Origin of the sequence: Paraburkholderia franconis (assembly GCF_009362735.1) — a bacterium.
Taxonomy (GTDB): Bacteria; Pseudomonadota; Gammaproteobacteria; order Burkholderiales; family Burkholderiaceae; genus Paraburkholderia; species Paraburkholderia franconis.
In genome coordinates this window covers 1-57,671 of sequence record NZ_WHNP01000047.1, presented here as the reverse complement: position 1 = coordinate 57,671, position 57,671 = coordinate 1, and the positions used below count along the sequence as shown (strand labels likewise).

The following is a 57,671-nucleotide window of genomic DNA, read 5'->3' as shown; positions in this document are numbered from 1 at the left end:
GCCACCCATCGCCAGTCAGAATCAGCAATGGTTCGACGCGGCTTGTCGGCAGCGCTGTCGTCACGCGACGCAATGCCATTCGAATTCTTCTCATGCATAGGATGTCGAAGCCGACGTTGTGATCCGCCGACGATCATGCACAGTGGACGACCGCTGTAGTGTTATCGGTTCGATGGACTGGCAATGCGCTATCCCTTGCCGTCGAGCGTGAAGTCGACCCATAGCTGTTCGGGCAGGCTCTTGCCCTCGAGCCCATGTGGCGGAGGCGGGCATGCGGCGTCGCGCACAGCCGCGAGCGCGGCACGGTCGAGCAGGCCCGTGCCGCTGGACGTCACGACGTGGATGTCGGACACCGCGCTGTCGCGATAGACGAACGCGACGAGCGTGCGCCCGGTCGTCCCTTCCATGCGAGCCGATTCCGGATAGCGCAGCGCCGCCTGGATCGCGGCGCGCAGCGCGGCCTCGAAACTCGCGTCGGGGCGGGCCGGAGCGGGGGTGGGACGCGGTGCGGGCGCGGGTTCCGTTGGCGCGGCGCTTTGTGCGGGCTCGGTGTTCGGCGCAGGCGTGGGCGTGGGCGCAGGCGCAGGCGTGGGCGCGGGCGCGGGCGGTGGCACAACCGGCTGCGGTTGCGGCGGCGTCGCGTGCGCGACGCGCGCTTGATGCGCCACTGGAGCGCGAGGCGGAGGCACGGCCGGTTTCGGCACCGGCTTCGACACTTCGCGCGCGGCAATGGGCGCGGGGACGGGCGCCGGAATGGGCGCGGTCTTCGACGCCGCGACCGCAGGCGGCGCCAACGTGATCGTCATCGGCTCGGGCCGTTTCGGCGCAGAGACGTGCGGACGAATCAGCCACGCACCGACGCCCGCGAGCAGCAGCACCTCGACGGCCATCGCGAGCGCAGCCGACACATAGAGCGGCTTGCGCGTGCCGGTGCCGGCATGCGGCGCACGCTGCGCGACAGTGGGCATCGACGACATGTCAGTCCACCTTTCCCGGGTGCGCGGCGAGCGATACCTGCGTAACGCCGGCCGCGCGGCACGCGTCCATCACGCTCATGAGCTTCTGCAACTGCACGTCCTTCGCGCCCGCGATGGTCACGACCGTATGCGCCGGATCGGGGCGCTTCATGAGCAACGTGGTCAGGTCCGCCGTGCTGAGCGTGCGGCCGTCGACCGACACGCTGCCGTCAGTTGCGAGCGTCACCGTCACTTTCGGCGGCGGCAGGCTCTGCGCGCTCGCACTCGACGGCAGTTGCGTGCGCAGGCCCGCGTTCGGAATCATGTGCAGTGTGATCATGATGAAAAACACCAGCATGAAGAACATGATGTCGATCATCGGAATGATCTCGATGCGCGCCTTGCGCGCCTCAAAGTACTTCACGTCATGCTCCCTGCCGCGCGAGCGCGCTGACCACCCCGCGCCGGATTTCGGTTTCTGTTTCCCGCGCGACCTGGGCATCGGCGATGTCGCTCGTCAGTCGATTGACGAGCGCGGTCTTCAGCGTATCGAGTTGATGAACGACGACTCGCACGCGGTTGTGCAGGCCGTTGAAGAACACGAGCCCGATCATCGCGACGAAGAGGCCCGACGCGGTCGCGATCAGCGCCTCGGCGACGCCGCCCGTCACCTGAGTCGGCGCGTTGCCCGGATTCGACAGCACCTGAAACGCGTCGAACATGCCGATGATCGTGCCGAACAGCCCGAGCAGCGGCGCCAGTGTGACGGCGGTATCGAGCACCCACAGAAAGCGGTCGATACGCGGAGCTTCGCGCATCACGGCTTCTTCGAGGCTCGCGGCGAGTGTGTCGCGATCGGCGCGTCCGGCGAGCCGGCTGGCGGTTGCGATCACGCTGCCCGTCGGCAGGCCGTCGTGCCGTTGGGCCCAGGCCGCGAGCGCGCTCGCGTTCAAGGACTTGTGATGGTCCAGTTCGGCAAGCGCCGCGTGCGCGTCGCGCGCGACCCGATGCAGGAACCACAGCCGCTCGATGACGACGGTCAGCGAGACGAACAGCAGCACGGCGATCACATACAGCACGCCGCCCGAATGATGGGCGACGCGAAACAGGATGTCCGTCGACATGATCGATCCTCCTCAAAAATCCGCTCGCAGGGTAACGTAGGCGGCCACCGGCGCGCCGAGATAGGCGCCGACCACGTTGCTGGCGATGTAGTAGCGCTGGTTGGTGACGTTGTCGATGTTCAGATCGACTCCCCAGTGACGCTCCGCGTAACCGAACTGCAGGTTCTCGATCAGAGAGGCAGGCGCCCAGTCGTAGCCGTTGGCGAAGCCGTTCGACATCCGGCTCATGTAATTGATGCCCGCACCCGCATGAAAGCCCGCCCTGCCGAAGAGGCTGAAACGGTACGTCGTCCACAGGTTCGCCATATACGCGGGCACGCCCTGCGGGACGGTACCGACCGCGCCAGGCGTGTCCGGGCTATAAGTGACACGCGCGTGCTGCGCGGTGAAATTCGCGTACACGTGCCAGTTCGGCGTGAGATCCGCGTCGAGCGAGGCCTCGGCGCCGCGCGTGCGCTGCGAATCGAATGCGATCTGATCGTCGCCGAATGGAGTCGCCACGTGTTCCCGCTTCACGTCGAACAGCGCGGTGTTGAGCACGTAGCGCCCGTCGTCGAGCGACCACTTCACGCCTAGCTCGTATTGCAGCGCCGATTCCGGCGGGCCGATGGAAAACGCGTCGTTCTCGGAGTTGAAATTCGCGAGGTAGCTGCGTGATACGCCGAAATACGGTGTCATCCAGGGCGTGACCTTGTACAGCACACCGGCGTTCCAGCTGGTCGGCGCATCGTTGCGCGTATACGTATTGCCCTGAACGAGGGTGATGCCGTCGTTGGCGGTACGGTTCGGCTCGCCCGGGCGTGGGTTCAGCGTCAGCGACGTACCGAACCAGTCCTTGCGAACGCCCGCGCGAATCTTGAACTTGTCCGTCACTTCCACCTGATCGGTCGCGTAAAGGCTGTAGAAGTTCGCGGTCACATGATCGTTCTGGCACGAGTGAGACGGCGCGCACTGGAAGTGCAGGCTTGCGATGGAGGTTTCCAGCGGCACGGGCGCGAAGATGTCGCTGATGTCCGGCAGGTCTGCTGTCGTCTTGTCGGTGTTGAGATCCTGATGCAGGTATTCGAAGCCCGTCAGCAGCGTATGGTGGATGCTGCCCGTCGAGAATTTCCAGACCGGCTCCAGCTGATAGTCGAGCGTGTTGAGCGAATCGTTCTGATCGCGCAGCTGGCGGCCGGTAAATGTGTTGCCCTTGATCTTCGCGTGTGTGCTGTCGCCGTTGCTGTAGAAGTCCAGCGTGTGATGCATGTACGACAGACGATTGTTGATCGTCAGATAGTCGCTGATGCGCCACTCGTCCGTGAGCGTGGCGCGTACGTAGTTGCCGTGCGCGTTCGCGAACGGCGTCGAATACTTGGCGTCGAACGGAACATTATGGATCGGCGCCCCATTGTGATAGATGATCCCGTATGAGTCGGGCGTTGCCATGTAGTCCTGCGCGTCGATCGAAAATTCGATCTTGTGATCGCCGATCTTCCATTGCAGATCGGGACGGATTTCCTTGTTCCACGATGCCAGGTCGCGGTAGCCATCGGAGCGGCCGGCGGCAGCGTCGACGCGATAGTTCAGTCCGTCGATGCCGGTTGGACCGGTGACGTAGCCACTGGCGTTGACGGTGCCGAACGAGCCGGCCTGGATATCGCCGCCCCAGTGGAACTGCGCCGACGGCGTGTAGTGGATCAGGTTTATCGAGCCGCCCGGAGGGCCGCTGCCGAGCAGCGCCGACCCGGGTCCCTTGAGCACTTCAATGCGCTCGACGCCCAGCAGCGAATGCGTCGGGCCGTTGACCTGGTCGCCGTCCGAGAAGCCGTCGTCATAGGTCTGCGCCTGCAGGCCGCGGATCATGAAGTGATCGGTGAAGCCTTTCGAATCGGTGCCGCCATAGTTCACGCCGGACACGTTGCCTTTACGGATTGCTTCCTGCAACGACGTGACGCCTTGCTCGTCGAGAATGCCGCGCGGAATGACCTCCACGCTCATCGGCAGATCGCCGAGCGCGGTGCCCGTCTTGCTGATGCCCGGCACCTGGTACGGGTCGTTGACGTTGTGGTCGGGCGCGCTCGCGGTCGTCGCGGCGTTGACGGAGACCTCGCCGAGCGAGCCCGCGGGTTGCAGCTGCACGGCTTGCGTCTGTTGAGCTTGTGCCTGCTGAGGCTGCCCTTGTTGAGCTTGTGGTGTTTGTTGAGCTTTCGCTACGTGGGCGAATGAGAAAGCGGCAAATAGCGCCGATACGGCAATTGCGGTTCTTGATCGGGGGACGTTTGCTGGCATCACGCTGTGCTGGTTATTGTCGTGTGCGGATAGGGAAAACCCGGCGGGCGGCCGTCCTTTGGGAGACAGCCACCCGCCGTCGCTGACTACTGCGCATCACGCGCATCAGGCCACGCGAGCCTGCCCGATGCGCTCGAACAGAACGACGCGACTACTTGCTCAATCGTCGTCGTCGTCGACAGAAGCGACCGTCTTCGAGCCGTCGGCCGCGACCTTCGAGTAGATCGAGTGCGGCACGGGATACGGCTTGTCACCCATCACACCCTTCCACTGCACACGGTTGAACAGCTCCGGCGGAATACGATCTTCCCTGGAGAAGTCGAAGTCCTTCGTCGCGTTCGCCCAGTACGTCGCGTCATGCAGCGGATGAATGTCCTCGCCCTGGGCAAACTGGTTGCCGTCGGTGCTGCTCGCGACGTTGCCCACGTTCGTGCCCTTCAGGATCGTCGAAGCAACGGCCGTGTAGGTCCACGAGCCGTCCGACTTCGTGTCGAACAGGTCGGCCATCGGCTTGGCGTACGCCGTGTTCAGGTCCATGTGCTGGGTACCGAGCAGATCTTCCATGGTACGGAGCGCGTTGACCTGGCTGTAGGCGGTGCTGACGATGGCGTGCTTCTTCACGTACGCGCCGACGACGTAAGCCGTCGAGCGGTGCGAGTCGACGTGATCCGAACCGGCTTGCGAGTCGTCCTCGATCACCACGATCACCGTGTCCTTCGCGTACGGGCTGTGCGCGACCGTCTCGACCAGCTTGCCGACTGCGAAGTCGTTATCCGCTTCTTCCTGCTCGGCCGAACCCATCTGGCCGACGTTCTGCGCAAAGCTGCCCGTGTGATCGGAACCCATGCGGACGAACTCAAACGACGGGAGCTGGCCGATCGCGACGTACTGCTGGAACTCGCGGTTCCATTCGAGTTCGCGGAACGTGTCCGGATAGGCCTGATCGAAGCCGCGGTAGTACTGGTCCGTCAGGTTCACGAGCGACGGCTTGAGCGGATGAGCCTGGACGTTGTTGGCACCGGCCGGGTTGAGCAGCGGGTTGGCGATCGTGCCGATCGTGCCGACGTTGTTGACCATGCCGCCGTAGTTGCGGACCGAACCGCCTGCCTGCAGAACCGCGTCGTAGATGCTCGCCTTCTGATAGCCGAACGGCGCATCCGGCACGGTCACATCGGCGATGCCCGGCAGCGCGTTGGCCGTGCCGCCCGGCAGCGACGACGTCGCGCTGGTGAAATTACCGTTCACCGCCGCGTCGCGCATCGCGGTTGTCGCGAGGCCGACGGGCACACCGCGGTTGCTGCCTTCGGATTCATACGACATGCCACGGGTGACGCCAGCGTAGTTCTCCTGTTGCGAAACTTCCTCGGTCGGCGTGACGTGCGCGTGCTGCACCCAAGACCAGCCGTCCATCGAACCGTCGCCCGGGTCGGTGAAGTTGTCGAGCGTGACAAAGGTGTTCGAGATGTTGTGGAAGTTCGGCGTGGTGGCCTTGCCGTACATCGTCAGCGACGGATCGCCGTTCGAGCCGTTGCCGAGATCGCCGAGGATCTGGTCGAACGTACGGTTCTCCTTCACGACGTAGATCACGTGCCTGATGTGAGCGCGCAGGAAGTTCATCGTCTCGCGATCGCTATCCGACACCTTCACCGAATAGTGATTGTTTTCGTTCACCTGGCTGGTCAGACGGTCGAGCGAATCGCCCGACGGGACGGGGGCGCTGACGAGGCTGCTCTGCTCGAGGCCGAACTGGTACTGGGCCGTCGTGCCGGACGTATAGAGCGGGTTCGGGCCGGTGTTCGACTTGCCGTTGATGATGTACATCTGCGAGCCATCGGCGCTCAGCGTGATGTCCTTCGGCGCATACGCCGTCGGGATCAGGCCGTTGACGTGATAGCCGTTGTTGCCGTCGAGCGAGATCACCGCGATCGAGTTGTCGCCGTTGTTGACGGCATACAGCGTCTTGCCGTCCTTCGAAACGGTCACGTTGACCGTATCGCGGCCGCTGTACTTCTTGTTGTTGCCGCTGCCCTGGTCGTTTCCGTCGCCGTTCTGGCTGGCGATGTCGATTGTCTTCTCGACCCTGTGGCTGGCGGTATCGATGACGGCGATCTGGTCGGCGTTCGACACGGCGACGTAGAGCTTCGACTGATCAGGCGAGAGGGTCATGCCATAGGCGTTGCCCTTGACCGGGATGCGCGTGACGAATTGCGGCGCAGCCGGATTCGACAGGTTCAGCACCACGACTTCACGGTCACGCACCGACGAGATGAACGCGGTGCCGTCGGCCTTCAGCGAAACCGCCCAGGGATATTCGCCACCGGCAGCGCCTTGCTGGCCCGACGTGTTGAACGGACGCAGGTCGTATTCCGACGTGAGCGTGTTCGAGGCCGTGTCGATGATGGAGATCGAATCGTTGTAGTTGTTGGCTACGACGAGCGTCCGGCCGTCAGCGGAGACTGCGAGGCCGCCGGCGTTCGGCTTCACGCCCGAACCGATACCCTTCGAGTGGTTCAGCGCGATGGCCGCGGACTGGGCCCATTGGGCCGAAGGCGCAGCCGAAGCGCGGCTGTACACATAGACCTTGTCGTCGGCGCCGCCCGTGCCGTACAGGGTCTGGTTGCCGTTCCACGCGAGACCATCGAACGCGTTGTTCTGGTGAATCGCTTGCACCAGCTTCGGGTTCGCCTTGTTCGCGCCCGACACGTCGTAGATGAAGATGTACTGCGTCGAATCGGCCTTGTCCAACGTGCCGTTGTTAGCGCCCGTGTAGACCGTGTTGTAGCCAGCGGTGATCACTGCCAGCGTGTTGCCGTCCGGGCTGAGCTGCGACTTGATGGCGCCGCTGACCACCTGGCTCGGCTTGGCCGAAAGTTGCGGGCTCAACAACTGCTGCACTGCGCCCGGAATTGCTTTCGGGGAGATGAACTGCCCGGTCGGCAGCAGTTCCATGTTGCTTTGAGGTGCTGCTACTGCATGAAGCGGGGGGACGAGTATTGAGCCAGTCAGTAATCCTAATGCAATACCAGACTGAATCAGGCTTCGTTTTTTCATTTTCCTATCTCCAGAAGACAATCAGAATTGAAATATTTGCTCCTGAACCGAACCTGCGAGATCTGTTCTGTTACCCCTGATCTGAAATTGGAGCTGTTCGTGCTGAAGTGTTTTTTTCCCTCAGCCAGCAGAATTTATCGTTTGCGCGTGTCAGAGACATGAATCAAAACGCGTTGCCGATAAAGAACGTGGAATAAGTCGTTGTGTAAGCAATTTGTTATTCGCTATTTCGAAAAGTCGATTGGTAAAGGAACGGTGCCCAATCGCGAGATGGCCGCTAACGCACGTGTGCCTCACGAGAACAATGTGTGTCGCGCGTGGATGCGTTGCGTATTTTTTTCTCGCGATGCGGTTCAGCGTGATGTCGTACGGCGACTTTTTGCCGATCGCGTTGCGCCGCCAGGTACGCGGCGATGCGCGGCATCATTAGCAACTGCTCCATCGCACGCACGAGAAGCGCGCGCTCGTCGGTAGCGGAGCGAGATCGAGCATTGCGTGCGGCGCCTTCGTCTTGAACCGGGTGCATTGCGGGCGACAGCAGTCGACCGGAAATGTGACGCTGTCATAAAAGCACAGGCTCTCTTTTTATGGCCGCCGATGACACGGGCATTGCAGATTAATTAGCCGCGGCATTCAATGTCAATGCGAAGCATCTTCAAATTGATTAGATTTTGGGCAAGATCGCGGGATAAGGAAATCGAAATGGCTTTATCTTTACTACGGTCATTGCTTTCTGTCCCTAGCCATCGGTTGCGTGGTTCGCTGGTGCTGGTATTTCCGTTTGAGCCAGCGTAAAAGCTGCTGGGGGGCGAGATGTTCGAACATACGAGTTTCATCGCAGCCTTCGTGCGTTCGATCGGCCAGCGCATCGGATCGCGCCTCTGCCACCAGAGATAGAAACCGCTACCCACCCCAAGTTGCGTGTTGCACGTTCGCGATGTGCGTTGTGACGGCGGTTGCTTGCGTTAGGGCGCGGTCATTGCAGCAAGCTCGTGCGCTGCCAGTGGCCGAGTAGCGGCATCGCCAGCGTGTTGATCTCGCCCGTTGCATTGTCTCGGCCATGCAGAGACGCATCGCATGCGGGCCGCGAGAAGTGTTCTCGTAGACCCTACCTAGGACATTCCCTATGCTGCGGCTTCGATTGCGTGAGAGCTGAAGGGGCGAAAGATCGCCCCCGATGCGTGCAGTCGCCCGCAAATCCGCAGCCAGACTGGCTGTGCGCGAAATTCGTTTTCGCCATCTCTTTTCTACAAGCACTACAGAAGCGCTTTGCATTACCAAAGGTATGGGAAAGTGCCCAGAAAATGTAGCTGGATGAGTCAATTTGGCTTGGTACGCTGCAATCCATGCATTAACCACCGACTAGCGCGACGTCCGGCGCACGAATGTTCTGCATTTTGTGCGCGGAATAGTGACTTGTTTGACTTAAGTGCTTCGCGACGTTTGCCTCCTGCCGATACACCCACAGCTTCGAGATGAAACTGGTCGAGAGTATCCGGCGAGAGCAAACGATGCCTTTAGGTGCAGTGTTTGTGAAGGCTACAGGTCGCGCGCTTCGATTTCTTGAACTTGCCAGTTGGGATGACAGAATGGCCCCAAACCTGACATTCGCGCCGGAAGGCGTGCTCCATCCGGGCGCAATCCAGGCGGAAGATGTTTCCCCGGTAGCGAAATCCATCGCGGTCTCCGGGACCGATATCCTCACGGTCCGGAACCTGTCGAAGATCTTCGGACCAAAACCCGAGCGCGCCGCTGAGCTCGTAAAGCAAGGCCTCGGACGGAATGAAATTTTCGATCAGACCGGCAACATGGTGGCCGTCAATGACGTCAGTCTCAGCGTCAAGGCGGGTGAGATCTTCGTCGTCATGGGCCTCTCGGGTTCAGGCAAGTCGACGCTGGTTCGACTGCTCAATCGCCTGATCGAACCCACTTCCGGCCAGGTCGTTCTCGAAGGCCGCGACATCGCCCCCATGTCCACAACGGAACTGCGCGAAGTCCGCCGCAAGAAGATGGCGATGGTGTTCCAGTCGTTTGCGCTTCTGCCGAACCGCACGGTGCTCGACAACATCGCGTATGGACTGGAGGTCGCTGGCCTGAAGAAGACGGAGCGATACGACATCGCACGTTCCGCGCTGACGCGAGTCGGTCTGGGCTCGTACGAAAAGCTGCTCCCCAGCGAATTGTCTGGCGGCATGCAGCAGCGTGTCGGCCTTGCGCGCGCGCTTGCAGTGAACCCTTCGGTGCTTCTGATGGACGAGGCGTTCTCGGCACTGGACCCGCTGATCCGGTTCGAAATGCAGAACGAGCTTTTGCGGCTTCAGAAGGAAGAGCAGCGGACCATCGTCTTCATTTCGCACGATATCGAAGAAGCCATCAAGATCGGCGGCCGGATCGGCATCATGAAAGATGGCTGCCTGATTCAGGTCGGCACACCTGCCGAGCTTATCCAGTCGCCTGCCGATTCGTACGTGCGGGACTTCTTCCGCAACGTCGACGTTTCGCGGTTTCTCAAAGCTTCGAGTCTCATGACGCAAGTCGACCGTGGGCTGATTTCCTGTGACATCGGCACATCTGCTGAACGCTACCTCAATCAGCTTATCGATAGCGGCGTCGAGTGCGGCTATGTGTGCGACGACGCAGGTCGGTATCAAGGCTGTGTCACGCCCGCATCGCTGCACAAGGCGGGCACGCACCCTGTCCGGGACGCGTTGCTCCATGACGTGAATGCCGTTTCGCTGGATGCGGATTTGCACGAGCTGGCTGCCATCGCGTTGAGCCAGGAACACGATGTCCCCGTCACTGATACAGCCGGACAACTCGCAGGCGTAGTGTCCTGCCGGACGATACTCAAGCAGGTTATGGAGCGGAGAGCAGCATGAATTCGTCAGTCATCGGAAAGTTTGCGGAAAATGCAGTCAATTTTCTCTTTCAGCATTTTCGCGGCGGCTTCGACGCCTTCTCTGCCGCACTGGGTGCGGTAGTCAAGCTGCTGGAGGATGGGCTGGCGTCCATTCCGTTCATTGCCATGCTCATCATCCTCATGGCGTTCGCGTTGTGGCGACGCGGTGTCGTGTTCTCGGCCTTCGTCGGCGTTGCTCTTCTGGCCATTCACTACATGGGCCTGTGGGCACAAACGGTCTCCACGCTGGCGCTCGTGATTGCGGCGACGTTCTTCAGTCTGGTCATCGGCGTGCCGCTTGGCATCTGGGGCGCGCGAAACAAACGGGTGGAGGTGGTGCTGCGCTCGCTGCTCGATTTCATGCAGACGATGCCCGCATTCGTCTATCTGATTCCGGCCGTCATCCTGTTCGGGCTGGGCCGTGTTCCGGCAGTGATTGCGACCATCGTGTTCGCGATGCCGCCCGTCGTGCGCCTCACGACGCTGGGCATCAAGCAAGTGCGCGAGGAGTTGCTGGAAGCAGGCCGCTCGTTCGGCAGCACCGATTCGCAGCTTCTCTGGAAGATCCAGTTGCCGAATGCACTTCCGTCGATCATGGCAGGCGTGAATCAGACCATCATGATGGCGCTTTCGATGGTCGTGGTCGCATCGATGATTGGTGCCGGTGGTCTCGGCGAATATGTGTTGAGCGGCATTCAGCGCCTCGACATCGGGATTGGTTTCGAGGGCGGCCTCGGTGTTGTGTTGCTCGCCATCGTGCTTGACCGGCTGACGGAGAGTTTCGGTGTGAAGGCAAAGAAAGCCAAACCCGGCGCACGCACGGCAAAGACCGGTCCACGTGCCGCAGCACGAACCTGAATGACGAATTTGTAGGCATCACGGCGGCCGTCAATTTTTAACTAATCCGATAATCAAGTAGGAGTGCTATATGAAGCGCAATCTATTCAAATCGCTGGTTGCGAACCTGGCGGTGTCGACGGTCGTTGCCATGAGTGTCGGTGTTGGCTCCGCCGTCGCGGCCGAACCGATCAAGATGGCAGTCACAAACTGGGCAGACGTTCTGGCCGTAGCCAATGTCGCCAAGTACGTTCTCGAGAACAATCTCAAGCAGCCGGTGCAGTTCGTGCAGGCCGATATTGGCATCCAGTACCAGGGCGTGGCACGAGGCGATCTGGACATCATGGTGGGCGGGTGGCTGCCTGTGACTCACGCAGCGTATTACGCGCGATACAAGAACGATATGGATGACGTCGGCGTAATCTATACGGGCGGCAAGAACGGTTGGGCAGTGCCGGCATACATACCCGAGTCGCAGGTTGCTTCGATTTCCGACCTGGAAAAGCCTGACGTCAAGAGCAAGCTGAACGGCACCATTCAGGGCATCGAGCCCGGCGGCGGTCTGATGCAGGCGTCCGAAAAGACACTCAAGGCCTACGACCTGAACGGCTACAACCTGCAATCGTCGAGCGAAGCCGGCATGCTCGCAGGCGTTTCGCGCGCTTATCAGTCGAAGCAATGGATTGTCGCCACTGTCTGGAGCCCTCACTGGCTCTTCCAGAAATGGCAGATGCGCTACCTCAAGGACCCCAAGGGCACGCTCGGTGGTGAGGAACAGGTTCACGCCTTCGCATCGAAACAGTTCGCGAGCAAGTTTCCCCGCGCAGACGTTTTCTTCAAGCATTTCAAGCTGACGCTCGCCGACGTCGAATCCATCGAGTACGAGGGTAATTCCACGAACGACTATGCGACAGCAGCGAAGAAATTCGTCGACGCACACCCGGACAAGGTGAAGGCCTGGTTGCAGCAGTAAGTCGAAGATGGACTCGCCGTGAATGGATGCAGCGCATCTCGTTCACGGCGAGTCGAGCTCGCGGTTACCCGACGGGTAATCGCGAACGCTGCATCGCGTCAACAGATGGTCTTGCAAGACATGCTTTAAATGATTTCATCCGGAGTGACCACGTGAACGAGAACTCACGCTTTTTTGCCGAAACCCTCCAGAGCCGTGACCCCGTTATCGCATCAGAGATTGCGTTGGAGTTGCGCCGCCAGCAAACGCAAATCGAATTGATTGCGTCAGAAAACATTGTCTCGGCAGCAGTGATGGAAGCACAGGGTACTGTGCTGACCAACAAGTACGCCGAGGGATATCCGTCGAAGCGCTATTACGGCGGATGTGAACACGTGGACAGGGTCGAAGCGCTCGCCATCGATCGCGTCAAAGCCCTGTTCGAAGCCGAATACGCCAACGTGCAACCTCATTCGGGCGCGCAGGCTAACGGCGCTGTGATGCTCGCGCTCGTGAAGCCGGGCGAGACGGTGATGGGCATGTCCCTCGATGCGGGAGGCCACCTGACGCATGGCGCCCGTCCCGCGCTTTCCGGCAAGTGGTTCAACGCCGTCCAATACGGTGTGAGTCCCGACACCTACCGCATCGACTATGAGCAGGTCCGCCGGCTCGCCGAAGAACATCGTCCGAAGCTCATCATCGCGGGGTATTCAGCCTATCCGCGTGCTTTGGACTTTGCGGCTTTCCGCGACATTGCGGATAGCGTAGGCGCGATGTTGATGGTCGACATGGCACACATCGCGGGCATTGTCGCGGCGGGCAGACACGAGAACCCTGTCCCATTCGCCGATGTGGTGACGTCCACCACCCACAAGACGCTGCGCGGACCGCGAGGCGGATTTATCCTCACCAATAACGGCGACATTGCGAAGAAGATCAACTCGGCTGTGTTCCCGGGCTTGCAGGGCGGTCCGCTGATGCACGTCATCGCGGGCAAAGCGGTTGCATTTGGCGAGGCTCTTCGTCCGGAGTTCACCGCTTATATCGACCGCGTGCTGCGTAACGCGCAGGCGCTCGGCGACGTCTTGAAATCGGGCGGCCTAAGCCTGGTGACGGGAGGGACGGATAACCACTTGTTGCTGGTCGATTTGCGCTCGAAGCGCCTGACGGGTACGCAGGCTGAAAAGGCACTGGAGCGTGCCGGTATCACCTGCAATAAAAACGGTATTCCATTCGACACGGAAAACCCGACCGTTACTTCGGGAATCCGGCTCGGCACACCCGCGGGCACGACGCGCGGCTTCGGAACCGAGCAGTTCGAGCAGGTTGGACAGATGATTCTCGAGGTGCTGTCGGCACTCGAACGAGAGCCCGCCGGCGACGAACGGGTCGAGCGCGCAGTGCGTAGCCGTGTGCGCGACGTTTGCAACCAGTTCCCGATTTATTCACATGCGGATGCCCTTGTCTAATTGATGAGGGCGTGTAGCGACCTTTATTGAAGAGAGAACGACGATGAGCTTCGAGGGAGTACATACGCCTCTGGTTACGCCATTCAACGCAGATGGCGAGATTAACCATGATCTGCTCGGCAAGCACGCAGCCAATATCGCGAGTCGTGTCGCGGGCCTTGGCGTCGGCGGGACCACGGGCGAATACTATGCGTTGAGTTTCGACGAACGTGCCCGTACATTCAACACTGTTGCGGAAGCGGCAGGCGGCAAGACGTATCTCACTGCCGGCATCAATGCGACCACGACGAGCGAAGTCATTCGCCTTGGGCAAGAAGCGAAGCGTGCCGGTCTGCCTGCATTGCTGCTTGCTGCTCCGTACTACGCGCAGCCGACGCAGGAAGAACTGTTGAGCCACATGCTGAAAGTGGACGACAGTCTCGACATGCCAATCATGCTTTACAACTTCCCGGCCCGCACGGGGACGGAAATCAGCGATACGGTGCTGGAAAAACTGCTCGAGCGGCCGAACTTTGTCGCAATGAAAGAGAGTACTGGCGACATCTCGCATCTGCATCACCTTGCGACGCACTTCCGCGACAAGCTGGTGCTGAGCTGCGGAATGGACGACCAGGCGCTGGAGTTCTTCGTGTGGGGCGCGAAGAGCTGGGTCGGTGGTGCTTCCAACTTTTTGCCGGAAGCGCACACCGCGCTCTTCGACGCATGCGTGAAGCGGAATGACTTCGAAACCGGCCGCAAGCTGATGGCGCAACTGCTGCCTGTACTCGAACTGCTGGAGCGCAGCGGCAAGTTCATTCAATACGTTCGATACGGATGTGAGCTGGCGGGTATGCCCGTCGGTGTCGCGCGGGCGCCGCTCGGCACGCTCACCGAAGAGGAGCGCAGCGTCTTTGCCACGCTGGTTCAACCTATGTTGCGCAACGCGCAGTAACTTTCATGACCTCGAATCTGGAATTCGTGCGTTTTCCCGCGCCGGATGGCGTGAACGGGTGGTGGGAAAGTCTGCCCCCGCCCCGCCCCGCCGATACCGTGTCGTCTGAAGGACGATTTGACTGGGTCGTCGTCGGCGGTGGCATTACGGGGCTATGCGCTGCCCGACGCCTCGCTGAACTTGCGCCTGATGCCTCGATTGCGCTGGTCGAGGCGGACCGTATAGGGCGCACGACAGCCGGGCGGAATTCCGGATTCTTTGTCGACTTGCCGCACGACATCAGCAGTGAAAGCTACTCGCGAAGTGTGGAAGCGGACAAGGCCGATATCCGGCTGCAACGTCACGGCATCGACTACGTGCGTTCAGTGGTGAAGCAATACGGCATCGACTGCGACTGGCGGGATGACGGCAAGTTTCATGCTTCGGTGAACAAGAAGGGCCATGCGGCACTGGCCCATTTTGCGGAAGGACTCGCTCGTATCGACGAAGACTTTGAATGGCTCGACGAAGCCGCGATCGCGAAAGTCACCGGGACGAAGTTCTATGAGGGCGCACTCTTCACGCCAGGATGCAGCACGGTCCAGCCGGCAGCCCTCATGCGCGGTCTTGCCGCAACGCTGCCGGAAAACGTGAAGGTCTTCGAGATGAGCGCAGTGAAGGCAATAGAGGACCAACGGGTAAACAAGGTCTTGAACTTCGCCGCCGGGAAGATCGTCGCGAAGCGCGTGATTCGCTGTACGAATGCCTATGCGGCGACGTTCGGCGGACATCCGAACGGCCTGTTGCCCGTGTACACATTTGCATCGATGACCCGTGTGATGACGTCGGACGAAGTGCGCAGGCTGGGCGGCACGCGGTCGTGGGCATTGATTCCCGCCGACCCGATGGGCTCGACGATACGGCGTCTGAGTACTGACCGCATCTGCGTTCGCAATCACTTCGCGTTTCGCCCCAGTCTCGAAGTATCGCAGGCTGATCTGGCGAAGGCGAAGAGCCTGCATCAACGCTCGTTTGACCGGCGCTTCCCGATGCTGAAAGACGTCGAGCTCGAGTACACCTGGGGTGGCCCTCTGTGTCTCTCAGTCAACAACGGGGCGCTTTTCGGGCGCCGTAGCGATGGTGTTTTCGAAGCCGTCGGATGCAATGGTCTGGGTCTGAGCAGAGGGTCCGCGTCGGGGAAGCTCATTGCCGAGTACGCGCTCGGTCGCGACAACGACCTCGTTCGTCAGCTTTTGAATCAGCCGCATCCGCGCTCGCTGCCGGTTCGTCCCATTGCCGACGTCGCTGTCACTGCGGCGATCTGGATGAAGGAATTTTCGGCGGGAGCCGAGCTTTAAATCTGTGAGGACAGGACATGACGACCTATCAGGAATGGAAACAGAAAGCAGAAGCCTTGTCGCTCGACGGTCGAGCATTGATCGCCGGGCAACGATGTCCAGCCGCGTCGAACGAGACATTCCAGACCCTGAATCCGTCGACGGGAAAGGTACTGGCCGATATCGCAAAGTGCGATACGAAAGACGTCGACCGGGCAGTCGTGGCGGCGAGAGATGCATTCGAGTCCGGTGTGTGGTCAAAGGCAGCACCGGCTCAGCGAAAGGCAGTGCTATTGAGTCTTGCACAACTGATCGAAGAGAACGCCGATGAACTGGCGCTTCTCGAAGCACTCGAGGCTGGCAAGCCCATTAGCGAGTGCATGGGACTGGACATTCCAGAATCGGCGGCATGTATTCGCTGGCACGCAGAAGTCACCGACAAGCGTTACGACGCGCTGTCACCATCGGGCGCGAGCGTCGTCAGCATGATTACCCGCGAACCGATTGGCGTCGTGGGCGCAGTGCTTCCCTGGAACTTTCCGGCACTCATGCTTGCATGGAAAATCGGCCCGGCGCTTTCTGTCGGCAATAGCGTGATCGTGAAACCTGCCGAGCAGACGTCGCTTTCCACGCTGCGTATCGCCGACCTGGCAGCGGAAGCTGGCGTGCCCGCAGGCGTCTTAAGCGTCGTGACGGGCTTTGGCGAAAGCGCGGGCCAGGCATTGGGCCGGCATGCCGACGTCGACCTCGTTGCGTTTACCGGGTCCACGGAAACGGGAAAGCGATTTCTTCGCTATTCCGCGGACACGAACCTGAAGCGGGTCGTGCTGGAATGCGGCGGCAAGAACCCACAAGTCGTGCTGCCCGACGTCGCGAATCTCGACGCTGTCGCGGAGCAGGCGGTTGCCGCAGCGTTCTGGAATATGGGCGAGAACTGCAGCGCAGGCTCGCGCATCCTGGTTCCTTCAACCTCGAAGGCACAGTTGCTCGAAAAGGTTCGGGCAGTGCTCGAAGGATGGAAGACGGGCGACCCGCTCGATCCTGAAGTCAAGCTCGGCTCTCTGATTGAAGAGAAGCACTATGAAAAGGTGCTTGCTCACATCGAGAAAGCGAAGTCGGAAGGAGCGCGCCTCGTGTGCGGCGGCAAGGCAACACGCACTGAAACGGGTGGATGGTTTGTTGAGCCGACCATCTTCGATAACGTTACGCCGGAGATGAGCATCGCTCGCGAAGAAGTCTTTGGCCCGGTCGTCTGCTTTATCGAATACGCTGACATCGACGAAGCGGTCCGCATTGCCAATGATACCTGCTATGGACTGGCCGCATCTCTGTGGACCGACAACGTCAATAACGCGCACAAGATTGCCGCACGTATCCGCGCGGGTACGGTGACGGTGAACTGCTTTGGCGAAGGCGACCTGTCGACGCCGTTCGGCGGCTTCAAGCAATCGGGCTTTGGCGGCCGGGACAAGTCCGTCTATGCGCACGACCAGTATTGCGAATTGAAGACAACCTGGCTGAACCTCGACTAGGTTCTATCCGACTATTGAAAGCCAATGACAGCCCAGCCTGCCAGGCCTGGCTGTCGTGGCTGCGGTCGAAACTGCTGCACTTCCAACTCAAGTGAGGTTTCATGCGACTAGGTTTCATCGGAACGGGGACCATCACGAAAGCGGTCGTGACGGGTATGTGCAGATTCCGCGTTCCATTCGACGGGATCTCGCTGTCGCCCCGTAATCCGAATACCGCTGCGGAACTCGCGACGCTGGACGAACGGATTCGCGTCTGTGCGAGTAACCAGGAGGTATTGGAGAATTCGGATGTCGTTTGCCTTGCGGTCGTTCCGCAAATCGCCGCAGAAGTTCTGGGCGAACTCGAATTCGACTCGCGTCATCATGTTGTCAGTTTCATTGCTGGCATTCCCATCGCCGAGCTTCATCGCCTTATCCCACAGGTGAACAGGGTCGCGCGTGCAGTCCCGCTGCCAGCGGTCGCTGAAGGCAAGGGAAGTACCGCAATCTGCCCCGCCGATGAAGTCGCGAAAGCCATCTTTTCGCCGCTGGGTGAAGCCGTAGAGGTGGACGACGAACGCAAGTTTGACGCGCTGTCCGCCGTGACAGCGACGATGGCGAGCTTCTATGCGGTTCTCGAAACCCAGGCGGCCTGGCTCGTAGAGCAAGGCCTCGACTACTCCGCGGCGCGAGCTTTTTTGTCTGGCTACTGTGTCGGGCTTGCGCATGACGCAGCCCGCACAGGACAACCGTTTTCAGTCATGGTTACGCAATCCATGACACCGGGCGGCATCAACGAGCAGATGCACACCGAACTCTCTCGCCGAGGTGCATACGGACTGTACAAAGACGCACTCGATGGCGTGCTGAAGCGAGTTCGAGGGGCCGCATAACAGGCGGCCACGAAGAGTAATATGAGGGGGCGGATGGTGATCTGCCCTTGTCAGCCAATTCGAAGACTCGCAAAGTATTTTTGCACGCGAGCTATTCGGCTCGGGCGCGCAGTCTACGCATTGTCACGGGGCAGTGCGCAGCGTTGACCGGGTTGTCTTCGGGCCACCCGGGCGTTTCCGCTTCACAGGTGAAAGCCATGCAAAAGAAACAGGTGTTTGCCGACCGATTACTCGCTCAAATGCCGTCGTTACGGGCGCTGAAATGCTTCGTCACGGCTGCACGGTACGAAAGTTTTACGCAGGCCGCAGAAGTGCTTTGCGTCACGCAGGCGGCAATCAGCCGACAAATCAAGGAGCTCGAAGACTCGCTGGAAGTCGCCCTGTTCGAGCGGACCGGGCGGCACATCGCGCTCACCGACGCGGGGCGCATTCTGTACAACGCGTCCTATCTGTCGATCATGAACATCGCCGAAGCGGCCCAGGCGGTGCGTCGAACCGACAGGCATGCGCTGACGATTTGTGTCTCGCATACTTTCTCGGCGCTATGGCTGTCGTTCAGGCTGCCCTCGTTCCGCAAGCGGTTCCCGGATATCCGATTGCACGTGATGGTGACGGAGCATTTCATGGAGCTCGACGAGCTCATGGAACCCGACGTGATCATCACCAAGAATCCACCGCGTGAGGCGGAGTACGAAGTCGAGCCGCTTTTTCACGACGTCGTATATCCCGTCTGCAGCCGGTCGTTTTACGAGCGCCACTTTCATGGCAGGTCTGTGAAGCCCCTGGATCTTCTATCGCACGCGACGTTGAACCTCTCGTTGTTGGGGCGCGCGCAGATTTGCGAGCATGTCGACTGGTCCGTGTGGCGAAACTGGTTTCAGCAAGGCGATGGCACTGAAAGGATGATCGAAAACGAGCATCTGGAGAGCAACGACTATCGTCTCCTTGTATCGCAAGCCGAAGCGGGTGAGGGCACCTTGCTTGGCTGGCATCATCTCGTCCATCGTCAGGTCGAACAAGGGCTACTGATTCGACCCGTGCAAGATGTGCTCGAATTTCACGACCGTCACCACTATTTGATAACGCATAAGAACGCAAAGCTTCGTCCGGAATATCTTCAGTTCCGTGAATGGCTCGGAGAGGAAGTGGGCGCGATGATGCGCGAATGGCGGAGCGCCGAAACTGAAACGACCAAATAGACTTTGCAGATGTCAGTTGGGAGAGCGCGGGCAGCTTCGTCGTTGGAATCCTGGTCGACTTTTCAAGCGTGACTTTTCGAGCGTTAGTGCAGGCAGTCCCATGTTTAGCGACCTTATCAGCCCCAAAGCCGGTACCACGCGGCCACTCCGCTTTGGAATCGTCCTGTTGCCCAATTTCACCTTGACGGCATTTTCCGGTTTCGTCGATGTACTGAGGCTCGCGAGCGATGAAGGAGACATGAGCAGACCGGTTCGCTGTTCGTGGACCATCGTCGGCGAATCGCTTGTTCCTGTCAGGGCAAGCTGCGGAATTCAGGTCGCGCCCTGGATGACCTTCGAAGAGGCCGGGTCCTTCGATTACGTCGTGGTCGTCGGTGGATTGCTGCACTCGGGACCGTCCGCAAGCAAAGCCACGCTTCAGTTCATTCATGACGCAGCGACAACATCTGCCACGTTGGTCGGAATTTGCACCGGGGTGTTTGCGTTGATGCGAGCCGAAGTGATGGACGGGTATCGCATGTGCGTGAGCTGGTTCCACTACTGGGACTTTGTCGAGCGCTTTCCGGGCGTCGATGAACGCAATCTCGTTGCGGACCGGCTGTTCGTGATCGACCGACGGCGCATTACGTGTTCGGGCGGGCGTGCTTCGATCGATGTTGCCGCGGCCATTCTGTTGCGCCACTTCGAAGCGACGGTCGTACAAAAGGCGCTGCGTATCATGCTCGTCGATGACGCGCAGAAAGGGAATGCGCCTCAGCCACACCCGCCAGGACTCGAACCCGCGACACATCCGAAGGTAAGACGAGCCATCCTGTTGATGGAGCAGCACATTGGGCAGCCATTGAGCCTCGCGGAGTTGGCGCGACGTCTCGAGATGTCGGTCCGGCAGCTTGAGCGTCTCTTTACGTCGGAGACGGGCAAATCACCTCAGGCCTATGCACGCCAGATCCGGATACGGATGGCGTCGTGGCTGCTCACGAGTTCGGACCGTACTGTCGCTGACATTGCCACGTCATGCGGCTTCTCTGACGCTTCGCATCTTGGCCGCGAGTTCAGAAAGGAATTCGGCGAATCACCGAATGCCTATCGTGTCGCGCGACCGCAGGGTCAATCGCAAGTGCTGGCGGATGCGTAGCGCGACGTGGTTCGCGGTTCGGCGTCAAGCGCCGGGACGCTGGAGACAGCGAGCGACCCAGGCACGAGGGCACGAGAAGCAGGATTTCCCCCTTTTGTTCATACATTGGACGTTGAAGAAAATGACAACCGAGCCTATGCGCGACGAAATGGTGTTCTTTAGATTGCACATCAAAGAGGGTCGTCGTTGGTATTCAATCGATGAACGCGACTGGCGGCCAATGAAAATCGGAGAAACGGTGCTTCCGGGTTTCTTCTGGATTCCAGTTGCCGACGACGAGAACGGAGCGTGGAGTAGCTACTGGATGCGTTTGCAACCCGGCGCGCGTTCATTGGAGCATCAGCACGACTCGACGGAGCTGATCTTGATTCTCGATGGTGTGTTCACTGACAACGACGGCACGGATTTTCTTCCCGGGCACACAGTATCGTATCCGGCCGGTTCGCGGCATAGTACATCGTCGAAAGAGGGCTGTACCGTGCTGGTCGTGGCTCACACCGGGTCGACATTAGTTTCCCGTTCGCAGCCCACGCGTACTTGAGCCAAATGAAACCGGCAACCGCGCGGACCAAGGGATACCGGCGGCTCATCCCTTCGGTGACTGCCCTCGTCGAATTCGAGGCGGTCGCACGTCATAGCAGCTTCACGCTGGCAGCCGATGAACTGGGAGTGACTCAAGCGGCAGTCAGTCGGCAGATCAAGTTTCTCGAGGAAACGCTTGGGACCCGGCTCTTCAATCGTCTGCATCGTTCAATCGAACTCACTGATGAAGGCGAGGCTCTGTATCTCGTGATCGCCGAGTCGATGCAGAAGATTGCCGGCGTATTCGACCGGTTATCCAGCGGGCCGGTCCAGCAGGAAGTGGTGCTTGCAGCAACATCGGCCTTCACGCATTTTTGCCTCTTGCCCCGGCTGGCATCGCTGAAGAAGGCACAACCGGATCTTCAGCTTCGCATCTCCACGCAGATGTTCACCGCTGATCTCCGACCCAAGGAGATCGATGTCGCCGTTCGATTCGGCAACGGGCAATGGGGCGATGGTTCCGCAACCCTCCTTTTCGACGAGGAAGTTTTCCCCGTCTGTTCGCCGGAGTGGGTGAAGTCGCGAGGCACGCCAGAATCGCTCCAGGAAGTCGCAAACGCCGCGCTCATCGAGTCCGATGCGACTTCGGAAGGCTGGATGAGGTGGGAAGAATGGTTTCAGGTTTTGGGCTTCAGGCCGGTGCGATTGAACTTTGCGCTACGCTGCAGCCTTTATACGGACGCCATAGAGGCCGCACGCTACGGGCAGGGCATCGCCCTTGGGTGGGGAAAACTGGTACACGGTCTGGTTGAAACGGGTGAACTCGTCCGGCTCCCGGTCGCCTCGTTGAAGGTGAGCGATTCATATTACGTCGTCGTGCCGCACGGGCGTACCATTACGCCTGCAATTGACGGTCTCATCGACTGGCTTCGGCAGGATTCCGCAGTGACGTAACAATCAATGAGCAATCAGATGAGCAATCAAAGAGCCATTCAGCAAATCGCCACGTAAGGGGCTACAAAATGGACGCAAAGACGACGAGCGAAGTCTTGCAAGACGCCGCTCAACGAGCCGTCACTTATTTGCAATCTGTTCGCCATCGGCCGGTGATCGCATCGCCCGAGGACCTGCAACGTCTCGACGAATTGAAACATCCGCTTCCGCGGAGAGGTTTGGATGCACGCGAGGTGTTGCGTCGACTCGATGAGATCGGCTCTCCAGCGACCATCGCTACTGCGGGCGGACGGTACCTCGGTCTGGTCATCGGCGGCGCGCTGCCGGCCACCGTTGCTGCGAACTGGCTGGCTACGGCGTGGGACCAGAACGCCAGCTTTCGGTGGACGTCCCCGATCGCCGCGACGCTAGAGGACGTGTCACTGCAATGGTTGACGGACCTCTTTACGTTGCCGGATGGCATTGGGGGCGCCTTCGTCACGGGCGCCTCGATGGCGAACCTGGCAGCGTTGGCGTCTGCACGCCACGCGCTTCTCGCCCGACAAGGCTGGGACGTGGAAGCGCGAGGGCTCTATGGCGCGCCCGAACTGACGGTGATCGTCAGTGACGAAGTTCACGTGACCGTGTTGAAAGCACTCGCGCTGCTCGGTCTTGGGCGCGAACGTGTGATTCGTGTGCCGACCGATCGCCAGGGACGACTGCAGATCGATCGTCTTCCGGAACTGGATGACGGCACGATTGTTTGCATCCAGGCCGGCAACGTGAACACCGGCAACTTCGATCCTGCGGCGGAGGTCTGTCGCCGGGCCAGGGAAGCCGGCGCATGGGTGCATGTCGATGGCGCCTTTGGTCTGTGGGCGCTTTCGAGTCCTCGCCTCGCCGCATTGACCGAGGGGCTGAACGAGGCTGATTCATGGGCGACGGACGCGCACAAATGGCTCAACGTTCCCTATGACAGCGGTATTGTCCTTGTTCGCAAGCCGGCTGATCTCCATGCGGCGATGTCGGCCAGCGCCGCGTATCTGGGCGAGGGTATCGAAGGCGATCGTGAACCGTCGCACTACACACCCGAATCGTCGAGGCGAGCGCGCGGCGTCGAGGTATGGACTGCGCTTCTGAATCTCGGCCGCGACGGCATCGAAGATCTCATCGACAGGTCATGCCGTCATGCCCGAGCGTTCGCTCAAGGTCTCGCAGAGCATGGGTTCGAGATACTCAACGAGGTTGTGCTGAATCAGGTGCTCGTGTCGTTCGGATCGCCTGAAGTCACGCAAGCCGTGATCGGCCGTCTTCAGGCCGAGGGCGTCTGCTGGTGCGGCGCAACGATGTGGCAGGGTCGCAAAGCCATGCGCATCAGCGTTTCGAACTGGGCCACTACGGATGCGGATGTGCGACTTGGCATCGAGGCGATGCTTCGCGCGGCGGGGCAATCTGGACCAGAGCCGTCGGCGTAATCGCAGCGGCACGCCAAGGACATGTTGCGAAGCGACCGGCACGACTGGCTATCACATCGACCTGCCCTTCGAAGGGGACGCCGCCGACTTCACGCGACGACTGGACTCGCATGCGGCTGATCTTCGCGTAGAGGTTGCCGAGCGCCGGGAGGTCGGGCTGATTGTGCTGGAGCGCGTGCACATAGCATTTCGTCGCGTCCTCGATGAACTCCTTGTAGAGTTCCTGCCGCCGGATGCGATCATGCGCTCGCCATTCCGCGCGAACCTGAGTGCGTTGGGTCAGCCATGTGGCAAGAACCGAAGTCAGGCCGCCGATTGCGGCGCCAACCAGCGCGGCTAGCGCGGAGACGACCGATGCGTTCATGGGCATCCTCTCATTGCCGATCACGAGCCTGCATATTGGCGCCCGTGTGAGTCTTGTTGGCTCTTCATTCACCGACGCGGTGAGATCCCCAGGATCCTTTTGCCCGGATGCCCAGGGGCTTATTTCACTGGCGCGGCGTGGCGACACTGAGCAGGTAAAGCACGCGATGGCAGGCGACGCCCGCACGCTAGAGCTTCGGATTGGCCAACAGATAAAAGATCACGCCTGCCCCAACCATCGTGACAGGCAGCGTGATGAGCCAGATCAGCACAATGCGCACGAGCACAAGGCGACGCCGGCGGCGGCGGGCGTGAGCGAAGTCTTCTACCCGGGCGAGATCGAGGCGCGCAACGCCGCACGGCATCGCGACGAAGGTCTGCTATTGCCCGAGGACACCGTGAGCGATCTGTTGCGCGTGGGTCGCGAGGCTAACGACGATGCTAGAGGGCTTTCGCAGACGACATGGCAATGTCGAGAAGCGGGACATAAAACCAAAGCGCCCTCACAACTCTCCGAACTCGATCGCGCCACCTTTCATCACGAGCGGAATACGTTCGCCTTGCCCGAGCAGACACGAGATGTCGCGCAGCGGATCGCCATCCACGACGATCAGGTCCGCCCATGCGTCAGGCGCGATGCGCCCGAGCTTCTCCGGCAGGCCGAGCACATCGGCGGCCGTCGTGGTCGCGCAGGCGAGCGTCGCGGCATTGCCGAGCACTTCGGCGCGGATGCGGAACTCATCGCTTTGCAGGCGTTGCGACGGCCCCAGCAGGTCCGAGCCGAAACCCATCTTCACGCCCGCATCGCGATAGATCTCCAGCGAACGCAGCCCCGCCTCGCGCACGTCGGCGATCTTCGCGACGCTCTCTTCGCCGAGACCATATTGCGCGCCCTCCGAGGCCAGCGCTTCATATGTGGCGAGCGTCGGCACCACATAGGCGCCCATCTCGGCCATCAGTCTTGCCGTGGGCGCGTCGATCAGATTGCCGTGCTCGATCGTGCGCACGCCCCAACGCACGACGCGCGCAATCGCCTCGGCCGTGTACGCGTGCGCCATCACGTAGGTATGACGCGCGCGCGCTTCGTCGACGATCGCGCGCACTTCGTCTTCCGCGTAGCCGAACGCGCCGACGGGGTCCGTCGGCGATGCGACGCCGCCCGAGGCCATGATCTTCAGATGGTCGGCGCCCATCTGCAATTCTTCGCGCGCGGCGCGGCGCACTGCGTCGACGCCATCCGCGACGCGAGCGAGTGCACCCACCCGCACACAGCAGCCGCACGGCGCGCTGTCGCCCATGTAGTCCGAACGCGCGCGCATGTCGCCGTGGCCGCCCGTCTGACTGAGCGCGCGCCCCGCAACGAACAGACGCGGACCGACGGCCAGCCCGCTCTCCACGGCCTGCTTGTGCGGATACCCTGCGCCGCCCGCGTCGCGCACGGTGGTGAATCCGCGCCGCAGCATCGAGCGCATGATGGGCACCGAGCGCAACGTGACGAGCACATTCGGCATGTGCACCTGCTGCGCGAGGTTCAACTGTACGGCCACCACATGCACATGCAGGTCGATCAATCCTGGCATCAACGTCTTGCCTCGCAGGTCGATCTCGCGCGCGGCCGCGCTCTTCAAAGGCCTGTCGGACACTTCCTTGATGAGGCCGTTTTCGACCAGCACGTGATGCGCTTCGCGCAGTTCGCCCCGCTCGACATCGAGCACGTTTGCGTTCGCGAACAGAATGCTTTCCATTCGATTCCCCTCTGGGTTGCGTCAATGGGTTGCGTCAATCGTTTGCATCAGTGAATCGCTCCGCTGCCGATCGCACGCGTCGTTGTCAAGCGTCGTCGAGCAGTGTCGGCAGGGCGAACTGCGCGAGCGACTGTGCGAACGGAACGTGATCGTCCCGATACCAGGCTCGCGTATGCAACAGGTTCAGCGACGCCAGCGTGCGTCCCTTCCAGCGCACGGGCACGTTCAGCACGCTTTCGCAACCGAGCGACGCGATCAGCTCGTGGTCGGGGAACACCGCACGCAGATCGTCCGCCGTTCTGCCGATGAACGCGTCGCCGCGCGTCAGCACCGTATCGACCCAGCTGCCGCCCGCGAGTGGCTTTTTGGCCGCCGTCGGATATTCGTTCGGCAGATTGCTGTAGACGCGCGCCGATTCGTTTGTCGTGGCGTCGTAGCGCAAGATCGTAAAGAGCGTGTGCCCAATCGTTTCGGCGAGGACCGTATCGAGTGCGCGATAGAGCGTCGCCGGCTGATTTGCGTGGGCCTGCGCGCGAGCCAGCGCGAAGAAAGGCTGCAATCCGAAGGCCTGCAATCCGCGTTCGCGTTTGTCGTTCATACCGCTTCTCCTGCGGCGATGTCTTCGAGCGAGCGTCCGCGCGTCGGCACGCCCATCATCACCACGGAAATCGCGCCGAGCAACAGGACGACGGTCGTCACGCCGAACACGCCCGCGAATCCGAACTTCGGATACAGATAGCCGACGAGTATCGGCGACACGATCGCGCCGATCCGGCCGATCGCCGATGCCGTTCCGGCACCCGTCGTGCGCACGGCCGTCGGAAACACTTCCGCCGTGTACGCATAGACGCCCGCATACGTGCCGTTCATGAAGAACGACAGACCGATGCCCGCTGCCATGATCTCGCCGTTGGTGCCGGCGAAGGCCATGCCCAGCGCGCACGCGCAGCCGAACAGCATGTACGACGCGATTGTCGCTTGCCGTCCGATGCGTTCGTTGAACCACGACGCGCTGAAGTAGCCCGGCACCTGCGCGACATACATCGCGACCGAATAGCCGAAGCTGCGCGTGATACTCATGCCATGCTGGACGAGCAGGCCGGGAATCCACGTGAAGAACGCGTAGTAGCTGAACGTGATCGACAGCCACATCAGCCATGTCATCGTCGTGATGCGCGCCTGGCGTCCCGTCCACAACACGCGGAAATTCGCGGATAGCGTGCCCGTCGAGATCGAAGGCTCACTGCGCGGACCCGTCGGCTCAGGCTCCGGCAGGACGATGCCGCGCGCGGCGAAAGCGGCCTCGATGTGATCTAGCACACGCACCGCTTCATCCGTATGCCCGCGGCTTTCCAGCCAGCGAGGCGACTCGGGCAGCGCGCGGCGCCACCATAGCAGCATCAGGATCGGCACGGCGGTGATGAGAAGCACGACGCGCCAGCCCGCATCGAACGCCGGCACGATGAAGTATCCGAGCAGCGCGGCAGCCACGAAGCCGAATGAAAAGAACCCGGCCAGCGCACCCGTGAAGATGCCCCGATACCGCTTCGCCACGAACTCGGCGAGGTAGGGCGCGATGATCGCGCTCTCGGCACCTGTTCCCATGCCGGCCACGATCCGTGCGGCGAGAAACGTCGGCCACGAATCGGTCATCGCGCTGACGACGGAGGCGACGCAGTAGATCAGCAGCGCCGACATCATCACCTTGCGTCGGCCGATCAGGTCGCCGAGCGTGCCCGCGAGCAGCGCGCCGAAAAAGAAGCCGATGAAGTTGCCGCTGCCGAGCACGCCCGTCTGCACGCTGGACAGGCTCCAGTCGTGGCGCAGCACGGGCAGCACGAAGGCGACGGCGGCGGCATCCATCGCGTCGAAGGCGTAGCCGAGGCCGCCCATCAGCAGCAGGTGTCCGTGAAAGCGTCCAAACGGAAGGCGTTCGATGCGTGCAGAAACATTTGACACGGTGACGTTCGACACGGGTGTGCTCCTGTAGTCGCGATAGTCGCTCGGCCTGACGGAGTGGGCCGGCGCAACGATCACGTGCGCACGGCCCCTTCTGATTGAGGCCGATTCTATGGCTTGTCGAACGTCATAAATATTTATATTCTTGATCTCGTACATTGACCTCGTGAATGGACAGCAATGAGCTTCCGGTCACTCGATCTGAACCTGCTGAAGGTATTCGAAGCCTTGATGACGGAAGGCGCCGTCACGCGGGCCGCAACCAAGCTGTCGCTTACGCAGCCCGCCGTCAGCAATGCGCTGAGCCGCTTGCGCGAGGCTTTCGACGATCCGCTGTTCGTGCGCAACGGCGCGGGCGTCACGCCGACACAACGCGCGATGGCGCTCTGGGGGCCTGTCGGCGATTCGCTGAGCCGCATTCGCGCCGCGCTCGACGAGGAGACGTTCTCGCCGGGCAACGCGCAGGTCAGCTTCAGTCTGTCGATGTCGGATTACGTTGCGGGGATCGTGATGCCGCGCCTGATCGAGCGGTTCAGCGAAAGCGCGCCGCGCCTGCAATGGCATACCGTGCCGAACATTCTGCTCGATGCGCCGGCGCTGCTCGAAGGCAATCGTGTCGATTGCGTGATCGGCGTTTACGTGAACGAGACGCTGCCGCCCGCGCACATCCGCTCGCGCTCGCTCTGGACGGTGGACTACGCGTGCCTGATGCGGCGCGGCCATCCGCTTGCGGCGCCAGGCCGGCTGACGACGCGGCGCTTTCTGAATGCAAGCCACGTCGACATCAGTCTTGCGGGACAGACGCAACCGTCATTCGACAGCTTTCTTGCGTCGCGCGGATTGAAGCGCAACCTCGTCGCGACGGTCAACCATTACACGGTCGCGTGCGAGATCATCCGTGCAAGCGATCTGATCGCCGTGTTGCCGCGCGATCTGTGCGAACGCAGCGGCGACGGCGAACTCGTGAGCGTGCGCGCGCCGCTCGAGGCGCCCGATCGCGTGATCAGCCTGTTCTGGCATCAGCGCAACGAGACCGTGCCCGCGCATCGCTGGTTGCGCGATCAACTGGTCGATATGTTCGCTTCGCCCGGGCTGGCCGCGCAACGCGCGCTTCCGGCTGTGGGAGCAAGACGGGCCGGCTCTGCGTAGATCGCGCGCGCGGTCGTTGCGTACGCTACGCGAGATTCGGCGGCGCCGCTTTCAGCACATCGACGTGCTTCGGAATGAGGCCAAGATCGAGGAACGTATCCGCGATCTGTTGCTGCTCGCCGAGGATCGCGCGGGTAATCGGCTGCGTGCCGAACTGCTGCCGGCCCACGGCTGCATCGACGACGGGCTTCGGCAAGCCCCATAGCTGCGCCAGCTCGCTCGCCAGTTGATCCTTGTTCTGCTTGCCCCACTGATCGACCTTGTCGAGTTCTTCGATCAGAATCCGGATCACGTCGGGGTTCTTCGCTGCATACGTCTGCGACGAAAAGTAGTACGCGCGATTGCCTACGACGCCGCTCGCATCCGCAATCACGCGCGCGCCCAGCGATTTCTCCGCTGCCGCGAAGAACGGGTCCCAGATGACCCAAGCGTCGATGGATGCCCGCTCGAATGCGGCCCGCGCGTCGGCGGGCGCGAGGAAGACCAGGTTGACGTCGCTGTATTGCAAGCCATGCTGACGCAGCAGCTTCACCAGAAAGTAGTGGACGTTGCTGCCCTTGTTGAGCGCAATTCTCTTTCCCTTCAGGTCCGCTACCGAGCGTATCGTCGATTGCGGCGGCACGAGCACGGCTTCGGACTGGGGCCGCGTGACCGTTGCCGCTACATACGTCAACGGCGCGCCCGCTGCCTGCGCGAAGATCGGCGGCGCTTCGCCGACATCGCCGAAATCGATCGAGCCGACATTTAACGCTTCCAGTTGCACGGGGCCTGCCGCGAACTCCGTCCAGCTCACCGATACGTTGAGCGGAGCGAGCCGCTTTTCGAGCGTGCCGCGTCCTTTGAGCAGATTCAGATAACCCTTCTGGTTGCCGATGCGCAGCGTGCGCGGCGTTGCCGCTTGGGCCAACGAAACGGGTACAACGGCAGTCGAGGCCGCTGCCGCAACAGCACCGAGCGAAAGTTTCAGGAACGCGCGGCGATCGCGCGACGTGTTGATCGTGGACATGGCAGAAGGACGGAGCGAAAGGAGAGGGCGAGTCTTTGGGAGCGGGCACGGTCATGTGTCGCGGGGGCGCGACTCGAAGCGCGCCCCGAAACCGTGAGTGAAGTGCGCGGCGCTGTTTGCGCCGGGCGCAGCATCAATGCTGTGGCGCGCCCTCCCATGCCGGCAGCGTCGCGCCGTGATAAACGGTCAGGATCGTCGAAGCGACATTGGCCTGCTGATAGCTGTCGACGAGCGTCTTCACCCAGGCCGCTTTCGCATCTTTCGTGTTGACCGCGATGAAGTTGCGATACGGATTGCCGGGCACCTTCTCCTGTGCGATGCGTTCCTGCGGAATCTGGATGCCGGCCTTGATTGCCCAGTCGGTGTTGACGACAGCCGCGTCCAGATCGCCGATCGCGCGGCCGACGATACCCGCGTCGAGCTCCTTGATCTGGATGTGCTTCGGATTGTCCGCGATGTCGCGAGCCGTCGGCAGCAGGCCGACGTCGGGGCGCAGCTTGATGAGCCCGTTCGCCTGCAACAGCAGCAGTGCGCGGCCTTCGTTGCTCGGATCGTTCGGCACGCCAATCGTCGCGTTCTGCGGCAGCGCGGCGACCGACTTCACCTTGCGCGAGTAGAGGCCGATTGGCTGCACGTACGTGAAGCCTACTGGCACGATGTCATAGTGGCGCGCTGCGATCTGCGCATCGAGATAGGGCTTGTGCTGAAACGAATTGGCATCGAGATCGTGCTGCGCGAGCGCTTCGTTCGGCTGCGTGTAGTCGGAGAACGTCGTGACCTTCACGGTGATGCCGTGCTTCGCCGCATTGGTCGCGACTGCGCGCCAGACGTCCTCGTCCTCGCCGGACATGATGCCGACGCGCACTGTCTGACCGGCTGCGAGCGCCGGTTGTGCGCTCACGATGCCGCAAGTCAGAAGAAGGGAAAGGAGCGCGGCCTTGAGCGTCTTCGTTGTTCTCATAGGATCAAAGGTAATCGAAATGAAGATCACCAGATCGTAGAGAGGCGCTTGCGGCCACGCAAATAATATCGAACGCTATCGTTATCGCGGATAGGCGCAAGTGAATTCGTTCAGCGATGCAAAGCCTTTTGCGCGGTGCACGCTATGCCGTCACTCGGACCCACAGGCATTGACTGGATCAGGGCGCTCAATCGAGCCGCGTGCGGGTGGCGAGCCCGCTCGCCTTATCCCATTCTTCAGGCGTCATCTTTTGCACGGTGACGCCGAAGGTCCAGATGTGTCCCTCCGGGTCCTTTGCACGATACGTTCGATCACCGTAGAACTGGGTTTGCGGTTCCGTCAGAATCGTCGCGCCCGCCGCGCGCGCATGGGCGCAATGAGCGTCGATGTCTTCGCCCTCGGCGAGTTGCACATGCACGGACTGCGTGTTCTTGCCGCCGACCGAGCGCGGGCTCTTATGGTCATCGCTCCACTCGCTGCCGACCATCACGACGGAATCGCCATATGACATTTCGGAGTGGGCGAGATTGCCGTCACTGTCGAGGATCACGAACAGCGGTTCGAACCCGAATGCGGCTTCGAGCCAGCGAAAAGCGGCCTTCGGGTCTTGATACGAAACTGCGCTGGACAGGCCTTTGCTACGGTAGGCATCAGTCATTTCGATTCTCCTGTTGCCGTTGCAGGGATAGCCTAATCAGTTTCGCAATCTTTGTCGAAGTCTGCCGGTCAAGTCATGAGTACGGCGATCGGCGTGATACACGGACTAGTTGCGATACGAAGGGTCCCGTCGGTCGAGAAAGCGCAGCATCGCGGGCCATTCCATTTCGCCATAAGGGCGGCGAGTTTCCGGCTTGTACAGGTGCGCCGTCTTGTCGATCACATGCTGCGGCGGCAAATGAAGCTCCGTATTGCACGCCATCGCATCGACTTGCGCGCGGCACGCGTTTTCCAGCCAGTAAATCGCGTTGAAGGCTTGCGGTATCGATGCGCTTGCAACCAGCAGACCGTGATTGCGCAGAATCATCGCTTCGGCATTGCCCAGGTCTTCAGCGAGCATCTTGCGTTCTTCGAGATTGATCGCCACGCCCTGATAGTCGTGATACGCAACGGGACTGAAGCGCATCGCCGTTTGCGTAAGCGGCAAGAGCCCGCACGACAGCGCCGACACAGCGAGTCCGCCGCGGCTATGGGTATGGATCACGCAATTCACGTCATGCCTTGCCGCGTGCACCGCGCTGTGAATCACATAACCGGCTGCGTTGACGCCGTAGGTGCCATTGTTCGGATTGAAGAGCACGTTGCCGTTGATATCGATCGTGATGAGACTCGACGCCGTGATCTCCTCGTACATGTAGCCATACGGGTTGATCAGCAGGCGCGTTTCGTCGCCGGGAATGCGCGCGGTGATGTGGTTGTACACGAGATCGCTCAAGCCGAAATAGGGCATCAGCCGGTAGCATGCGGCCAGGTCGACACGCGTATTCCACTCCGCTTTGGAAACCATCGACTTCACGTCGGACGGCACGTTGTGTTCCATCAGCATGGTCATCTCCAGAATTCATCGGATGGCGCGGCTCATTGCGGGTCGAACCCGTAGAGCGTGACAGGGTTGTCCACGAGGATGCGTTGCTGCGCCTGCATCGACGGCGCCCAACGCATCAGCGCGTCGAGCAGTTCGCCGTCATCGGGCATCGTGCCTTCGAGATTGGGATGAGGCCAATCGGTGCCCCACACGCAACGTTCCGTCGCCACGCGGGCGAAGAGTGTCGCGAGCGCGTCGACATCGCGAAACGGATAGCCGTCGTTCGAGCAACGATACCCGCATAGCTTCAACCATGCACGGCCGCCATCGAGCAGCGCGCGCAACGCGGTGACGGCGGGATGCGCCGCGCCCCACGCCGCAGGTATCTGCCCCATGTGATCGATGACGACGTCGGTGGGCAGGCGGCGCAGTATCGGCAGCAGGTCGGGCAGATCCGCGCCGTTCGCGTAGATCTGCGTGTGCCAGCCGAACGGCGCGATCTTTTCCGAAAGTTGCGTCAGATGCTCGACGGGCGGACCGCCGGGCGTCACGAGATTGACCCGCACGCCACGCACGCCGGCTTCGTGCATCAGCCGCAACTCCGGATCGCCGATATGCGGGTCGATCACGACGACTGCGCGGCTGCACTGCACGCCGAAGTGCGCCACGGCATCGAGCGTGCAACGGTTGTCGGTGCCGTAGAAGCTGGGCTGCACGATGACGACGCGCTGCACGCCGAGCACGTCCTGCACATGCTCGTACTGGCTCAGCGACGCTTCGGGCGGCGTATACGCGCGGCCTTTGCTCAACGGAAAGCGTTCGAACGGACCGGCGATATGAATATGACAGTCGCACGCGCCGGGCGGCGCCTTGTGCTCGGGCGTGCTGATCGTCGTGCGTGGTGCCTGGCAGCTTGCGGACATGAAGGGTATCGGTATCAGGACGGAGTGTAGCTCTTTGCGGCGCCGCTTTCGGACTGCCGGGACGGCTCGGCATCGTCGGGCAAGGGCCTGCCGAGCGTTTCGGGCAACAGCAGCACGGCGAGGAACATGACGGCATAAGCCGCGATGCCGAACGCCGCGATCGCGTTGCCCAGTCCTATCACGCTTGTCAGCTTGCCGACGAGAGCCGGAAAGAGCGCGCCGATGCCACGGCCGAAGTTGTAGCAGAAGCCTTGCCCCGCAGCGCGGATGCGCGTCGGGAACAGCTCGGTCATGTACGGTCCCATCGGCGAGAACATCATGAACGCGCAGAGGCCGAGCGGAAAACCGAGCACGAGCATCGCGCCGTTGCTGATCGGCATCAGCATGTAGGCACCGAGGATTACCGCCGAGCCGATCGCGCTGAGCATGAAAGTCCGCTTGCGTCCGATCGAATCGGCCAGATACGCGCCGAGAATGAAGCCGACAAACGCGCCGGCGATCATCACCGTCGTATAGCCCGTCGTGCCGATGACCGAGAGGCCGCGAGTCGTCTTCAGGTACGTCGGCAGCCAGATCAGGAATGTGTACGAGCCGCCAATCGATCCCGTCGCGAGCGCGGAGACCCTGAGCGTCGTCGCGAGATAGTCGGCGCGAAAGATGGCGAGCAACAGACGCAGCATGCCGCGATTGGGGCGCTCGCGTCGTCCCTTCGTGAAGACGCCCGACTCGGGTACGTGCCGGCGCACCCAGAACACCAGCAGCGCGGGCGCGAGGCCGATCCAGAAGAGCGCGCGCCATGCAAGATGCTCCGGCATGATCGAGAAGAACAGGCCGAACAGCAACGCCGCCAGCCCCCAGCCCACCGCCCATCCGCTCTGCACGATGCCGACTGCGCGGCCGCGATAGACGCCTCGCACCGTTTCGCCGATCAGCACGGCGCCCGCCGCCCATTCGCCGCCAAAGCCGAAGCCTTGCAGCGCGCGGCAGATGAACAGCTGCTCGTAGCTCTGCGTGAAGCCCGACGCGAACGTGAAGATCGCATACCAGAGGATCGTGGCCTGCAATACGGCGACACGGCCGAAACGGTCAGCGGCGAGTCCGCTGAGCCATCCGCCAATGGCCGATGCGAGCAGCGTCACCGTGCCGAGTACGCCGGCTTCGGCTGCCGTGATGTGCCAGCTGATCAGCAACGTCGGGATGACGAAGCTGTAGACCTGCACGTCGAGCGCATCGAGTGTCCAGCCCAGGAAGCAGCCGGCCATGGTGCGCCGCTCAGTCTTGTCGAGCTCCGTCATCCACATGTCTGTCTCCTGATCGTGCGCCGGCTTGCGCCGCCTTCGGGCATCGCGAAACGTTCGTCATCCGAATCGTTTCGATGGCCTCTGCAACGCGGCATGAGATCGCTGCCCTCTGCCGCTTCGACGTGTATTTTTCGCTATTTCGAAAGACGTTTCGTATATTAGGAATGTTTGGATCGAAATATAGGAGCCGGTTTTTGACGTGTCAAGGAACGCTCACGCCACGCCGGATCGCGCCAAAGTCCTGCCGCGGCGCGTGAAGCAGCGTTTCGCGAGCGTCAAGAGACGCGCACCAGGGCTTTCCACTAGCACGCGACGCTGGCATAGGCGGCCAATTTCCCTATACTTGTTTTCGAAATACCAAATCATTTTTCGAATATACGAAATGAAACCGACCGATCGCGCACTGGGAATTTTCGAAGCATTCGAGAACGAGGGGCGTCCGATGACGCTCAGCGAACTCGCCGAGGCGGCAGGCCTGCCCGTGAGCACAAGTCACGGCATCGTCCGGGTGCTGCTCGAACGCGGCTATCTGTATCTGACGAGCCGCAGGAAGGACCTGTTTCCCACGCGCCGCCTGTACGACATGGCGGCGAAGATCATCGCGAACGATCCGTACCTCGAACGCATCGAGCCTCAGCTTCAGACGCTGCGGGACGCGACGCAGGAAACCGTGATCGTCGGCAAGCGGCAGCACGATGAAATCGTCTATCTGCGTGTGCTGGAAGGGCCGCAGACGATTCGCTACAGCTCGGCGGCGGGCGCATTGAAGCCGCTGCATTCGACGTCGATCGGCAAGGCGATGCTGAGCCGGGTCGACGCCGGCGAGCTGCGACGCTTCCTCGCGCAGGCCGCGCTGTCGAGCGTCACGGACAACACGATGACGACGGCCGATGCGCTGTTCGACGACATCGCGCAGTCACGCGAGCAGGGCTACTTCGTGACGCGGGGCGAGAGCGTCAGCGATGTGTTCGCGGTCGCGGTGCCCGTCGACGTGAACCGCGACGTGCTGGGCATCGCCATCGCCGGACCGCGTCACCGGATGGAAGATCAGATCGAGCGGATCGGCGCCGTGCTGCTTGAAGCGAAGCGCGCGATCGAAGCGGACGGCCACTGAAGAGGCGCGCCGAGGAGACAGACAGCCATGTCCGACCGGCACGACGCCGAAGCTCATATGCAGACGAACGCGCAAGCGAACGTGTTGGCGGATGTGCGCAGCGGCGTCCTTCACGTGACGATCAACCGCCCGGACAAACGCAACGCACTGAACCGGGCGACGCTCGACGCCTTGCGCGATGTTTTCGCCGATGCCGCGCACGACACCGCATTGCACGCCGTCGTGCTGACGGCGGCGGGCGAGCGCAGCTTTGCGGCAGGCGGCGACTTGCGCGAGTTCGACGCATTGCGCAGCGTCGCCGATGCGGCCGCGTTGTTCGATCACGCGGCCGCCGCGCTCGATGCGATCCGCGCGGCGCCCGTGCCCGTGATCGCCGCGTTGAACGGCACGGCGCTGGGCGGCGGCGCGGAACTGGCGGTGGCGTGCGACTACCGCGTCGCGGCGGCGCATGCGTGCATCGGCTTCGTGCAGGCGACACTCGCCATCACGACGGGCTTCAGCGGTTCGGCCGATCTGTTCGCGCTGCTTGGCCCTGCGCGCGCGATGCGCGTGCTCGCCGAAGCGCGGTTGATGGACGCGAAAGAAGCGCTCGCGCTCGGCCTGATCGACGACGTCTGCGATCCGGCGCAGCCGCTCGACGAACGCGTCGCGCAGTTCGCGCAGCCGTTCGTCAGTCGCGCGCCGCACGTGGTTCGCGCAATGAAGCAGATCGCGGCCGCGCATCGCCGCGCCTTGGCGCAAGCAACGCGCGACGCGGAGCGCGCGGCCTTCGTGGCGACATGGACCGCGCCCGCACACTGGGAGCAGGCGCAAAAATTTCTCGACCGGCAGCGCGCATCGACAACCGACCCGAAGGCGTAGCCGGTGCTGCATGCGCCGTCCCGCCATTGCAAAGAAAGGAGCCTCCGAGCATGAAGTCAAGCGCAGCCGAACTCGACGAAGCGATGGCCATGCCGCATCCCGACCGCACGCCATCGGGATTGCATGTGCCCGTCGTGGTCGGTCCCGGCGAAGCAGGCGGCACGAGCGGCACGAATGGCAACGACGGAATTGGCGCGCCGGGACAGTTTCCGTTCACGCGCGGCATTTTCGCGGATGGATATCGCGGGCGCCTCTGGACGATGCGCCAGTATTCGGGATTCGGCACGGCGGAGGAATCCAACGAACGCTACCGCTTCCTGTTGCAGCAAGGGCAAACGGGCCTTTCCGTCGCACTCGACCTGCCGACGCAATGCGGCCTCGACCCCGACGATCCGATGGCGCGCTCCGAGATCGGCAAGGTCGGCGTATCGCTTTCGAACCTGTCCGAGATGGAGTTGCTGTTTCAGGGCATCGACCTAAGCCGCATTTCGACATCGTTCACGATCAACGGCACGGCAGCGATGATCTACGCGATGTACGTCGCCTGCGCGGACAAGAAGGGCGTGCCGCGCGACAAGCTGACGGGCACGATCCAGAACGACATCCTGAAGGAGTACGTGGCGCGCGGCACATGGATCTTCCCCGTGCGTCCGTCGATGCGCCTGATCGCCGATTCGATCCTGTACTCGAATGAAGTGTCGCCGCGCTTCAATCCGATTTCGATTGCGGGCGCGCACATGCGCGACGCGGGTTGCACCGCTGTCGAGGAAATGGCGTACACGCTCGCCAACGGCCTTGCATATGTCGATGCCGTCGTCGCGCGAGGCGGCGACGTCGCGAAGTTCGCGCGGCGCCTGAGCTTCTTCTTCTACGTGCACATGGACCTCTTCGAAGAGGTCGCGAAGTTTCGCGCGGGGCGCCGCGCGTGGGCGCGGCTCATCAAGGAGCGCTACGGCGTCGATGACGAGAAGGCGCAGATGTTCCGCTTCGGCGTCGTTTGCGGCGGCTCGTCGCTGACGTCCGCGCAGCCGTACAACAACGTCGTGCGCGTCGCGATCGAAGCGTGCGCGGCCGTGATGGGCGGCGCGCAATCCGTTTTCACCTGCGCATACGACGAAGCGTTCCAGATCCCAACCGAATTTTCCGCCGAGCTTGCGTTGCGCACGCAACAGATCATCGGCTACGAAAGCGGCATCGCGCGCACGGTCGATCCGCTCGGCGGCTCGTACTTCGTCGAAGAACTCACCGACCGTACGGAAGCGCGCATGCGCGAACTGATGGACGAGATCGACGCCTATGGCGGCGCGGTGAAAGCGATCGAAGACGGCTGGCTGCAACTGCGCATCGCGAAGAGCGCGCTGCAGCGCAAGCGCGAGACGGATGATCGCGAGCGGCTCGTCGTCGGACAGAACTGTTTCCGGCGCGAGAACCAGGTCGAGCAACCGGGCGAACTGTTTCATCTGAATCCGCAGGCGAGCGCGACCGTCGTCGAGCGTTTCGAGCGGCTGCGCGATACGCGCAATCAGACGGAAGCGCAGAAGTCGCTCGATGCGTTGAGCGCAGCGGCCGCGCGTGACGAGGGCAACCTGATGCCGTATCTCGTCGATTGCTGTCATGCGTACGCGACCGTCGGCGAAATGGTTGCGCGGTTGAAAGAGCAATGGGGCGAATTCGAGGAGCCGGTCCATCTATGAACAGCACGAGCAGCAGTTCCGCCAACCCGGCCGGCCATGCCGCCGCGACGCCCCGCAGCGCGCACGCGCCGCTCAAGGGCAAGCGCATTCTCGTTGCGAAGCCCGGGCTTGACGGACACGATATCGGCGCCAAAGTGATCGCACTCGCATTCCGCGATGCCGGCGCGAGCGTGATCTACACGGGCCTGCGCAAGAGCCCGGAGTACATCGCGCGGATTGCCGTCGACGAAGACGTCGATGCCGTCGGCCTGTCCATTCTGTCGGGCAGTCACAACGAGCTGGTCGCGCGTACGGTCGCGCTGCTCTCGGATCGCGGCGCGGGCGAGATTCCCGTGTTCGTCGGCGGCACGATACCCGCCGACGATCGCGCCGCGTTCCTGACGGCGGGCATTCGCGGCGTGTTCACGAGCGACATGCCGCTCGTCGACGTGATCGACGCCGTTGCGAAGGTGCTCGGATGAACGCGCCCGGATTCGCCGTGCCCGACGACACGCCGAAGCGCGGCGCGCGCGGCGGGCCGCTCGCCGGCATCCGCGTGATCGAGATCGGGCACATGTTGATGGGCCCATACTGCGGCATGCTGCTTGCCGACCTCGGCGCGGAAGTGATCAAGATCGAGCCGTCCGACGGCGACATCGGGCGTTCGATCAGTCCGCATGCGATTGGTCCGCACAACGCGTATTTCGCGAGCCTGAACCGCAACAAGCAGAGCGTCGTGCTCGATCTCGCGAGCGAGAGCGGCAAGCAGGCGCTCGCAACGATGGTGCGCGACGCACATGCGCTCGTCACGAATCTGCGGCCGTCCGCGATCCGCAAGCTCGGCCTGACCTACGACCGGCTGCGCGAGCACAACGAGCGGATCGTCTGCGTCGCGCTGACAGGCTTCGGCCTCGACAGCCCGAACGCCGAACTGCCCGCCTACGACTACGTGATCCAGGCGCTCACGGGCATCATGCATCTGACGGGCGACCCCGACGGTCCGCCGACCAAGGCCGGCTTCTCCACCGTCGACAACTCGACGGGCATCATGGGCGCCGTGGGGCTGCTCGCAAAGATCGTCGAAGGGCGCGGCGGCCAGGTCGATATCGCGATGTTCGACGTGATGGTGTCGCAACTCAACTACGTCGCGGGCGCCGTGCTCAACGGCGGCGAGCAACCTTCGCGGCACGCGCTTTCATCGCATCCGTACATCGTGCCGGCGCAACTGTTCAAGACGCGCGACGACTGGCTGATGCTCTTCATCACGCACGACAACTTCTGGCGCATCTTTGCGGAACGTGTCGGGCATCCCGAATGGATCACGCAAGCGGGCTTCACGACGATGGCCGGGCGGCGCGCGCATCGCGCAACCGTGATCGACGCGTTGTCGGCGATGTTCGCGGGCGAGACCACACAGCATTGGCTCGACAGGCTGGCGTCGTCGGGCGTGGTGGTGTCGCGGCTCGCGTCGATCGGCGAAGCGCTCGAAAGCGCGCAGGCGCAGGCGCGCGGACTCGTCGTGCAGATCGAATCCGAAGCGGGGCCGCTGAAGATGGTCGGCAACCCGATTCATATCGACGGCGTGCGCACGTGCTACAGCCTGCCGCCGCTGCTCGGCGAGCACACGGCGGCGTGGTGCGGCGAGGTGTCGACATGAGCGGTTGGGATCGCGCATCGGCGGCGAGTGTCGCGAGTAGCGCGCGCCGCCAGTTGGCACGCGACCTGTCGAAGATCGCGCGCGCGAGCGTCGCCGAGTCGTTGCAGGTTCTGCGCGAGCGCGGCGCGAGGCCCGCGCGCCGCATCGGCTTTACGGGACCGCCGGGCGCGGGCAAGAGCACGCTGATCGGCCGCGTCGCGAAAGCACGTGCAGCGCGCGGCGAGCCCATCGCGATCATCGCCATCGATCCGAGCAGCCCGGCGACCTCGGGCGCATTGCTCGGCGATCGCGTGCGGATGGACGCGGTGCTCGCCGATACCGACGTCTTTATTCGCTCGCTGCCGAGCGGCTGGTCCGCCGACGGCCTGTCCGACAACCTTGCCGACGTGCTCGCCGCCGTCGAAGGCGATGGCTTCGACGAAATCCTGCTGGAAACGGTCGGCGTGGGGCAGGTCGAGAACGGTGCTCGCGCGCTCGTCGATACGCTCGTGCTGACGATGGGCCCGCAATCGGGCGATCAGATTCAGGCGATGAAGGCAGGCGTGCTGGAGACAGCCGATATCGTCGTCATCAACAAGTGCGATCTGCCGGGCGCCGAGCGCATGGCCCAGGACATCCGCAACGTGCTCGAACGCAACCGCGCGAACGGACACCGCATCGCGCCCGTGCTGTTGACGCGTGCGAACGACGACGCATCGATCGCGCAACTGTCGTCCGCGATCGACGAACACACGCAATGGCGTGCAGCACACGTGGATGCAGCCCACGCCGAACAGATGCGCAAGCTCTCTCACGTGCGCAGCCTGCTTATGCGCCGCGTGGCGGAGCTCATCGATACATTGCCCGAGGATGCGCGGGCCGCATCGGTTGCGCAGCTTTATGCGTGCATCGCGAAGCGGATAGGCGATACGGGATGATGCCGGCGTAGCGAGACATCGCTCCGCACAACGACAAACCAACATGGAAGGAGACGCGGATGAAACGACTTCGTTATCTGTTGACGACGCTGATGGCCGCCGTGGCGTGTAGCGTCGCCGCGTTGCCCGTGGCGCATGCGGACGACACGATCACGCTCAAGATGGCTCACCAGTGGCCCGACGATCCGAACGACTACGTCGTGCAGACGGGCAAGAAGTTCGCGCAGGAAGTGATGCAGCGCTCGGGCGGCAAGATCCATATCGACATCTTTCCCGCCGAATCGCTGGTGAAGGCGCTGAACATGCACACGGCGCTGCGCAGCGGAAGCGTCGATCTGGCGATCTATCCGTACATCTATGCAGCGGGCGCGATCCCGCAGATGAACCTGATCCTGCTGCCGGGACTCTGGAAGACGCCCGACGACGTCTACCGCTTCCGCACGTCGGCGCCGTGGCGCGAGCTCGAAGCGAAGATGGAAGCATACGGCTTCAAGACCTTGTGCTGGATACAGATATCGGGCGGCATGGCGTCGAAGGGAAAACCCGTCAATGTGCCCACCGATCTCTCGAAGACGAAGGTGCGCGGCGCCGGCAAGATGATGGAGGCGGCGTTGCAGAGCGCGGGTGCGAGCACGGTATCGATGGCTTCGTCGGAAACGTACAACGCGATGCAACTGGGGCTGCTGGATGGCCTGTGGACGTCGTCGGGCACGTTCGGCTCGTACCGTCTCTATGAGGTGGCCAAGTACTACGATTCGCCCGAGCAATACAGCATCTATTACACGATCGAGCCGATCGCGATCAGCATGAAGACCTGGAACAAGCTGACGCCCGCGCAGCAGAAGATCATGACGGACGTGGGGCAGAGCCTCGAACAGAGCGCATTCGAAGGCGCGAAAGCCGACGACCGCCGGGTCGCGCAACTCTTTGCGAGCCACGGCGTGCAGATCCACAAGATGACGCTCGACGAATGGACGCAATGGCAGAAGCTGTTCCAGCAGGTCAGCTTCCCGAAGTTCCGCAATGAAGTGCCCGACGGCGCGCGGCTGCTCGATCAGAGCGTCGCGCTTTACAAGTAGGAGGCCGGCATGCGAGGGCCGCTCGATCGTTTCGTCCATCTGCTCGACGTGTTTTGCAAGGGCGTCGCGCTGTCGGCCGGTGTCGCCGTGATCGCGACGGTCGCGGTGATTTCGTATGGCGTGATGGCGCGCGAAGTGCTGCATCTGTCGGACGTCTGGGTGACGGAAGTCACGACGTATCTGATGGCGTACATGACCTTCGTCGGCACGGCGGCGCTCGCATGGCAGTCGCGTCATCTGAAGATCGACGTGCTCGGACATCATCTCGGCGAAGGCGGCAAGCGTGTGCTGGCGGCCTTCTCGACCATCGTGATGTCGGCCGTCGCCGTCGTGATCGCGGTGCTGGCGGCGCAGTTCTGGTGGGATGCGTACACGAGTGGCGAGCGTTCGTGGGGCATGTTCTCGCTGCCGCTGTGGATTCCCTATCTGTGCCTCGTTGCCGGCACGCTGCTGCTGACGCTCGTGCAACTGGTGCGGCTCGCGACGATCGTGTTCGCGCGCCGCGAGCTGACCCACGATCTGTCCGTCGACGAACTCGTGCTCGGGAGAGACAAGTGACCCAGCTATTCATCGGCGCCGGCATGTTCGGCGGGCTGCTCGCGGTGTTGTCGTTCGGCGTGCCGATCGCGTTCGCGCTGTTGTTCGTCGCGCTGGTGTCGCTGTTCGTCACGGGCGGCGGCTGGGATGCGCTGAACCTGATTCCGAGCACGTACTGGGGATCGGTGGCGACGTTCACGCTCACTTCCGTGCCGATGTTCATGTTCATGGGCGCGATCGTGTCGGCGTCGGGCATGGGCGCGCGGCTCTATAGCGCGCTCGCGACGATCCTCGACGGCGTGCCGGGCGGTCTCGCCGTCGCGACGACACTCGCGTGCGGCGTTATGGCGGCCGTATCGGGGTCGAGCGTCGCGACGGCGGCGGCGATCGGCGGGTTCGCCGTCTCGGAGATGCGGCGGCACGGACTGCCTGCGTCACAGGCGTGCGGTTCGGTTGCGGCAGGCGGAACGCTTGGCATCCTGTTGCCGCCGAGCATCCCGCTCATCGTCTACAGCGTAATCGCCGAGCAGTCGATCGGCCGCCTGTTCGTCGCGACGCTGGTGCCGGGCGCGATCATGGCGGCGGCATTCGGCGTCTATCAGATGGCACTCGCGCTGCGCCGCAAGTCGCGCGGCGAACGCCGCACGCGCCCGCTCGCGCCGCTCGGCGCGCGCATCGTCGCGCTGAAGGACATCGGGCCGTTCGCGCTGCTGATTCTGATCATTCTCGGCTCGCTGTATCGCGGGCTCGCGACGCCGCAGGAAGCGGCGTCGCTCGGCATTATCGCGAGCCTGATTCTGGCGGGCGTCGTCTACCGCGAACTGAACTGGCGGAAGTTTCACGAGATTCTTATCAACGCGGCGCAAAGCAGCGTGATGATCCTGGCCGTGATTTCATCGGCGATCGTGTTCGGCTATGTGATGACGACGAGCCAGGTGGCCGCATCGTTGACGCAGGCGGTTGCGGGCGCGCACGTCGAGCCGTGGGTGCTGTTCATCAGCATCAACCTGCTGCTGATCTTTCTCGGCTGCTTCATGGAGACCATCGCGATCATCGTCGTGACGATGCCAGTGCTCGTCCCCGTGGTGCAGGCGTATCACTGGAACCTGATCTGGTTCGGCGTCGTCGTCGTGATCAACATGGAGATGGCGCTGATCCATCCGCCCGTCGGGCTCAACCTGTTCGTCGTGCAAAGCGTGGCGCCCGACGTGCCGCTGCGGCGCATCGTGCTCGGGACGCTGCCCTATGTGTTCATCATGGCGGGCGTGCTTGCGCTGATCGGCATCTATCCGCAACTGACGATGCTGCTTTTCAATGGCGCGTGACGGGAAGCACGTACATCTAGGCGAAGTCTTCTCACATGCAACCGTCCGGTGACTCACGGTTGCAACTGGCGGAATGTGTTGCTGATGAATGCATCCGCAAGGAAATTCTTTCCGAAGGTCTTCCCGGCATCATTTTCCTGTTGACGAGGTGCACGGCATGCGCGCGGCGAGCGTGCAGTTGCCTCGCGGCGCGCTTTTGGAGGCCGATGCGCGAAGTCCGTCAACGGCCGGGCCATTGTTCGACGAGGTAATCGACGAACGTGCGGATTTTCGGCGATGACAGCTTCGCGCGTTCGAACAGCACATGGACGGGCGTCGCGGGCGGTGCGTACCTGTCGAGCACGGGCCGCAGGCGTCTCGCCTCGATATGCGCCGCGACCTGCCATCCGGGTGCGCGCACGATGCCTGCGCCTTCGATCGACGCTGACACCAACGCATCCAGGCTATTCATCCATAGACGTCCCGTCACGCCGATGCGCGAGCGCGTCGCGCCCGACTGAAAGCGCCAGTCGACGGGGCCCGGCGCGTCCGAGAAAACGAGGCAATCGTGCTTGCGCAGATCGTCGGGCGTGCGAGGCGTGCCGCGCCGCGCGAGATACGCGGGCGCCGCGCACACGACCATCTGAATGTCATCGAGCTTGCGTGCAACCAGACTCGAATCCGGCAGACGGCCCACGCGCACGGCGAGGTGCAGACCCTCTTCGACGAGATTGACCACACGGTCGGCAAGCATCAGATCGACGTCGACTTCCGGATGAAGCGCAAGAAAGCGCGGCAGCAGCGGCGCGATCACGAGCCGGCCAAGCAGGTTCGGCGCGCTGATCCGTAGACGCCCGGACAGCTTGCCGCGACCCGCCGACAGCGCACTGCCGAGTTCATCGACCTCGCCGAGTATCGCCTTGGCGCGGTCATACAGAATGCGTCCTTCGTCCGTCATCGCGAGGTTGCGCGTGGTGCGCCGGAGCAACTGCGCGCCGAACTGCTCTTCCAGCGCGGAGATGTGCCTGCTGACCGAGGTCAACGACATCGGGATCGCGCGCGCAGCGGCGGACAGGCTTCCCGCCTCCACGACCCGCACGTAGACGTTCATTGCTTCAAGGCGGTCCATGATTCGAGCCTTCCGGATTTCGCAAGGGTGCTTGCCGTTCGCCATGGATACCGGCGATTTCCGGAATAGTCTACATTCGTTGCATGAGACGGCAAACGCCGATGCCGCTCCTTGTCGTTGATGAGACAGATGCGGCCGATGGGGTCATGCGGCGGCTCGCGTCAAAGCCTCGGGAGCACGCAAGGATGAAACGTTCGATCTACTGGCTGATGGCAGCCGCGGCCGGCATCGTGGTCGCGAACAACTACTACAACCAGCCGTTGCTGGCCGAATTCGCGCTTGCGTTTCATGCGAGCGAGCGGCAGGCGGGAACGGTGTCGGTGGCCGCGCAGACGGGTTACGCGCTCGGCCTGCTGCTTTTCGTGCCGCTCGGCGACAAGCTCGAGCGTCGCTCGATGCTGCGCACGTTGCTATGCATCGCGAGCGTCGCGCTGGTTGCCGTCGCGCTGTCTCCGACACTGAACTGGCTCGTCGCGGCCAGCTTCGTGACCGGCCTCGCGAGCGTCGCGCCTCAGTTGCTCACACCATTCGCGGCGCAACTGGCAGGGCCTCAGCAACGCGGCGAAGCGGTCGGGATCGTGATGTTCGGGCTGTTGTGCGGCATCCTCGTGTCGCGCTCGATTTCCGGAACGATCGCCGGGCACTTCGGCTGGCGCACTGTCTATTGGCTCGCGGCCGCTGCGATGCTCGTCACGGCTGTCGTGCTGTCGCGCATGCTGCCCCGCGGCCAGCCGAGCTACACGGGCAACTATCGTCACCTGATGGGTTCGCTGTGGACGCTCCTTCGCGAGGAGCCGCTCGTGCGTCAAACGTCGGCCATCGCGGCGCTTCAGTTCGCTGCATTCAGCGCGTTCTGGGCGACGCTGGCGTTTCACTTGCGCAGCATGGACGGGCGTTATGGAAGCGAGGTGGCGGGGCTGTTCGGACTCGTCGGCGTAGCGGGCGCGCTTGCATCGACGAGTGCAGGCAAGCTGATCGATACGCGCAATCCGCGTCTCGTCGTGCTGGCGAGCGGCGCAGTCTTCGTCGCGGCGTTCGCGATCCTCGCGCTGACGGGTTCCACCATTGCGGGGCTGGTCGCCGGTGTGATCGTTCTGGACCTGGGATTGCAGAGCGGACATGTCGCGAACATGGCGCGCAACATGAGCATCAGAAGCGACGCCGGCAGCCGCATTAATACGCTCTACATGGCGATTCGCTTCGCGGGCGGCGCGCTCGGTTCGTCGTTGGGCATCTGGGCGTGGAGCGTCTGGCAATGGCCGGGCGTATGCGCGGTCGGACTGCTGCTCGGATGCGGATCGCTGATGTTGCAGGCGGGACCGCAACCGGCTGGTGAGACGGCGCCTCGGCAACGATCGCGCAGTTGATGCGGCCCGCGCGGCAGCCAGCGCGCCCGTGAACGCATCGCCTGCGCCCGTCGAATCGACGACATCCACCTTGCCGATGCATACGGCGATCACGCCGTCATCCGATACGGCGATGCAGCCGCCATCGCTGCCTTCACGACCGCGAGCGCAATGCCGCGATCGTGAAGGCAGCGAGCCGCGCGCACGACGTCGTGCCCGGAATCGATGCGAATGCCCGTCAGCGCGGCCGCTTCTTCTTCGTTGAGCGTCAAGGCGTACACGCCGGACCACAGACGCCGTACCGGTTCATCGAGCGCATGCGCCGGCGGCGCCGGGTCGAGCACGACGCGCGCGCCGCTAACGCGCATTCACTGCCGCGCATCACGTGTTGGGTAATGCATACGCGATCACACAGTCGCCGAGCTTCGTGCCGAACGAGCCGTGCCCGCCCGCAGCAATGACCACGTACTGCCTGCCGTTCATTTCGTAGGTCATCGGCGTGGCCTGTCCGCCCGCAGGCAGCCGCGCGCGCCATAGCTCTTCGCCCGTGTCCGTGCTGAACGCGCGCAGATAGTTGTCGGCCGTTGCGCCGATGAAGAACACATGGCCCGCCGTCGTGGTCGGGCCGCCGAGCATCGGCATGCCCATCTTGAACGGCAACGGAACAGGCGCGCTGTCGCGCACCGTGCCGATCCGCTTTTTCCACACGATCTGGTTCGTCTTCAGATCGAGCGCCGCGACGTAGCCCCACGCGGGCTGTTTGCATGGCAGTCCTACGGGCGACAGGAACGGGTTCAGCATCACGCCGAACGGCGTGCCGTATTGAGGCTGGATGCCGACCTCGGTGCCCGTGCCGGCGGGACCTGCTTCCGCCGGCTCGATCGGATTGCCGGGGCCGCGCGGTATCAGCCGTGAGACGAACGGCAATGCGATCGGATTCGCAATCGCGATCTGCCGGTCCGTATCGACGGCGAGGCCGCCCCATTCGAACATGCCGAGATTGCCCGGGAACACGAGCGTTCCCTGCTCGGACGGCGGCGTGAACGTGCCTTCATAGCGCAACCGGTGAAACATCACGCGGCACGCGAGCTGGTCGTACATCGTTGCGCCCCACATGTCGGCGCCTGTGAGATTCTTTGCCGGACGGAAGGTCAGTTGCGAGTACGGCTGTGTCGGCGACACATGATCGTCTTTCGCAGCACCTTGCGGCACGGGCTGCTCGGGCGCGGGCACGATCAGCTTGCCCGTGCGGCGATCGAGCACGAAGATGTTGCCCGTCTTCGCCGGCACGTAGATCGCGGGCACGACGTTGCCGCTGCTATCGGCGACATCGGCGAGCGTCGGCTGCGCGGGCACGTCCATGTCCCACAGATCGTGATGGACCGTCTGATAGAACCACGCGAGCTTGCCCGTCGATGCATGAAGCGCGAGCAGTCCGCTTGCATAGCGCTCGTTGTCGGGCGTGCGGTCACCGCCCCAGATGTCGGGCGTCGTCACGCCCATCGGCAGATAGACGAGATCGAGCTTAGCGTCGTAGGCGGCAGGCGCCCACGAGTTCGGCGAATTATGCGTGAAGCTGTGCTGGTCGTCGGGAATCTCGTTCGGTGTTTTCGAGCCGGAATCGAAGGCCCACACGAGCTTGCCCGTCTCGACGTCGAAGCCGCGTATCACACCCGAGGGTTCGTGCGTCGAATAGTTGTCGGTCACGGCCCCCGCGACGACGATGATCTTGTCGGTGACGACGGGCGGCGATGTCGGTTCGTACTGCCCCGATGTGGTGACGGGCTGCAAATGCTGGAGATCGAGGTCGCCGTTGTTGCCGAAGCCGGCGCAGCGCTGGCCCGTTATCGCATCCACTTCGAACAGATGGCCGTTGTTGACGGGCAGGATCACGCGCCGCGCGCAAGCGGGCTGTGCGCCTTGCGCGGCGCCGCTGCTGGCGGCGGCTGCCGTCTCGTGATACGACACGCCGCGACAGGTCACGTGCTGGAAGCTCGGGTCGGGCTTCAGGCCCGGATCGAAGCGCCACTTCTCCTTGCCCGTCGCGGCATCGAGTGCGAACAGGAGCTGGTGCGGCGAGCACAGGTACAGCATGTCGCCCGCCTTGATCGGCGTCACTTCGTTCGTGATTTCGACGGGATCGTTCGGGCCTTTCTTGTCGCCTGTTTCGAATGTCCACGCGACTTGCAGATCCTTCACGTTGTGCTGGTCGATCTGCGTGAGCGGCGAGTAGCGAGTGCCCGCCTGCGTGCGGCCATACGCTGTCCAGTCCTGGCGCGGGACATCCGTTTGCGCGGGCGCGGCCGCAGTCGCCGCGACCGTGCCGTTGATCTGCTGCGGATCGTTGAACGCGGCATACGCGAGCCCGATGCCCGTGACGATGAGGCATGCGACGAGCGCGACCGCGCCGGCTCGCGCGGCTGTGCCGAACGCATGAAAGACTAACGTCAGCAACAGCCACACGCCGAACAGCACGAGGATGTCGGTGCGCGGCACGAGCGCCCAGAAGTCGAAGCCCGATTCGGCGATGGCCCACGCGAGCGTGCCGATCAGCAGCAGTGCGTAGAGCAGCAGCGCGAGCCCATTGCGTCGATACGCAAGCCACGCGACCACGAGCAGCACGATTCCGGCAACCACGTAATAGGGCGACCCGCCGATCGCGACGAGCCACACTCCGCCCGCGAGCAGATACAGCCCCGACAGCGCGGCAAAGAGGACGCTCAACCAGCTTGCGATGTTCAATGGGGACCTGGGCTTCGACGCGTCGCCCGAAGAAGCCCTGGACGCGTCCGTTTTCTTTTCGTCGTTCATGCTGTATCCCTCCGGATCGTCAGCGTGGCGATACGAAATGCATGTTCGGCCTGTATGCGCAAAACATGCGCGCGAGAAATCCGATCTGCGACCTCGCGATCTAGCATCTTGCGCGCCCGGCTCGCATGCGTCACGGATCACAGGCGAGGTCATGGGCAACGAAGCAGGCGATGCATGCGGGTGCGGTCGATGATGGCACGTTTTCGGGCACCGAGTCTTTATCGGTGACGCTTCAGGCGTGGGGAAAATTTTCAATCGACGGCTCGCGAGGAACTGCATCTGGGCGCGCTCGCGGGAACGCTCGATGTCGTCGTGCGCCACTATGGCGGCGTCGACTTCGAAGATGGCGTGTTGCAATTCGATCTCGCATGGCCGCGCGAATTGCCGCGAACGCGCCTGTCGCTGATGTTCCATCATCAGCAGTTGCAACTCGACGGCAGCGCGCAGGTCGTTGCGCTGCGCGCCGCACGCGACACACAGGGCGTTGCTGTAGCCGCACGCGGACGACCCTTCATGCTCGAACCAGGCGCTGTATTGACGATACGCGCGGGCAGTGGCGCCGTCGCGATTACATGACTGCGTTCGTCGATTCGCACGATCAGCAAACACTCATTCGACGAACAGATGCGCGGGCACACCGCCAGATGTTCAAAGATAGTTAAATCTGCACGATCAACGTTGATGCCTGCGGGACAACGAACGAGAATGAAGACGCGGTGACCGTACCGCAAGTGGCATTTAGAGCCGCAGCCGTGGCTGCGGCTTCTTTTTTTACGGTGTGAATGAAGATGCCATTGGCAGCGTGTGACGGCAGCGCGTAAGTGGCATGGCTCGATGTGGGCAACGAATTCTTTTAAGGGAGCGTGGTATGGGAATCCTCGACAAGGTGGGCGAAATAGCGGGCGCGGTAGCGGCAGTCGAAGCACTCGAAAAGGTTGATCCGGATGCAGGCCTGCTGACCAAGGCAGCGGCCGCCGTCGCAGGCTTCGAAGGCGCGGGCGCGCTGGAGTCGCTGAGCGAAAAGAAAAAGGACGACGCGCAAGAGGCCGCCGACGATCCGCAGGCGGATGACGCTTCGGGTTCTCAGGCTTAACCGCGTTCTGCCTGCCAGCCGGTGCAAGACGAGATCAAAGCGATTGAGCTCGTCGATGTGCTGGCTGCACGTATGAAGACTTACATCGCGGCAGAGTTGCAGCCGTGATGTCGTGATGTCTTTCCCGATCATTCATATAGCTTCATATAAGCCGAAGGGATTTGCTTCGCAAATCCCTTCGGCCTTCGCACATTCCCTGCGTTGCAAGTGGTGATGCGTGCTATTGCGCGGCAGTGAGCCTGGGTCCCGGGCGCGTCGGCAGCGACACATCCTGTTGTCCCTTGCGCTGGTCGGACACCGCCTCGATGCCCTTTCTCGTGACATCTTCGAGGAAGATAAGACGCGACCGGTAGTACTCGGCGCGCAGTTGCGCGTCGAGTACCTGCTGTTCGGCACGGAACAATTCCATGCGCAGTTCATCCACCGCGCGCTCGGCCTGTTTCTCGGGCGTCGGCGCGTGGCGTGCTGCCCAGTTTGCAATCCACATCAGCATGATGAATCCCTCGCGTTATCGGACAACGTTGCAGCAGGCTGCGAAGCTGTTGCGCCGCTCGTTCACATACGACGATCGATTCTGACGTCAAAAGACTACCAAAACCTGATGTGTTCGTTTTTTAAATAATGTTAGTGCAGTTTTCGCACGACGAACGTATGCGCGTGTTTCACCGATACGTCATTGCATCAAAGGCGCAAACGGGAATTGTCATTCGTGTTTGTTCGCCGACTTGACAATTGCTAAAAGAATTCGATTTGCGGATCTCATATAGTACCTACCGCAATTCGAATTTATTCGAATACGAAGGCAATCAGGGAGAACTACCAGACTGGACTATCCAGCGTCCCGATGATCGTTGAGACGTGCGAATGACACGCAACGGTCATCAAGTTGTCACGCAGAAGTCATTGCAATTGCTTGAAAAAAGACAAAGGAGCGTCGATGGGTATCGTTCAGGAATTCAAGGAATTTGCCCTCAAGGGCAACGTAATGGATCTTGCTGTCGGCGTCATCATTGGCGGTGCCTTTTCGGGCATCGTCAATTCGCTGGTGAAGGATCTGATCATGCCCGTGATCGGTGTCGCGACGGGCGGCCTCGACTTCTCGAACATGTTCGTACGCCTTGGCGACATACCGTCCACCTTCAAGGGCAACCCGGACTCCTATAAAGATCTGCAGGCTGCCGGCGTCGCGGCGTTCGGTTACGGCTCGTTCATCACCGTGCTGATCAACTTCATCATCCTCGCTTTCATCATCTTCATGATGGTGAAGTTCATCAACCGCCTGCGCAATCCGGACCCGGTCGCTGTACCCGTACCCGCCGCGCCATCCGAAGACGTGCTGCTGCTGCGTGAGATTCGCGATGCCGTGACGGGCCGCGTTTCCTGAAGATTCGACTCAGGGCGCGACTCACGGCATCACCGAGGGCTTTCATTCGCAACGCGCGCCCATTGCACGCTGCTTACAGGGATGGCGAAGATGAAGACCTGGAGAATCATCGGATTGTGCAGCATGGCGCTGATCATCCTCGTCCTGTTCACGAGCATGTGCGCCATCCTGCAAGAAGGCGTGGCCGCACGCGGCGCGGGTGGAACGCTGCCCCATGTCGTGCATCCGTAGCTCATCTGCCGATCGGTTGCCGGCGCATGCTGGCGACCATCCGGTAGTTTGCGCGCCGCGAGCGGCAAGTCAGCGAAGATGAGCGGGGCCGCTGCAATTGGCACGGCCTCGTCTGCTCAATTGTCGATTCGGTCGGTTTGCGACCGCCAGCCGTGTGACATTTGACGGGACAACTGATGGCGGCAACTGATGGATGGCGACCGTTCAGGGCCCGCCCGACATGATCCGCAGCCAGCGATCACGGCCCGCGGGCGAAGAGGCGGGCGGCGCCACCGTCGACAGTGCCGCCTTGCGGGCGGCCCCGGCGGGCGAAAGCAATCGGTTAGGCGAACCGATCTAACAATCTTTAAATGATTTTATTGCGCCCTCTTTTTATACTGTGCGCAAAATTGTCAAAATCCGTCAGCGCCAGATGACAATTTTTCGGGCTGCCAGGCCATGCCCGCACAGAGAGGGACTCGAATCGTCGTCGTTCACCGAGGGATCGGATGTTTTTCAGACCAGGCACTACGAGGATTCCGTTCAGGACCGGCGATGAGGCGCGCAAAGGCGGCAGCGACGGGCGGCGGATCGAGCTGGACCCGGCGAACGACTATCACGCTCGCGCGGCAATGGAAGCCTATGCGGATTCCTGTGCATTGGACATGCCGTGGCTCGCCGAGTGGCTGCGCGATTCCACGGCAGGCGGCGATGCCGGTCTGACGAATTGCGCATCGACGGTTCGCCGTGTGTTCGACCTCGCCCAGGAGTGGGCGTCGCGCGAGCCGGACTACGCGCACGCCGCGTGGGAGCATGTGAGGATGGGTCTGGAGGCGGCGCTGAGCGCGCATCTGCGCCCGAAGGAACACGTTGACGACAAGGTGGCGGCCCTGAGTGGCGCTGGAGCAAAGGCATGATGGACAGAGCGCGTCCCGGACGATGCGGTGCGTCCGTCTGCCCGATGAGTGATTTCGCGTGCGGGGTCTTATGAGAATTGCAGTGCTGGACGATGATGTGGCGCAAGCCGACTTCGTTTGTCAGTCGCTGGCGGTAGATGGGCACGATTGTCATGCGTTTGCGGAAGGCCAGGCGCTCGTGAAGCATTTGCGCCGCCAGACATTCGATCTGCTGGTGCTCGACTGGAACGTGCCCGACATGTCGGGCGAAGAGGTGCTGCGCTGGGTGCGTCAGAGCCTGTCCGACCGTCTGCCCGTGCTGTTCATGACGAGCCGCAGCCGCGAGACGGACATCGCAGCGATGCTGAACAAGGGCGCCGACGACTATGTGGTCAAGCCCGTCGCGACGAGCGTGCTTCTCGCGCGCGTCAGATCGCTGCTGCGCCGCGCCTATCAGCTCAACCAGGCGGCGACGCGGGAGATCTTCGGTGAATTCGAGTTCGAGCTGGGATCGAAGCAAGTGGTCGCTCGCGGCCTGCCCGTGACGTTGACGCAGAAGGAATTCGAACTCGCGTTGCTACTGTTCCGGCATCTGAGCCAGCCGCTGTCGCGCGCGCATATTCTCGAAGCGATCTGGAGACAGGACATCGACATTCCGTCGCGCACGATGGACACGCACGTATCGATGCTGCGCGCAAAGCTCGGCCTTCGCCCTGAGAAGGGCTATCGGCTCACACCCATCTACGGCTACGGCTACCGGCTCGAACGGCTCGAAAAGGGGGACGCGTGACGGTGGCCGTAGCGGACATCGCACTGTGCGTGCCGTCGCCGGTGACGCCGCGCGTTTCCGTCCGGATGGCGCCGTTCGCGTTGCGCGGCATCATTCCGTCTTTGATGGCTGCGCTGGCGCTGCTGCCTGCGTGCGCCGACGCGCAGACATCGGCGCGACATGCGCCTGCTGCATCCACGGTCTATGTGACGCATGCCGGCGACACGCTATACGACGTCGCCGATCGCTACCTGCGCGACCCGCGCGACTGGGTCGTGCTTCGTAAGCTGAATCACGTCGCGGACCCGCTTCATCTTCAGCCGGGCGCGAAGCTGATCCTGCCCGTCGCGTTGCTGAAGCAGGAGCCCAGGACCGCACGTGTCGTCGCGATGAGCGGTCCCGTCGAACACGCGTTCCGTCAGAACGCGTTCGTGCCCGTCACCGTCGGCATGACGCTCGTCGAAGGAGACCGCGTGCGCACGGGCCACAACGGCTTCGTCACGCTGGAACTCGACGACGGCTCGCATCTGTCGGTGCCGCAGGACAGCACGATCGAGATCGGCACGCTGCGGCAGACCGTGCTGACGGGTTCGCAGGATCGCGTGATCGACCTGAGGCAAGGCGAGGTCGACAGCGAGGTCACGCATGCGACGAAGAAGGACGATCGCTTCCAGATCCGCTCGCCGTCGGTGGTGGCGGGCGTGCGCGGCACCCGCTTTCGCGTGAGCTACGACGGCGGCGAGCAATCGACGGCCGTCGCCGTGCTCAATGGCGCCGTCGGCGTCGATGCGGCGCGCCTGCGGCCGCGTGCGCCGGGCGTGCCGCTGCAGGCGTCGACGCAACTGATCGGCGCGAAGTTCGGCAACGTCACGCGCGCGACGGGCGGCGTCGGCGCGCCCGTGGCCCTGCTGCCGGCACCCGCGCTCGCGGAACCCGGCAAGGTGCAGGATGCGAAGGACGTCTCGTTCGAGATCGTGCCATCCGACAAAGCCCGCGCGTATCGCGTGCAGATCGCGCGCGACGCCGACCTGTTCGACCTGATCCGCGACCAGCGCGTGAGCGCGCCGCACGCATCGTTCGAAGACTTGCCGGACGGCAACTACTTCGTGGCGCATTGCGTCGATCGACGACATCGGCCTCGAAGGCTTGCCGCAGATCTATGCATTCGAGCGCCGCCAGTTCGCGCTCGACGCGTCGGCGGGTCAACGCGCCGGCAGCCGCGACTTCGAGTTCCGCTGGCTGGCGGCGAGCCGTCCGGGTGTCGAGACGCGGTTCCGCTTCGTGCTGGCCACCACCGACGATCTGCGCGAGCCGATCGTCGATCGCACGGATCTCGCGGCGGGACAGGTCGTCGTGTCCGATTTGCCGCCGGGTGTCTACTACTGGACCGTGATCGCCGAGCAGTTCGAGAACGGCCGGTTCTATCAGAAGGGAAGTTCGGTCCGCTCGTTTACACTGGCCCGGTGATGACCACCAGCGGCCCGCGCATGAGCTTCGATCCGCGCATACGTCTTGGGCGGCCAGTCGGGCGCCGCTTCCTGTTCGAATGGCTGTGCATCGGCTGCCTCGGCGTCGTGGTCGTTCTGCTCGGCTCGCTCGGCAGGTTGACGGCGAGCGCCGATCACCTCGTCTACGACCGCTTTCTGCGCTGGCGCGCGCAACCTGTGCTGCCCGATATCGCCGTCGTCGAAATCGACAACGCGAGCATTGCGCAGCTCGGGCGCTGGCCCTGGCCGCGCGCCGTGCATGCGCGGCTGCTGGACGAAATCGCGAAAGCGCATCCCGCTGCCGTGGTCTACGACGTGCTCTTCACCGAGCCGGCCGAAGACGATGCGCAACTCGCGCGATCGATCGCCGCGAATCCGACGTGGCTGCCCGTTCTCCTGACGCCTGAAGATGCGAGCGGCGAGCGCGTCGCAGTCAAGCCCGTCGAGCCGCTCACCCAGGCCGCTGCGGGGCTCGGCCATATCAACCTCGAAGTGGATGGCGACGGCATCGTGCGCAGTGTCGCGCTGTTCGAAGGCGATGCGCATATGCGCTGGCCGCAGTTGATGGTGCCCGTATGGCGCGCGATCAGGCAGGGCGAGCTGAAGCTCACGGACGATCCTGGCGCCGCGACGGCATCGCCGGATCGAACGAGAGTCGGCAGCAATGGCGAAGGGCGCTATCTGATTCCGTTCAGCCCGCTCGCGCAGTCGTATCCGAAGGTTTCGTTCGCGAGCGTGCTCGATGGCCACGTGCCGCAAGACATGCTGCGCGGAAAGATCGTGGTGATCGGCGTAACGGCATCGGGGCTCTACGACAGGTTTTCGACGCCCGTATCGGGTCAGCTCGGTCCGTTGCCGGGCGTCTATATCCACGCGAACGTGCTCGATATGCTCGTCACCGGGCGCGAGATCGAGCCCGCGCGCCGGGCGCTCGTGTGCGCTGTGTCGCTCGTGCCGCTCGGCGTGCTGCTCGCGGGGCTGCTCGTGCTGTCGCCGCTGCGTTCGCTGCTGATGACGCTCGTGCTCTGCGCGGCGATGGTCGTGGGCAGCGCGGCGCTGCTGTACGGACTGCGGCTCTGGATTTCGCCCGTGCCCGCCATCGTTGGACTGATCGCCGTGTATCCGATGTGGAACTGGCGTCGGCTCGAAATGACGATGTCGTATCTGCGAAAAGAACTGCAGCGCCTCGCCGACGAGCCGTATCTGCTGCCCGAGGCGCCGCATCGCAGCCGCGAGTTCGGCGGCGACGTGCTCGCGCAGCATATGGCGCTGATGGCGCAGGCGGCGCGGCGCGTGCAGGACATGAAGCGCTTCGTGTGGGACAGCCTCGACAGCGTGCCGGAGCCGATTCTCGTGAGCGATGTGCGCGGTATCGTGCTGATCGCGAACCATGCGGCGAAGGCACACTTCGCCGGGCTCGGCGCGCCGAGGCCCGAGGGACGGCAGATGCGCGAAGTGCTCGGCGATCTCGTCTTCGTGAAGGCGATCGGTTCGAGCGCGGAGGCCGACGGCTTCGGGCACGCGCACTGGCCCGCGATACTCGACCCCGGGCGGATTGCGTTTGCCGGCATGATGGAGCAGGGCATCGAAGCGCGCGATCGCAACCAGCGCGATCATCTGTTGCGCTACGCCAGATGCACGAACGCGCAAGGCGAGGCGATCGGCTGGATTGCGGGCCTTGTCGACGTGACGGCCCTGCATGCGGCCGAGCGTCTGCGAGAGGACGCGCTGCGTCTGCTGTCGCATGACATGCGCTCGCCGCAGGCATCGATACTGGCGCTCGTCGAGATCGAGCGGGCGCGCAAGCTCGAGTCCGACCGCATGCGCGATTTTCTGTGCCGCATCGAACGTTACGCACAACGCGCGCTCACGCTCGCCGACGATTTCGTGCAGCTCGCACGCGCCGAATCGCAGGCCTATGTGCTCGAGCCGGTGAGCCTCGTCGAACTCGTGATCGATGCGAGCGACGAGGTGTGGCCTCAGGCGCAAGCGAAGTGCATCCGTCTCGAAGCGGCGTACGACGAGCAGGGCGACGGCCACTGGATCAACGCGGACCGCTCGCTGATGACGCGTGCGCTCGTCAACATCCTGAACAACGCAGTGAAATACAGTCCGTCCGATACGCGCATCACGTGTACCGTCGCGCAGGAGCGCGGCGTTTCGGGCACATCGCCGGCGCGCGTAAGCTGCACGATTCGCGACGAGGGCTATGGCATTTCAACCGAAGATCAGGCGCATCTGTTCGAGCGCTTTCAGCGCTTTCACGAAGCCGAGCGGCCGGAAGTCGCGGGCACGGGACTCGGCATGGCCTTCGTGAAAGCGGTTGTGACGCGGCACGGCGGCGATGTGTGCGTCGAGAGCGCGCCGGGCAAAGGGACGGCCTTCACGATTACCCTGCCCGTGCTCGACGAAGCCGACGCGCACGCATGAACGGCGCACGAACATGAACGGTACGCGAACGCTATTCAATCGAAGCGAGATGAAAGTGAAGAAAGTGACGTATAGCGCAGCAGTGGTCCTTGCGAGTGTCGTCGCTCTCGCGGGCTGCGCCGATGTGACGACGGATGTGCACGCAACGGGCGCGCCCGTCGTGCTGCAGGGCGAGCGTACTTACTCGTTCGCGCGTGCCCCGTGGCCGCAAGCACATACCGCGAGCGAGCAGTATGAAGCGCTGGTTCGAAGCGAACTCGTGAACTATGGGCTAGTATGACATCCCTTAAATACGTTGAATAATTAAACGCCTTGGTTATCATGTCGGGATGAGCCGAGGCCGTCATGCAACGTCAGTGAAGCTGACGAAGAAAGAAAAAAAGAAACTCCTGTCGCTGATCGCACAGAAGACGGCCCCGCAGCGGGATGTGATGCGGGCTCGGATTGCGTTGTGGGCACATGAGGGACACTCGAATACCGTGATTGCGCGAGAGCTCGGTGTATCGGTGCAGACGGTCAGCACGTGGCGCAAGCGCATTGCGCGGCAAGGCGCACAGGGCATTCGGGAGGA

Annotated in this window: 52 protein-coding genes and 2 pseudogenes; 35 read left to right on the top strand and 19 right to left on the bottom strand. The window is 62.5% G+C overall.

The features are described 5' to 3' along the window. Nucleotides 1-188: 188 nt before the first annotated feature. The 5 genes from GCT13_RS33525 to GCT13_RS33505 all read right to left on the bottom strand — a co-directional run bounded on the left by GCT13_RS33525 (nucleotide 189) and on the right by GCT13_RS33505 (nucleotide 7,300). On the bottom strand, nucleotides 189-977 hold the full coding sequence (locus GCT13_RS33525; protein ID WP_152765736.1) for a TonB family protein: 789 nt from the start codon (nucleotides 975-977) through the stop codon (nucleotides 189-191). Between the two features lies 1 nt (nucleotide 978). Continuing rightward, complete coding sequence (locus GCT13_RS33520) at nucleotides 979-1,380, bottom strand: ExbD/TolR family protein (RefSeq protein WP_321574791.1); 402 nt, start codon at nucleotides 1,378-1,380, stop codon at nucleotides 979-981. 1 nt (nucleotide 1,381) lies between these two features. After that, nucleotides 1,382-2,080 (bottom strand): MotA/TolQ/ExbB proton channel family protein, encoded by a 699-nt coding sequence (locus GCT13_RS33515; RefSeq protein WP_152765731.1) that lies wholly within the window; start codon nucleotides 2,078-2,080, stop codon nucleotides 1,382-1,384. A gap of 12 nt (nucleotides 2,081-2,092) precedes the next feature. Continuing rightward, complete coding sequence (locus tag GCT13_RS33510; protein ID WP_321574790.1) at nucleotides 2,093-4,201, bottom strand: TonB-dependent receptor; 2,109 nt, start codon at nucleotides 4,199-4,201, stop codon at nucleotides 2,093-2,095. A gap of 309 nt (nucleotides 4,202-4,510) precedes the next feature. Then, nucleotides 4,511-7,300, bottom strand: coding sequence for a bifunctional YncE family protein/alkaline phosphatase family protein (locus GCT13_RS33505; protein WP_227747136.1), 2,790 nt, complete (start codon nucleotides 7,298-7,300; stop codon nucleotides 4,511-4,513). A 1,691-nt stretch (nucleotides 7,301-8,991) separates the two neighbouring features. Between GCT13_RS33505 and GCT13_RS33500 the strand changes: the two genes are divergently transcribed. The 14 genes from GCT13_RS33500 to GCT13_RS48660 all read left to right on the top strand — a co-directional run bounded on the left by GCT13_RS33500 (nucleotide 8,992) and on the right by GCT13_RS48660 (nucleotide 23,814). After that, entirely contained in the window at nucleotides 8,992-10,281 is a 1,290-nt protein-coding gene (locus tag GCT13_RS33500; RefSeq protein WP_152765760.1) for a quaternary amine ABC transporter ATP-binding protein, read from the top strand. Continuing rightward, nucleotides 10,278-11,159 (top strand): ABC transporter permease, encoded by an 882-nt coding sequence (locus tag GCT13_RS33495; RefSeq protein ID WP_152765725.1) that lies wholly within the window; start codon nucleotides 10,278-10,280, stop codon nucleotides 11,157-11,159. The genes GCT13_RS33500 and GCT13_RS33495 overlap by 4 nt, the downstream gene beginning before the upstream one ends. Nucleotides 11,160-11,229: 70 nt before the next feature. Beyond that, nucleotides 11,230-12,111, top strand: a complete 882-nt coding sequence (locus GCT13_RS33490) for a glycine betaine ABC transporter substrate-binding protein (protein WP_152765722.1) — start codon at nucleotides 11,230-11,232, stop codon at nucleotides 12,109-12,111. A 152-nt stretch (nucleotides 12,112-12,263) separates the two neighbouring features. Then, nucleotides 12,264-13,559: a serine hydroxymethyltransferase gene (gene glyA / locus GCT13_RS33485; RefSeq protein WP_321574793.1), complete on the top strand. Its 1,296-nt coding sequence runs from the start codon at nucleotides 12,264-12,266 to the stop codon at nucleotides 13,557-13,559. Nucleotides 13,560-13,602: 43 nt separating this feature from the next. Then, a complete protein-coding gene (locus GCT13_RS33480) occupies nucleotides 13,603-14,490 on the top strand; it encodes a dihydrodipicolinate synthase family protein (RefSeq protein ID WP_152765719.1) in 888 nt (295 codons plus the stop codon). A gap of 5 nt (nucleotides 14,491-14,495) precedes the next feature. Continuing rightward, entirely contained in the window at nucleotides 14,496-15,827 is a 1,332-nt protein-coding gene (locus GCT13_RS33475; RefSeq protein WP_152765716.1) for an NAD(P)/FAD-dependent oxidoreductase, read from the top strand. Nucleotides 15,828-15,844: 17 nt separating this feature from the next. Next, on the top strand, nucleotides 15,845-17,338 hold the full coding sequence (locus GCT13_RS33470) for an aldehyde dehydrogenase (RefSeq protein WP_152765712.1): 1,494 nt from the start codon (nucleotides 15,845-15,847) through the stop codon (nucleotides 17,336-17,338). 101 nt (nucleotides 17,339-17,439) lie between these two features. Then, complete coding sequence (locus tag GCT13_RS33465) at nucleotides 17,440-18,210, top strand: pyrroline-5-carboxylate reductase (protein ID WP_152765709.1); 771 nt, start codon at nucleotides 17,440-17,442, stop codon at nucleotides 18,208-18,210. A gap of 197 nt (nucleotides 18,211-18,407) precedes the next feature. Beyond that, nucleotides 18,408-19,409: a LysR substrate-binding domain-containing protein gene (locus GCT13_RS33460; RefSeq protein ID WP_152765752.1), complete on the top strand. Its 1,002-nt coding sequence runs from the start codon at nucleotides 18,408-18,410 to the stop codon at nucleotides 19,407-19,409. Nucleotides 19,410-19,509: 100 nt separating this feature from the next. Beyond that, nucleotides 19,510-20,544, top strand: a complete 1,035-nt coding sequence (locus GCT13_RS33455; protein WP_152765707.1) for a GlxA family transcriptional regulator — start codon at nucleotides 19,510-19,512, stop codon at nucleotides 20,542-20,544. Nucleotides 20,545-20,665: 121 nt separating this feature from the next. Beyond that, nucleotides 20,666-21,085 (top strand): cupin domain-containing protein, encoded by a 420-nt coding sequence (locus GCT13_RS33450; protein WP_152765749.1) that lies wholly within the window; start codon nucleotides 20,666-20,668, stop codon nucleotides 21,083-21,085. Nucleotides 21,086-21,090: 5 nt separating this feature from the next. Further along, on the top strand, nucleotides 21,091-22,020 hold the full coding sequence (locus GCT13_RS33445) for a LysR substrate-binding domain-containing protein (protein WP_152765704.1): 930 nt from the start codon (nucleotides 21,091-21,093) through the stop codon (nucleotides 22,018-22,020). Nucleotides 22,021-22,115: 95 nt separating this feature from the next. Continuing rightward, nucleotides 22,116-23,474 (top strand): pyridoxal phosphate-dependent decarboxylase family protein, encoded by a 1,359-nt coding sequence (locus tag GCT13_RS33440; protein ID WP_227747133.1) that lies wholly within the window; start codon nucleotides 22,116-22,118, stop codon nucleotides 23,472-23,474. After that, on the top strand, nucleotides 23,416-23,814 hold the full coding sequence (locus GCT13_RS48660; protein ID WP_193727822.1) for a hypothetical protein: 399 nt from the start codon (nucleotides 23,416-23,418) through the stop codon (nucleotides 23,812-23,814). Before GCT13_RS33440 ends, GCT13_RS48660 begins: the two co-directional genes overlap by 59 nt. 211 nt (nucleotides 23,815-24,025) lie before the next feature. On the opposite strand, the gene GCT13_RS48655 is transcribed toward GCT13_RS48660, so the two are convergent. The 4 genes from GCT13_RS48655 to GCT13_RS33420 form a co-directional block, all read right to left on the bottom strand. Further along, on the bottom strand, nucleotides 24,026-24,202 hold the full coding sequence (locus tag GCT13_RS48655) for a hypothetical protein (protein ID WP_193727821.1): 177 nt from the start codon (nucleotides 24,200-24,202) through the stop codon (nucleotides 24,026-24,028). A gap of 138 nt (nucleotides 24,203-24,340) precedes the next feature. Further along, entirely contained in the window at nucleotides 24,341-25,582 is a 1,242-nt protein-coding gene (locus GCT13_RS33430; RefSeq protein ID WP_152765698.1) for a metal-dependent hydrolase family protein, read from the bottom strand. 85 nt (nucleotides 25,583-25,667) lie between these two features. Beyond that, nucleotides 25,668-26,180: a GAF domain-containing protein gene (locus tag GCT13_RS33425; protein WP_152765695.1), complete on the bottom strand. Its 513-nt coding sequence runs from the start codon at nucleotides 26,178-26,180 to the stop codon at nucleotides 25,668-25,670. Beyond that, nucleotides 26,177-27,541, bottom strand: coding sequence for an MFS transporter (locus tag GCT13_RS33420; protein WP_321574792.1), 1,365 nt, complete (start codon nucleotides 27,539-27,541; stop codon nucleotides 26,177-26,179). Before GCT13_RS33420 ends, GCT13_RS33425 begins: the two co-directional genes overlap by 4 nt. A 180-nt stretch (nucleotides 27,542-27,721) precedes the next feature. Here GCT13_RS33420 and GCT13_RS33415 point away from each other — a divergent pair, with 180 nt between their 5' ends. Further along, complete coding sequence (locus GCT13_RS33415; RefSeq protein ID WP_152765692.1) at nucleotides 27,722-28,690, top strand: LysR family transcriptional regulator; 969 nt, start codon at nucleotides 27,722-27,724, stop codon at nucleotides 28,688-28,690. Nucleotides 28,691-28,715: 25 nt separating this feature from the next. Here the strand turns inward: GCT13_RS33415 and GCT13_RS33410 are convergent, their stop codons facing one another. The 6 genes from GCT13_RS33410 to GCT13_RS33385 form a co-directional block, all read right to left on the bottom strand. Next, nucleotides 28,716-29,696 carry a sulfonate ABC transporter substrate-binding protein gene (locus GCT13_RS33410; RefSeq protein ID WP_152765689.1) on the bottom strand — a complete coding sequence of 327 codons (981 nt, stop codon included), beginning with the start codon at nucleotides 29,694-29,696 and terminating at the stop codon, nucleotides 28,716-28,718. A 133-nt stretch (nucleotides 29,697-29,829) separates the two neighbouring features. Next, nucleotides 29,830-30,657 (bottom strand): MetQ/NlpA family lipoprotein, encoded by an 828-nt coding sequence (locus tag GCT13_RS33405; RefSeq protein ID WP_152765687.1) that lies wholly within the window; start codon nucleotides 30,655-30,657, stop codon nucleotides 29,830-29,832. Between the two features lie 187 nt (nucleotides 30,658-30,844). Then, on the bottom strand, nucleotides 30,845-31,315 hold the full coding sequence (locus GCT13_RS33400; protein WP_152765684.1) for a VOC family protein: 471 nt from the start codon (nucleotides 31,313-31,315) through the stop codon (nucleotides 30,845-30,847). Nucleotides 31,316-31,420: 105 nt separating this feature from the next. Further along, a complete protein-coding gene (locus tag GCT13_RS33395; RefSeq protein ID WP_152765681.1) occupies nucleotides 31,421-32,200 on the bottom strand; it encodes a class II aldolase/adducin family protein in 780 nt (259 codons plus the stop codon). 32 nt (nucleotides 32,201-32,232) lie between these two features. Next, the gene (locus GCT13_RS33390) at nucleotides 32,233-33,102 is read right to left on the bottom strand and encodes an amidohydrolase family protein (RefSeq protein WP_152765678.1); all 870 of its coding nucleotides are present in this window, start codon (nucleotides 33,100-33,102) and stop codon (nucleotides 32,233-32,235) included. A 14-nt stretch (nucleotides 33,103-33,116) separates the two neighbouring features. Then, entirely contained in the window at nucleotides 33,117-34,403 is a 1,287-nt protein-coding gene (locus tag GCT13_RS33385; protein ID WP_152765675.1) for an MFS transporter, read from the bottom strand. Between the two features lie 382 nt (nucleotides 34,404-34,785). On the opposite strand from GCT13_RS33385, the gene GCT13_RS33380 reads away from it, so the two are divergent. The 9 genes from GCT13_RS33380 to GCT13_RS33340 are packed head-to-tail and all read left to right on the top strand — an operon-like array spanning nucleotide 34,786 to nucleotide 43,566. Next, on the top strand, nucleotides 34,786-35,517 hold the full coding sequence (locus GCT13_RS33380; protein WP_152765672.1) for an IclR family transcriptional regulator: 732 nt from the start codon (nucleotides 34,786-34,788) through the stop codon (nucleotides 35,515-35,517). 27 nt (nucleotides 35,518-35,544) lie between these two features. Beyond that, the gene (locus tag GCT13_RS33375; RefSeq protein ID WP_227747132.1) at nucleotides 35,545-36,378 is read left to right on the top strand and encodes an enoyl-CoA hydratase/isomerase family protein; all 834 of its coding nucleotides are present in this window, start codon (nucleotides 35,545-35,547) and stop codon (nucleotides 36,376-36,378) included. A 50-nt stretch (nucleotides 36,379-36,428) separates the two neighbouring features. Then, nucleotides 36,429-38,072, top strand: coding sequence for an acyl-CoA mutase large subunit family protein (locus tag GCT13_RS33370; protein WP_152765669.1), 1,644 nt, complete (start codon nucleotides 36,429-36,431; stop codon nucleotides 38,070-38,072). Further along, entirely contained in the window at nucleotides 38,069-38,533 is a 465-nt protein-coding gene (locus GCT13_RS33365) for a cobalamin B12-binding domain-containing protein (protein WP_152765666.1), read from the top strand. The genes GCT13_RS33370 and GCT13_RS33365 overlap by 4 nt, the downstream gene beginning before the upstream one ends. Beyond that, the gene (locus GCT13_RS33360) at nucleotides 38,530-39,708 is read left to right on the top strand and encodes a CaiB/BaiF CoA transferase family protein (protein ID WP_152765663.1); all 1,179 of its coding nucleotides are present in this window, start codon (nucleotides 38,530-38,532) and stop codon (nucleotides 39,706-39,708) included. The genes GCT13_RS33365 and GCT13_RS33360 overlap by 4 nt, the downstream gene beginning before the upstream one ends. Continuing rightward, nucleotides 39,705-40,625 carry a GTP-binding protein gene (locus GCT13_RS33355; RefSeq protein ID WP_152765661.1) on the top strand — a complete coding sequence of 307 codons (921 nt, stop codon included), beginning with the start codon at nucleotides 39,705-39,707 and terminating at the stop codon, nucleotides 40,623-40,625. Before GCT13_RS33360 ends, GCT13_RS33355 begins: the two co-directional genes overlap by 4 nt. A 59-nt stretch (nucleotides 40,626-40,684) precedes the next feature. Further along, complete coding sequence (locus tag GCT13_RS33350; RefSeq protein ID WP_152765659.1) at nucleotides 40,685-41,704, top strand: TRAP transporter substrate-binding protein; 1,020 nt, start codon at nucleotides 40,685-40,687, stop codon at nucleotides 41,702-41,704. Nucleotides 41,705-41,713: 9 nt separating this feature from the next. Continuing rightward, entirely contained in the window at nucleotides 41,714-42,262 is a 549-nt protein-coding gene (locus GCT13_RS33345; RefSeq protein WP_152765656.1) for a TRAP transporter small permease, read from the top strand. After that, complete coding sequence (locus GCT13_RS33340) at nucleotides 42,259-43,566, top strand: TRAP transporter large permease (protein ID WP_321574788.1); 1,308 nt, start codon at nucleotides 42,259-42,261, stop codon at nucleotides 43,564-43,566. Before GCT13_RS33345 ends, GCT13_RS33340 begins: the two co-directional genes overlap by 4 nt. Before the next feature lie 220 nt (nucleotides 43,567-43,786). On the opposite strand, the gene GCT13_RS33335 is transcribed toward GCT13_RS33340, so the two are convergent. Then, the gene (locus GCT13_RS33335) at nucleotides 43,787-44,674 is read right to left on the bottom strand and encodes a LysR family transcriptional regulator (protein WP_152765654.1); all 888 of its coding nucleotides are present in this window, start codon (nucleotides 44,672-44,674) and stop codon (nucleotides 43,787-43,789) included. Nucleotides 44,675-44,859: 185 nt separating this feature from the next. Here GCT13_RS33335 and GCT13_RS33330 point away from each other — a divergent pair, with 185 nt between their 5' ends. Continuing rightward, entirely contained in the window at nucleotides 44,860-46,041 is a 1,182-nt protein-coding gene (locus tag GCT13_RS33330; protein WP_152765651.1) for an MFS transporter, read from the top strand. 60 nt (nucleotides 46,042-46,101) lie between these two features. Here the strand turns inward: GCT13_RS33330 and GCT13_RS33320 are convergent. Continuing rightward, a pseudogene (locus GCT13_RS33320) lies at nucleotides 46,102-46,388 on the bottom strand (PfkB family carbohydrate kinase); the annotation flags it as partial. 13 nt (nucleotides 46,389-46,401) lie between these two features. Next, nucleotides 46,402-48,831: a glucose/quinate/shikimate family membrane-bound PQQ-dependent dehydrogenase gene (locus tag GCT13_RS33315; protein WP_152765614.1), complete on the bottom strand. Its 2,430-nt coding sequence runs from the start codon at nucleotides 48,829-48,831 to the stop codon at nucleotides 46,402-46,404. A gap of 312 nt (nucleotides 48,832-49,143) precedes the next feature. Here GCT13_RS33315 and GCT13_RS33310 point away from each other — a divergent pair, with 312 nt between their 5' ends. Both GCT13_RS33310 and GCT13_RS33305 read left to right on the top strand, forming a co-directional pair. Continuing rightward, on the top strand, nucleotides 49,144-49,407 hold the full coding sequence (locus tag GCT13_RS33310; RefSeq protein ID WP_152765611.1) for a hypothetical protein: 264 nt from the start codon (nucleotides 49,144-49,146) through the stop codon (nucleotides 49,405-49,407). Between the two features lie 292 nt (nucleotides 49,408-49,699). Further along, a complete protein-coding gene (locus GCT13_RS33305) occupies nucleotides 49,700-49,924 on the top strand; it encodes a hypothetical protein (protein ID WP_152765607.1) in 225 nt (74 codons plus the stop codon). 220 nt (nucleotides 49,925-50,144) lie between these two features. Here the strand turns inward: GCT13_RS33305 and GCT13_RS33300 are convergent, their stop codons facing one another. Further along, a complete protein-coding gene (locus GCT13_RS33300; RefSeq protein WP_152765604.1) occupies nucleotides 50,145-50,417 on the bottom strand; it encodes a hypothetical protein in 273 nt (90 codons plus the stop codon). Nucleotides 50,418-50,861: 444 nt separating this feature from the next. Between GCT13_RS33300 and mscL the strand changes: the two genes are divergently transcribed. From mscL to GCT13_RS33265, 8 genes and pseudogenes are all read left to right on the top strand, one after another. Then, entirely contained in the window at nucleotides 50,862-51,308 is a 447-nt protein-coding gene (gene mscL / locus GCT13_RS33295) for a large conductance mechanosensitive channel protein MscL (protein WP_152765601.1), read from the top strand. A gap of 90 nt (nucleotides 51,309-51,398) precedes the next feature. Then, nucleotides 51,399-51,539, top strand: coding sequence for a hypothetical protein (locus GCT13_RS48650; RefSeq protein WP_193727820.1), 141 nt, complete (start codon nucleotides 51,399-51,401; stop codon nucleotides 51,537-51,539). Between the two features lie 488 nt (nucleotides 51,540-52,027). Further along, nucleotides 52,028-52,435 (top strand): hypothetical protein, encoded by a 408-nt coding sequence (locus tag GCT13_RS33290; protein WP_152765598.1) that lies wholly within the window; start codon nucleotides 52,028-52,030, stop codon nucleotides 52,433-52,435. A gap of 70 nt (nucleotides 52,436-52,505) precedes the next feature. After that, nucleotides 52,506-53,204 (top strand): response regulator transcription factor, encoded by a 699-nt coding sequence (locus tag GCT13_RS33285; RefSeq protein WP_152765595.1) that lies wholly within the window; start codon nucleotides 52,506-52,508, stop codon nucleotides 53,202-53,204. A gap of 17 nt (nucleotides 53,205-53,221) precedes the next feature. Continuing rightward, nucleotides 53,222-54,650: pseudogene (locus GCT13_RS33280) on the top strand (FecR domain-containing protein). After that, the gene (locus GCT13_RS33275) at nucleotides 54,650-57,100 is read left to right on the top strand and encodes a CHASE2 domain-containing protein (protein WP_152765592.1); all 2,451 of its coding nucleotides are present in this window, start codon (nucleotides 54,650-54,652) and stop codon (nucleotides 57,098-57,100) included. Before GCT13_RS33280 ends, GCT13_RS33275 begins: the two are co-directional and overlap by 1 nt. Nucleotides 57,101-57,113: 13 nt before the next feature. Further along, on the top strand, nucleotides 57,114-57,380 hold the full coding sequence (locus GCT13_RS33270; protein WP_152765589.1) for a hypothetical protein: 267 nt from the start codon (nucleotides 57,114-57,116) through the stop codon (nucleotides 57,378-57,380). Between the two features lie 76 nt (nucleotides 57,381-57,456). Then, the coding region (locus GCT13_RS33265) for a helix-turn-helix domain-containing protein (protein WP_321574266.1) at nucleotides 57,457-57,671 on the top strand (215 nt) is incomplete at its 3' end.

Coding starts and splice junctions, on each gene's coding strand:
- GCT13_RS33355 (WP_152765661.1), top strand. CDS start 39,705: ATGAGCGGTTGGGATCGCGCATCGGCGGCGAGTGTCGCGAGTAGCGCG.
- GCT13_RS33445 (WP_152765704.1), top strand. CDS start 21,091: ATGAAACCGGCAACCGCGCGGACCAAGGGATACCGGCGGCTCATCCCT.
- GCT13_RS33305 (WP_152765607.1), top strand. CDS start 49,700: ATGGGAATCCTCGACAAGGTGGGCGAAATAGCGGGCGCGGTAGCGGCA.
- GCT13_RS33410 (WP_152765689.1), bottom strand. CDS start 29,696: ATGTCCACGATCAACACGTCGCGCGATCGCCGCGCGTTCCTGAAACTT.
- GCT13_RS33505 (WP_227747136.1), bottom strand. CDS start 7,300: ATGGAACTGCTGCCGACCGGGCAGTTCATCTCCCCGAAAGCAATTCCG.
- GCT13_RS33350 (WP_152765659.1), top strand. CDS start 40,685: ATGAAACGACTTCGTTATCTGTTGACGACGCTGATGGCCGCCGTGGCG.
- GCT13_RS33360 (WP_152765663.1), top strand. CDS start 38,530: ATGAACGCGCCCGGATTCGCCGTGCCCGACGACACGCCGAAGCGCGGC.
- GCT13_RS33515 (WP_152765731.1), bottom strand. CDS start 2,080: ATGTCGACGGACATCCTGTTTCGCGTCGCCCATCATTCGGGCGGCGTG.
- GCT13_RS33500 (WP_152765760.1), top strand. CDS start 8,992: ATGGCCCCAAACCTGACATTCGCGCCGGAAGGCGTGCTCCATCCGGGC.
- GCT13_RS33405 (WP_152765687.1), bottom strand. CDS start 30,657: ATGAGAACAACGAAGACGCTCAAGGCCGCGCTCCTTTCCCTTCTTCTG.
- mscL (WP_152765601.1), top strand. CDS start 50,862: ATGGGTATCGTTCAGGAATTCAAGGAATTTGCCCTCAAGGGCAACGTA.
- GCT13_RS33400 (WP_152765684.1), bottom strand. CDS start 31,315: ATGACTGATGCCTACCGTAGCAAAGGCCTGTCCAGCGCAGTTTCGTAT.
- GCT13_RS33380 (WP_152765672.1), top strand. CDS start 34,786: ATGAAACCGACCGATCGCGCACTGGGAATTTTCGAAGCATTCGAGAAC.
- GCT13_RS33375 (WP_227747132.1), top strand. CDS start 35,545: ATGTCCGACCGGCACGACGCCGAAGCTCATATGCAGACGAACGCGCAA.
- GCT13_RS33455 (WP_152765707.1), top strand. CDS start 19,510: ATGTTTAGCGACCTTATCAGCCCCAAAGCCGGTACCACGCGGCCACTC.
- GCT13_RS33490 (WP_152765722.1), top strand. CDS start 11,230: ATGAAGCGCAATCTATTCAAATCGCTGGTTGCGAACCTGGCGGTGTCG.
- GCT13_RS33290 (WP_152765598.1), top strand. CDS start 52,028: ATGTTTTTCAGACCAGGCACTACGAGGATTCCGTTCAGGACCGGCGAT.
- GCT13_RS33275 (WP_152765592.1), top strand. CDS start 54,650: ATGACCACCAGCGGCCCGCGCATGAGCTTCGATCCGCGCATACGTCTT.
- GCT13_RS33300 (WP_152765604.1), bottom strand. CDS start 50,417: ATGCTGATGTGGATTGCAAACTGGGCAGCACGCCACGCGCCGACGCCC.
- GCT13_RS33465 (WP_152765709.1), top strand. CDS start 17,440: ATGCGACTAGGTTTCATCGGAACGGGGACCATCACGAAAGCGGTCGTG.
- GCT13_RS33475 (WP_152765716.1), top strand. CDS start 14,496: ATGACCTCGAATCTGGAATTCGTGCGTTTTCCCGCGCCGGATGGCGTG.
- GCT13_RS33365 (WP_152765666.1), top strand. CDS start 38,069: ATGAACAGCACGAGCAGCAGTTCCGCCAACCCGGCCGGCCATGCCGCC.
- GCT13_RS33425 (WP_152765695.1), bottom strand. CDS start 26,180: ATGAACGACAAACGCGAACGCGGATTGCAGGCCTTCGGATTGCAGCCT.
- GCT13_RS33270 (WP_152765589.1), top strand. CDS start 57,114: ATGAACGGTACGCGAACGCTATTCAATCGAAGCGAGATGAAAGTGAAG.
- GCT13_RS48655 (WP_193727821.1), bottom strand. CDS start 24,202: ATGCCGTGCGGCGTTGCGCGCCTCGATCTCGCCCGGGTAGAAGACTTC.
- GCT13_RS33525 (WP_152765736.1), bottom strand. CDS start 977: ATGTCGTCGATGCCCACTGTCGCGCAGCGTGCGCCGCATGCCGGCACC.
- GCT13_RS33495 (WP_152765725.1), top strand. CDS start 10,278: ATGAATTCGTCAGTCATCGGAAAGTTTGCGGAAAATGCAGTCAATTTT.
- GCT13_RS33390 (WP_152765678.1), bottom strand. CDS start 33,102: ATGTCCGCAAGCTGCCAGGCACCACGCACGACGATCAGCACGCCCGAG.
- GCT13_RS33395 (WP_152765681.1), bottom strand. CDS start 32,200: ATGCTGATGGAACACAACGTGCCGTCCGACGTGAAGTCGATGGTTTCC.
- GCT13_RS33470 (WP_152765712.1), top strand. CDS start 15,845: ATGACGACCTATCAGGAATGGAAACAGAAAGCAGAAGCCTTGTCGCTC.
- GCT13_RS33385 (WP_152765675.1), bottom strand. CDS start 34,403: ATGTGGATGACGGAGCTCGACAAGACTGAGCGGCGCACCATGGCCGGC.
- GCT13_RS33345 (WP_152765656.1), top strand. CDS start 41,714: ATGCGAGGGCCGCTCGATCGTTTCGTCCATCTGCTCGACGTGTTTTGC.
- GCT13_RS33460 (WP_152765752.1), top strand. CDS start 18,408: ATGCAAAAGAAACAGGTGTTTGCCGACCGATTACTCGCTCAAATGCCG.
- GCT13_RS33330 (WP_152765651.1), top strand. CDS start 44,860: ATGAAACGTTCGATCTACTGGCTGATGGCAGCCGCGGCCGGCATCGTG.
- GCT13_RS33450 (WP_152765749.1), top strand. CDS start 20,666: ATGACAACCGAGCCTATGCGCGACGAAATGGTGTTCTTTAGATTGCAC.
- GCT13_RS33285 (WP_152765595.1), top strand. CDS start 52,506: ATGAGAATTGCAGTGCTGGACGATGATGTGGCGCAAGCCGACTTCGTT.
- GCT13_RS33315 (WP_152765614.1), bottom strand. CDS start 48,831: ATGAACGACGAAAAGAAAACGGACGCGTCCAGGGCTTCTTCGGGCGAC.
- GCT13_RS33480 (WP_152765719.1), top strand. CDS start 13,603: ATGAGCTTCGAGGGAGTACATACGCCTCTGGTTACGCCATTCAACGCA.
- GCT13_RS33415 (WP_152765692.1), top strand. CDS start 27,722: ATGAGCTTCCGGTCACTCGATCTGAACCTGCTGAAGGTATTCGAAGCC.
- GCT13_RS33335 (WP_152765654.1), bottom strand. CDS start 44,674: ATGGACCGCCTTGAAGCAATGAACGTCTACGTGCGGGTCGTGGAGGCG.
- GCT13_RS48650 (WP_193727820.1), top strand. CDS start 51,399: ATGAAGACCTGGAGAATCATCGGATTGTGCAGCATGGCGCTGATCATC.
- GCT13_RS33370 (WP_152765669.1), top strand. CDS start 36,429: ATGAAGTCAAGCGCAGCCGAACTCGACGAAGCGATGGCCATGCCGCAT.
- GCT13_RS33430 (WP_152765698.1), bottom strand. CDS start 25,582: ATGGAAAGCATTCTGTTCGCGAACGCAAACGTGCTCGATGTCGAGCGG.